52 protein-coding genes and 1 pseudogene (1 of these 53 running past the window's edge) are annotated in these 57,092 nt (G+C 62.1%); 16 read left to right on the forward strand and 37 right to left on the reverse strand.

The window, feature by feature from the left end; translation table 11 throughout:
- From JNB89_RS25590 to JNB89_RS25635, 10 genes are all read right to left on the reverse strand, one after another.
- Positions 1–647, reverse strand: a 647-nt coding sequence (locus JNB89_RS25590; RefSeq protein ID WP_220364070.1) for a glutathione S-transferase, incomplete at its 3' end; no start/stop codon positions are given.
- Between the two features lie 83 nt (positions 648–730).
- Positions 731–1,954 carry a dienelactone hydrolase family protein gene (locus JNB89_RS25595; RefSeq protein WP_135890957.1) on the reverse strand — a complete coding sequence of 408 codons (1,224 nt, stop codon included), beginning with the start codon at positions 1,952–1,954 and terminating at the stop codon, positions 731–733.
- Between the two features lie 33 nt (positions 1,955–1,987).
- Positions 1,988–3,628: an AMP-binding protein gene (locus JNB89_RS25600; RefSeq protein ID WP_220364071.1), complete on the reverse strand. Its 1,641-nt coding sequence runs from the start codon at positions 3,626–3,628 to the stop codon at positions 1,988–1,990.
- Positions 3,629–3,688: 60 nt separating this feature from the next.
- A complete protein-coding gene (locus JNB89_RS25605) occupies positions 3,689–4,084 on the reverse strand; it encodes a RidA family protein (protein ID WP_013342280.1) in 396 nt (131 codons plus the stop codon).
- Positions 4,081–4,524, reverse strand: coding sequence for an acyl-CoA thioesterase (locus JNB89_RS25610; RefSeq protein ID WP_220364072.1), 444 nt, complete (start codon positions 4,522–4,524; stop codon positions 4,081–4,083). Before JNB89_RS25610 ends, JNB89_RS25605 begins: the two co-directional genes overlap by 4 nt.
- The gene (locus tag JNB89_RS25615) at positions 4,521–5,762 is read right to left on the reverse strand and encodes an acyl-CoA dehydrogenase family protein (protein WP_220364073.1); all 1,242 of its coding nucleotides are present in this window, start codon (positions 5,760–5,762) and stop codon (positions 4,521–4,523) included. The genes JNB89_RS25610 and JNB89_RS25615 overlap by 4 nt, the downstream gene beginning before the upstream one ends.
- 1 nt (position 5,763) lies before the next feature.
- Positions 5,764–6,615: an enoyl-CoA hydratase family protein gene (locus JNB89_RS25620; protein ID WP_220364074.1), complete on the reverse strand. Its 852-nt coding sequence runs from the start codon at positions 6,613–6,615 to the stop codon at positions 5,764–5,766.
- Between the two features lie 30 nt (positions 6,616–6,645).
- The gene (locus tag JNB89_RS25625; protein ID WP_220364075.1) at positions 6,646–7,218 is read right to left on the reverse strand and encodes a MarR family winged helix-turn-helix transcriptional regulator; all 573 of its coding nucleotides are present in this window, start codon (positions 7,216–7,218) and stop codon (positions 6,646–6,648) included.
- Positions 7,215–7,988 (reverse strand): SDR family NAD(P)-dependent oxidoreductase, encoded by a 774-nt coding sequence (locus JNB89_RS25630; RefSeq protein ID WP_220364076.1) that lies wholly within the window; start codon positions 7,986–7,988, stop codon positions 7,215–7,217. Before JNB89_RS25630 ends, JNB89_RS25625 begins: the two co-directional genes overlap by 4 nt.
- Positions 7,985–10,357 (reverse strand): bifunctional salicylyl-CoA 5-hydroxylase/oxidoreductase, encoded by a 2,373-nt coding sequence (locus JNB89_RS25635; RefSeq protein WP_220364078.1) that lies wholly within the window; start codon positions 10,355–10,357, stop codon positions 7,985–7,987. Before JNB89_RS25635 ends, JNB89_RS25630 begins: the two co-directional genes overlap by 4 nt.
- Before the next feature lie 184 nt (positions 10,358–10,541).
- Here JNB89_RS25635 and JNB89_RS25640 point away from each other — a divergent pair, with 184 nt between their 5' ends.
- On the forward strand, positions 10,542–11,669 hold the full coding sequence (locus tag JNB89_RS25640) for an aminotransferase class V-fold PLP-dependent enzyme (protein ID WP_220364139.1): 1,128 nt from the start codon (positions 10,542–10,544) through the stop codon (positions 11,667–11,669).
- Positions 11,670–11,695: 26 nt separating this feature from the next.
- Here the strand turns inward: JNB89_RS25640 and JNB89_RS25645 are convergent, their stop codons facing one another.
- The 11 genes from JNB89_RS25645 to JNB89_RS25695 form a co-directional block, all read right to left on the reverse strand.
- The gene (locus tag JNB89_RS25645) at positions 11,696–12,271 is read right to left on the reverse strand and encodes an isochorismatase family cysteine hydrolase (RefSeq protein WP_223216858.1); all 576 of its coding nucleotides are present in this window, start codon (positions 12,269–12,271) and stop codon (positions 11,696–11,698) included.
- Between the two features lie 395 nt (positions 12,272–12,666).
- Entirely contained in the window at positions 12,667–13,338 is a 672-nt protein-coding gene (locus tag JNB89_RS25650) for a response regulator (RefSeq protein ID WP_220364081.1), read from the reverse strand.
- Positions 13,335–15,209 carry a type IV pili methyl-accepting chemotaxis transducer N-terminal domain-containing protein gene (locus tag JNB89_RS25655; protein ID WP_220364082.1) on the reverse strand — a complete coding sequence of 625 codons (1,875 nt, stop codon included), beginning with the start codon at positions 15,207–15,209 and terminating at the stop codon, positions 13,335–13,337. Before JNB89_RS25655 ends, JNB89_RS25650 begins: the two co-directional genes overlap by 4 nt.
- A gap of 126 nt (positions 15,210–15,335) precedes the next feature.
- Positions 15,336–15,740 (reverse strand): SirB2 family protein, encoded by a 405-nt coding sequence (locus tag JNB89_RS25660; RefSeq protein WP_013342291.1) that lies wholly within the window; start codon positions 15,738–15,740, stop codon positions 15,336–15,338.
- A 33-nt stretch (positions 15,741–15,773) separates the two neighbouring features.
- Positions 15,774–16,553: a peptidylprolyl isomerase gene (locus JNB89_RS25665; protein ID WP_220364083.1), complete on the reverse strand. Its 780-nt coding sequence runs from the start codon at positions 16,551–16,553 to the stop codon at positions 15,774–15,776.
- 18 nt (positions 16,554–16,571) lie between these two features.
- Entirely contained in the window at positions 16,572–17,300 is a 729-nt protein-coding gene (narI, locus tag JNB89_RS25670) for a respiratory nitrate reductase subunit gamma (protein ID WP_220364084.1), read from the reverse strand.
- Positions 17,297–18,040, reverse strand: a complete 744-nt coding sequence (narJ, locus tag JNB89_RS25675) for a nitrate reductase molybdenum cofactor assembly chaperone (protein WP_220364085.1) — start codon at positions 18,038–18,040, stop codon at positions 17,297–17,299. Before narJ ends, narI begins: the two co-directional genes overlap by 4 nt.
- Before the next feature lie 3 nt (positions 18,041–18,043).
- Positions 18,044–19,567: a nitrate reductase subunit beta gene (gene narH, locus JNB89_RS25680; protein ID WP_220364086.1), complete on the reverse strand. Its 1,524-nt coding sequence runs from the start codon at positions 19,565–19,567 to the stop codon at positions 18,044–18,046.
- A 28-nt stretch (positions 19,568–19,595) separates the two neighbouring features.
- Positions 19,596–23,402, reverse strand: a complete 3,807-nt coding sequence (locus tag JNB89_RS25685; protein WP_220364087.1) for a nitrate reductase subunit alpha — start codon at positions 23,400–23,402, stop codon at positions 19,596–19,598.
- Positions 23,403–23,418: 16 nt separating this feature from the next.
- Positions 23,419–24,828 carry a NarK family nitrate/nitrite MFS transporter gene (locus JNB89_RS25690; RefSeq protein ID WP_220364088.1) on the reverse strand — a complete coding sequence of 470 codons (1,410 nt, stop codon included), beginning with the start codon at positions 24,826–24,828 and terminating at the stop codon, positions 23,419–23,421.
- Positions 24,825–25,010: a hypothetical protein gene (locus JNB89_RS25695; protein ID WP_220364090.1), complete on the reverse strand. Its 186-nt coding sequence runs from the start codon at positions 25,008–25,010 to the stop codon at positions 24,825–24,827. The genes JNB89_RS25690 and JNB89_RS25695 overlap by 4 nt, the downstream gene beginning before the upstream one ends.
- Before the next feature lie 429 nt (positions 25,011–25,439).
- Here JNB89_RS25695 and JNB89_RS25700 point away from each other — a divergent pair, with 429 nt between their 5' ends.
- On the forward strand, positions 25,440–26,810 hold the full coding sequence (locus JNB89_RS25700) for an MFS transporter (RefSeq protein ID WP_220364091.1): 1,371 nt from the start codon (positions 25,440–25,442) through the stop codon (positions 26,808–26,810).
- A gap of 208 nt (positions 26,811–27,018) precedes the next feature.
- Here the strand turns inward: JNB89_RS25700 and JNB89_RS25705 are convergent, their stop codons facing one another.
- Positions 27,019–27,816 carry an SDR family NAD(P)-dependent oxidoreductase gene (locus JNB89_RS25705; protein WP_220364092.1) on the reverse strand — a complete coding sequence of 266 codons (798 nt, stop codon included), beginning with the start codon at positions 27,814–27,816 and terminating at the stop codon, positions 27,019–27,021.
- A 110-nt stretch (positions 27,817–27,926) separates the two neighbouring features.
- On the opposite strand from JNB89_RS25705, the gene JNB89_RS25710 reads away from it, so the two are divergent.
- Complete coding sequence (locus tag JNB89_RS25710) at positions 27,927–28,874, forward strand: GlxA family transcriptional regulator (RefSeq protein ID WP_220364093.1); 948 nt, start codon at positions 27,927–27,929, stop codon at positions 28,872–28,874.
- Positions 28,875–28,928: 54 nt separating this feature from the next.
- Here JNB89_RS25710 and JNB89_RS25715 read toward each other — a convergent pair whose 3' ends face one another.
- Both JNB89_RS25715 and JNB89_RS25720 read right to left on the reverse strand, forming a co-directional pair.
- A complete protein-coding gene (locus JNB89_RS25715) occupies positions 28,929–29,582 on the reverse strand; it encodes a Vgb family protein (protein ID WP_220364094.1) in 654 nt (217 codons plus the stop codon).
- Between the two features lie 9 nt (positions 29,583–29,591).
- Positions 29,592–30,818, reverse strand: a complete 1,227-nt coding sequence (locus JNB89_RS25720; protein WP_220364095.1) for a helix-turn-helix domain-containing protein — start codon at positions 30,816–30,818, stop codon at positions 29,592–29,594.
- A gap of 123 nt (positions 30,819–30,941) precedes the next feature.
- Between JNB89_RS25720 and JNB89_RS25725 the strand changes: the two genes are divergently transcribed.
- From JNB89_RS25725 to JNB89_RS25735, 3 genes are read left to right on the forward strand one after another with little or no spacing between them, the layout of a single operon-like run.
- The gene (locus tag JNB89_RS25725; protein WP_220364096.1) at positions 30,942–31,709 is read left to right on the forward strand and encodes a DUF899 domain-containing protein; all 768 of its coding nucleotides are present in this window, start codon (positions 30,942–30,944) and stop codon (positions 31,707–31,709) included.
- Positions 31,710–31,717: 8 nt separating this feature from the next.
- Positions 31,718–32,563 carry a DUF2182 domain-containing protein gene (locus JNB89_RS25730; protein WP_220364097.1) on the forward strand — a complete coding sequence of 282 codons (846 nt, stop codon included), beginning with the start codon at positions 31,718–31,720 and terminating at the stop codon, positions 32,561–32,563.
- Positions 32,564–32,602: 39 nt separating this feature from the next.
- Positions 32,603–33,112, forward strand: coding sequence for a DUF1697 domain-containing protein (locus JNB89_RS25735; RefSeq protein ID WP_220364098.1), 510 nt, complete (start codon positions 32,603–32,605; stop codon positions 33,110–33,112).
- Between the two features lie 143 nt (positions 33,113–33,255).
- Here the strand turns inward: JNB89_RS25735 and JNB89_RS25740 are convergent, their stop codons facing one another.
- The 6 genes from JNB89_RS25740 to JNB89_RS25765 all read right to left on the reverse strand — a co-directional run bounded on the left by JNB89_RS25740 (position 33,256) and on the right by JNB89_RS25765 (position 39,277).
- On the reverse strand, positions 33,256–34,995 hold the full coding sequence (locus JNB89_RS25740; protein WP_013342307.1) for an ABC transporter substrate-binding protein: 1,740 nt from the start codon (positions 34,993–34,995) through the stop codon (positions 33,256–33,258).
- 100 nt (positions 34,996–35,095) lie between these two features.
- Positions 35,096–35,377: a DUF2160 domain-containing protein gene (locus JNB89_RS25745; protein WP_013342308.1), complete on the reverse strand. Its 282-nt coding sequence runs from the start codon at positions 35,375–35,377 to the stop codon at positions 35,096–35,098.
- Positions 35,377–36,189: a carbohydrate ABC transporter permease gene (locus JNB89_RS25750; RefSeq protein ID WP_013342309.1), complete on the reverse strand. Its 813-nt coding sequence runs from the start codon at positions 36,187–36,189 to the stop codon at positions 35,377–35,379. Before JNB89_RS25750 ends, JNB89_RS25745 begins: the two co-directional genes overlap by 1 nt.
- On the reverse strand, positions 36,179–37,075 hold the full coding sequence (locus JNB89_RS25755; RefSeq protein WP_013342310.1) for a carbohydrate ABC transporter permease: 897 nt from the start codon (positions 37,073–37,075) through the stop codon (positions 36,179–36,181). Before JNB89_RS25755 ends, JNB89_RS25750 begins: the two co-directional genes overlap by 11 nt.
- Complete coding sequence (locus tag JNB89_RS25760) at positions 37,072–38,196, reverse strand: ABC transporter ATP-binding protein (RefSeq protein WP_220364099.1); 1,125 nt, start codon at positions 38,194–38,196, stop codon at positions 37,072–37,074. The genes JNB89_RS25755 and JNB89_RS25760 overlap by 4 nt, the downstream gene beginning before the upstream one ends.
- Positions 38,183–39,277 (reverse strand): ABC transporter ATP-binding protein, encoded by a 1,095-nt coding sequence (locus JNB89_RS25765; protein ID WP_220364100.1) that lies wholly within the window; start codon positions 39,275–39,277, stop codon positions 38,183–38,185. The genes JNB89_RS25760 and JNB89_RS25765 overlap by 14 nt, the downstream gene beginning before the upstream one ends.
- A 339-nt stretch (positions 39,278–39,616) precedes the next feature.
- Here JNB89_RS25765 and JNB89_RS25770 point away from each other — a divergent pair, with 339 nt between their 5' ends.
- The 4 genes from JNB89_RS25770 to JNB89_RS25785 all read left to right on the forward strand — a co-directional run bounded on the left by JNB89_RS25770 (position 39,617) and on the right by JNB89_RS25785 (position 44,417).
- Positions 39,617–41,551: a putative bifunctional diguanylate cyclase/phosphodiesterase gene (locus JNB89_RS25770; RefSeq protein ID WP_220364102.1), complete on the forward strand. Its 1,935-nt coding sequence runs from the start codon at positions 39,617–39,619 to the stop codon at positions 41,549–41,551.
- A 52-nt stretch (positions 41,552–41,603) separates the two neighbouring features.
- Positions 41,604–42,023, forward strand: coding sequence for a hypothetical protein (locus tag JNB89_RS25775; RefSeq protein WP_220364103.1), 420 nt, complete (start codon positions 41,604–41,606; stop codon positions 42,021–42,023).
- Positions 42,024–42,147: 124 nt separating this feature from the next.
- Positions 42,148–43,836 carry a purple acid phosphatase family protein gene (locus JNB89_RS25780; RefSeq protein WP_220364104.1) on the forward strand — a complete coding sequence of 563 codons (1,689 nt, stop codon included), beginning with the start codon at positions 42,148–42,150 and terminating at the stop codon, positions 43,834–43,836.
- 140 nt (positions 43,837–43,976) lie between these two features.
- Positions 43,977–44,417 (forward strand): hypothetical protein, encoded by a 441-nt coding sequence (locus JNB89_RS25785; protein ID WP_013342316.1) that lies wholly within the window; start codon positions 43,977–43,979, stop codon positions 44,415–44,417.
- A 171-nt stretch (positions 44,418–44,588) separates the two neighbouring features.
- On the opposite strand, the gene JNB89_RS25790 is transcribed toward JNB89_RS25785, so the two are convergent.
- The 3 genes from JNB89_RS25790 to JNB89_RS25800 all read right to left on the reverse strand — a co-directional run bounded on the left by JNB89_RS25790 (position 44,589) and on the right by JNB89_RS25800 (position 47,539).
- Positions 44,589–45,359, reverse strand: coding sequence for an enoyl-CoA hydratase (locus tag JNB89_RS25790; protein WP_220364105.1), 771 nt, complete (start codon positions 45,357–45,359; stop codon positions 44,589–44,591).
- Positions 45,356–46,522, reverse strand: coding sequence for a CaiB/BaiF CoA transferase family protein (locus JNB89_RS25795; protein ID WP_135891002.1), 1,167 nt, complete (start codon positions 46,520–46,522; stop codon positions 45,356–45,358). The genes JNB89_RS25790 and JNB89_RS25795 overlap by 4 nt, the downstream gene beginning before the upstream one ends.
- 129 nt (positions 46,523–46,651) lie before the next feature.
- Entirely contained in the window at positions 46,652–47,539 is an 888-nt protein-coding gene (locus JNB89_RS25800) for a LysR substrate-binding domain-containing protein (protein WP_013342319.1), read from the reverse strand.
- A 245-nt stretch (positions 47,540–47,784) separates the two neighbouring features.
- Between JNB89_RS25800 and JNB89_RS25805 the strand changes: the two genes are divergently transcribed.
- The 4 genes and pseudogenes from JNB89_RS25805 (at position 47,785) to galU (ending at position 52,026) form a co-directional block, all read left to right on the forward strand.
- Positions 47,785–49,098, forward strand: coding sequence for an MFS transporter (locus JNB89_RS25805; protein WP_218741948.1), 1,314 nt, complete (start codon positions 47,785–47,787; stop codon positions 49,096–49,098).
- A gap of 511 nt (positions 49,099–49,609) precedes the next feature.
- Positions 49,610–50,041 (forward strand): annotated as a pseudogene (locus tag JNB89_RS25810) (helix-turn-helix domain-containing protein); the annotation flags it as partial.
- Positions 50,034–50,948 carry a hypothetical protein gene (locus tag JNB89_RS25815; protein ID WP_220364106.1) on the forward strand — a complete coding sequence of 305 codons (915 nt, stop codon included), beginning with the start codon at positions 50,034–50,036 and terminating at the stop codon, positions 50,946–50,948. The pseudogene JNB89_RS25810 and the gene JNB89_RS25815, both read left to right, overlap by 8 nt.
- 166 nt (positions 50,949–51,114) lie before the next feature.
- Positions 51,115–52,026, forward strand: a complete 912-nt coding sequence (galU, locus tag JNB89_RS25820; RefSeq protein ID WP_135891007.1) for a UTP--glucose-1-phosphate uridylyltransferase GalU — start codon at positions 51,115–51,117, stop codon at positions 52,024–52,026.
- Between the two features lie 12 nt (positions 52,027–52,038).
- On the opposite strand, the gene JNB89_RS25825 is transcribed toward galU, so the two are convergent.
- Positions 52,039–52,875 carry a hypothetical protein gene (locus JNB89_RS25825; protein ID WP_220364107.1) on the reverse strand — a complete coding sequence of 279 codons (837 nt, stop codon included), beginning with the start codon at positions 52,873–52,875 and terminating at the stop codon, positions 52,039–52,041.
- A gap of 346 nt (positions 52,876–53,221) precedes the next feature.
- On the opposite strand from JNB89_RS25825, the gene JNB89_RS25830 reads away from it, so the two are divergent.
- A complete protein-coding gene (locus tag JNB89_RS25830) occupies positions 53,222–53,515 on the forward strand; it encodes a DUF1330 domain-containing protein (RefSeq protein WP_013342325.1) in 294 nt (97 codons plus the stop codon).
- Between the two features lie 99 nt (positions 53,516–53,614).
- On the opposite strand, the gene JNB89_RS25835 is transcribed toward JNB89_RS25830, so the two are convergent.
- The 3 genes from JNB89_RS25835 to JNB89_RS25845 all read right to left on the reverse strand — a co-directional run bounded on the left by JNB89_RS25835 (position 53,615) and on the right by JNB89_RS25845 (position 56,765).
- A complete protein-coding gene (locus JNB89_RS25835; RefSeq protein ID WP_013342326.1) occupies positions 53,615–54,466 on the reverse strand; it encodes a carbohydrate ABC transporter permease in 852 nt (283 codons plus the stop codon).
- Complete coding sequence (locus JNB89_RS25840) at positions 54,463–55,353, reverse strand: carbohydrate ABC transporter permease (RefSeq protein WP_220364108.1); 891 nt, start codon at positions 55,351–55,353, stop codon at positions 54,463–54,465. Before JNB89_RS25840 ends, JNB89_RS25835 begins: the two co-directional genes overlap by 4 nt.
- 179 nt (positions 55,354–55,532) lie before the next feature.
- Positions 55,533–56,765, reverse strand: coding sequence for an ABC transporter substrate-binding protein (locus JNB89_RS25845; RefSeq protein ID WP_013342328.1), 1,233 nt, complete (start codon positions 56,763–56,765; stop codon positions 55,533–55,535).
- 278 nt (positions 56,766–57,043) lie between these two features.
- Between JNB89_RS25845 and JNB89_RS25850 the strand changes: the two genes are divergently transcribed.
- On the forward strand, positions 57,044–57,092 hold the start of the coding sequence (locus tag JNB89_RS25850) for an SDR family oxidoreductase (protein WP_135891012.1). 725 nt of this gene lie beyond the right edge of the window; only the first 49 of its 774 coding nucleotides appear in the window; it begins with the start codon at positions 57,044–57,046; its stop codon lies off the right edge, out of view.

Below are 57,092 nucleotides of genomic sequence, written 5' to 3' on the forward strand. Positions count from 1 at the left end.
CCCCTCTCCAACGCCCGCCCGTACGCAGGCCGCGCATGAATGCGCTGCAAGAACCCACTTACAGCAGGCAGTTGCGACTCCATCCCACCGCGCGCTGTCGCCGCCTCGAGCGGAAAACTCATCTGCACATCCGCGGCAGTGAACTCATCGCCGGCAAACCACTGGCTTTTAGCCAACTCTTTCTCGATGTAGCCCAAGTGCAGCTTCAATTGCGGATCGATAAAACTCGACTGCAACGTCGTCGCAATCTTGCGTGCAATGGGCTTCGCAAAGAATGGCATGGGCGCACTTGCAATGCGCAGTGCCACCAGCTTGAGCAGCAATGGCGGCATGGCCGACCCTTCCGCGTAATGCAACCAGTACGTATAGCGCAACCGCTCAGGCGTGCCCGCGGCCGGCGCAAAACGTCCCTGCCCATACTTGCCGACCAGATACTCGATAATCGCACCCGACTCGGCAATGGTCAGTCCATCGTCCGTAATGACGGGTGACTTGCCGAGCGGATGCACCGCGCGCAACTCGGGCGGCGCGAGCATGGTTTGCGGATCGCGCTCGTATCGCTTGATCTCGTACGGAACGCCGAGCTCTTCGAGTAGCCACAAGACGCGCTGCGAGCGCGAGTTATTCAAATGATGGACAGTCAGCATGGGTCGACAAACGTTGGCCAGTGGAACGTCACATCATAGGGCTATTGTCCCGAGTCGGGCTTCTAGCCGCACGCCCAACGCGTTCACACGCGCGACTTGCTGCCCATCAACTGGTTGGAAGGCAGGCTTTCGTCAAGCAACTTCCGCGCGCTTTCAATTCCGGCCACAGGCAACCCTTCGGGATTGAGCAGGCCCACTTGCACAAGCACGCTCGCCTGATCCCAATAGATGTGCTCGTTATACAGCTTGTCGCCGCGAAAGCACACCACCGCAAGCATCGGCACCTCGAAGTACTTCCCGGTCGGAGCAACGCCTGGCAATAGCCAGTCTATTTCGCAGCTATGCGTGCAACTAAAAATAAACTCGTCGACGATACGATCCGCGCCTATGGTCCGCGAAATCGGAATCAGCTTTGTGTCAGGCGGATTGGAGTTGACGAAGTGATGCGTGTAAAACCGCTTGAGATTGTCATGACCGACGCCGCCCGTCATCGTAGGAACATGGTTGACGTAGGGCTCCGCAACCATGGTGGGCATGACGGCTTCCACGTCGCGCGTGGCGAACTCGTGGTAGCAATGCGCCTCCCACAGCGCATTCAGATCGTAGACCGGGCCGAGCACCTTGCGCAGCAAGGCAAGCGTGCGCGAATACGCCATCATTGCCGCGGGCTTGTCGTATTGCGGACGCGAAGGCGCGGCAAACGCATGATCGCAACCGGGGTACACGTACTGCTCGATTTGAGCACGCGTGCGTAGCGCGGCGCTGATTCGCTCGCGGGTTTGCGGCGGGCACAGCGCGTCGTTTTCGGGGAAATGAAACACCATCGGGCAGCGCACAGCAGGCACTTCGTCCAGATACGCGTCGAGGCCCACGCCGTAGTAGCTCACCGCGCAATCCACATCGGTACGCGCCGCGCTCAGAAACGCGAGCTTGCCGCCGAGGCAATAGCCGACCGTGCCAACCTTGCCGACCTGCTCGGGCATGGCACGCAAGGCCGCAATGGTGGCCGCAATATCGTCGATGGCGAGGTCGGTGTCGAACTGGTTCAGATAGTCGAGCGCCTGCTTCATGTCGGCTTCACCATAGCCGAGTTCTATGCCCGGTTTGATGCGCCAGAACAGATCGGGCACCAGCACCACGTAACCCTCTTCGGCAAAGCGCTCGGCCGTCGCCTTCATGGTGTCGTTGATGCCGAAAATTTCCTGCAGCAGAACGAGCCCAGGTCCCGAGCCCTGCGCGGGACGTGCAACGTAGGCGTTGAAACGGCCGCCGTCCTGGGCGACCACTTCCATGAAAGAGCCGGCCATGCGTATATCTCCTGAAGTGTGCGAGGAAGAAGCCTATGCCATCGTACGCAATTCGAAGCGCTTGAGCTTGCCTGTTTCGGTGCGCGGCAGTGAATCGACGAAAGCGACGACACGCGGGTACTTGTACGGCGCCACCGTATTCTTCACGAATTCCTGCAACTGTGCGACGAGTTTGTCATCCGGCGCATAGCCGGGGTTCAGCACGACGAAGGCTTTCACGACCTGCCCGCGTGTGTCGTCCGGTGCGCCGACCACCCCGCACTCGGCTACGGCTTCATGTTGCAGCAGCACGCTTTCCACTTCGGGACCGGAAATGTTGTAGCCGGCGGAGACAATCATGTCGTCGGCGCGCGCCTGGTAAAAGACGTAGCCGTCTTTGTCGATATAGACGGAATCGCCCGGCAGGTTCCAGCCGTCGCGCACGAACTTCGTTTGCCGTTCGTCCGCGAGATAGCGGCAGCCGGTCGGCCCGCGCACCGCGAGCTTGCCGATGGTGCCGGGCGCAACCGGTTGCATGGCGTCGTCCACGGCTTGCACGAGGTAGCCTGGCACCGCACGGCCGATTGCGTTGGGACGTATGTCACTGCCGGCCGCGGAAATGAAGATGTGGATCAACTCGGTGCCGCCAATGCCATCGATCATGTCGATGCCGGTTGACTCGCGCCACAGGCGCCTGGTCGCATCGGGCAACGCCTCGCCGGCGGATACGGTCTTTCGCAAACTCGACACATTGTGATGCGCAACGAGCGGTGCCATTTGCCGATAAAACGTCGGCGCGGTGAACATAATGGTCGCGTGAAAGCGCTCGACGGTTTCCAGCAGCGTCTGCGGCGTGAGCTTTTCGATCAACACCGTGGACGCGCCCACACGCAAAGGAAAGCACAGCAAGCCGCCCAGCCCGAAAGTGAACGCAAGCGGCGGCGTGCCGCAGAAAATGTCGCTGGCAGAAGGCTTCAGCACATGGCGCGGAAAGAGGTCGCACATGGCGAGCACGTCGCGATGAAAATGCATGCAGCCCTTCGGCTCACCTGTCGTGCCGCTTGTGAACGCGATCAGACAGACGTCGTCGGCGGCGGTATCGCAGGCAGTGAATTCAGCGGGCTTGTTAATGGCTAGCGTATCGAGCGATCCGGCCGCGTCGTCATGAAACACCAGCGTCTGCTTCAACTCGGCAGAGTAGAACTCGTCCTGCGGATCGGTGCAGCGCGCGAGCTCTTCTGTCAAACGCGCATCGCAAAGCGCGGCGCGCACTTGCGCCTTCACGATGATCTGCTTCAACTCCTTCGCGCGCAGCAAAGGCATGGTCGGCACCACAACGAGCCCCACCTTCAGCGCGGCCAGCGCCGCCACCGCCATCTGCAACGTATTCGGCCCGCGCAGCAGAACGCGGTTGCCAGGCTGCAAACCCATTTCGTCGACCAGCACATGCGCGTTGCGGTTCACCATTGCGAGCAGTTCGTTGTAGGTGGTGGCGCGCGGCTCCCCATCCACCAGCGACCACACAGCGGGACGCTCGCCGTGACCCGCTTCGATCGTTCTATCCAGCAGTTCGGTCGCGCAATTGAAACGTGCCGGATAAGCCACGTCGGGGTTGTCCAACAGAAAAACAGGCCATTGATCCTGCGGCGGAAGATTGTCGCGCGCGAAAGTATCGACGTGTGCTGACGGTTCCATCGTGGTCTCCCCGGTATCGAGCCGGCTCCAGCGCTTCAGTTGACGAGGGTTTGCATGTTCTTACTGCGGAATGACGGCGGTTGCTTCAATTTCTACTTTGGCTCGGTCTTCTATCAACGCGACAACCTGCACCGCGCTCATTGCTATGTCGTAGTCGCCGATCAACTCGCGAAACGCGCGGCCAATCTCTTTCAGCGACGCCAGGTACTCGCGCTTGTCGGTGACGTACCACGTCATGCGCACCAGGTGCTCTGGCTTGCCGCCCGCTTCGTGCAGCACGGCGAGCACATTGCTCAGCGCCTGAATCGCCTGAGCCGCGAAGTCGTCGGTCTGGAACTGCGCCTGTTCGTCCCAGCCTATCTGGCCTGCAATGAACACCTGAATGCCAGTGGCCGCGACGCCGTTTGCGTAACCGCGCGGCTTGACCCAGCCGGCAGGAAGAAGAGCTTTTTTCATGAGCGTTGCGCCTCGCTGAATTCAGGCTGTGGAGCGAACGTCGCGAGTGCGCTCGCGATGTCGGCGGGAATCTCGATTGAGCGGCTGCTTTCCAGCGACGTCGTGACCAGCACCTGTTTCGCCCGGAAACGCGCCTCGCCGTTGCAATGACCGAGAATGTCGAGGCTGATGGAGCGCCGGCCGATTGCGGCAACGTTGAGCGTGAGCATGATGGTTTCGCCCATCTGGCTCGGCCGCGAAAACTCGCAGTCGAGTTTGACGATCGGCAAGCCGATGCGGCGCTGGCCGATCATCTGCGCATAGTCGATGTGCAGGCCCTCGTTGAACCAGTCTTCAACGAGCGCGTTGGTCATGACCAGATATTGCGGAAAGAACACGATGCCCGCAGGGTCGCAATGCGAAAAGCGGATACGTACGGGCCTTTCGAACTGAGCGGTCATTTGAGGTTTGCTCCCGCGCCTGAGCCTGCGCTTACGCTCGCATTTGCGGCTGCGTGCGCCTTCAACAAATCGCGGCCCACAATCAACTGCTGCACTTCAGTGGCGCCTTCGTAAATGCGCAGCGCGCGAATCTCGCGATACAGCATTTCGACGGCCACGCCGCTTTGCACGCCCATGCCGCCATACAGTTGCACGGCGGCGTCGATCACCTGTTGCGCGCCTTCGCTTGCGTGCCATTTCGCCATGGCGGCTTCGCGCGTCACGCTTTCGCCCTGATCGCGCAGCCATGCCGCGCGATAGACCAGCAGCGCGCTGCTGTCGATGGTCAAAGCCATCTGTGCGAGCCTGGCTTGCGTGAGTTGGAAGTCGCCGAGCGTCTGGCCGAACATCTTGCGCGACGCAGCGCGGGCGAGTGCCTCCGCCATTGCATGTCGCGCGAAGCCGAGCGACGCAGCCGCAACCGATGTACGAAAAATGTCGAGCGTACGCATGGCGATCTTGAAGCCTTCGCCGGGCGCGCCGAGCATCCGGCTGCGCGGCACGCGTGCCCCGTCGAAACGCAGACGCGCCAGCGGATGCGGTGCGATCACGTCGATACGTTCGGCAATCTCGAGCCCCGGCGTATCCGCGTCTACAACGAACGCGCTGATGCCGCGTGCGCCCGGCGCTTCGCCGCTGCGTGCAAAGACAACGTAGAAGTCGGCAATGCCGCCGTTGGATATCCACGTCTTTTCGCCGTCGAGCACGTAGGCGTCGCCGTCTGCACGCGCAGTCAGGGACATGGCCGCGACGTCCGATCCCGCTTCCGGTTCGGACAACGCAAACGCGGCAACGGCCGTGCCGTTTGCTACGCGCGGCAAGTAGTGCGCTTTCTGTTCATGCGTACCGGCAAGCGAGATTGCTCCGGAGCCGAGCCCTTGCATCGCGAGTGCGAAATCCGCGAGACCTGAATGCTTCGCGAGCGTTTCGCGCAGCAGACAGACCGCGCGCGTGTCGATCGTGTCGCCGTGGCCGCCGTAGGCGACGCCGCCCACGCCATACTTGAGCCAGCCGGCCGCGCCGAGGTCGCGCACGAGTTGACGGCAGGCGTCATCCACTTCGTGGCGCTCGACATGCGCCGTGTGCGAAAGATGGTCGCGACACCATGCCTCGATACCCGCACCCAGTTCCCGGTGACGCGGCTCGAAAAACGGCCACGCCAGCGGGCTATGCAGATCCATGTTGGTAGCGGCGCTCAACTCAGTCTCCTTCGAACACCGGGCGCTGCTTCGCGGCGAACGCCTGATATGCGCGCTCGAAGTCGCGCGTGCTCATGCAAATGGCTTGCGCCTGCGCTTCGGATTCAATGGCTTCGTCAATGCTCATGCTCCATTCCTGGTGCAGCATTTTCTTCGTGATGCCGTGCGCGAATGTGGGACCGGCGACAAGATCGGCGGCGAGCTTCTGTGCTTCTTCGAGGAGAGCGGCCGGTTCGCACAGCCGGTTATAGAAGCCCCACGCGTAGCCTTCGTCGCCGCTCGCGGATCGCCCGGTGAACAGCAGTTCGGCGGCGCGCCCCTGACCGATGATGCGCGGCAGAATCGCGCAAGCGCCCATATCGCAGCCCGCCAGGCCGACGCGCGAAAAGAGAAACGCGAGCTTGCTGCGCGCGGTGCCAACACGCATGTCGGACGCCATCGCGAGAATTGCGCCTGCACCGGCGCACACGCCGTCCACGGCCGCAATCACCGGCTGCGGGCAATGGCGCATTGCTTTGACGAGATCGCCCGTCATGCGCGTGAAAAGCAGCAGTTCCGGCATGGGCAAATCGATCAGCGGCGCGATGATGTCGTGCACGTCGCCGCCCGAGCAGAAGTTCTCACCCGCGCCGTGGATCACCACCGCCTTCACATCGGTCGCATATGCAAGCTGACGGAACAGGTCGCGCAACTCCGCGTACGACTCGAATGTGAGCGGATTCTTGCGCTCCGGGCGATTCAGCGTGATAGTCGCAACCTTGTTCGCGACCGCCCAGCCGAAGTGCTGCGCTTCATAACCTGCGAGCGTGACGCGATTGCCGGTGAAAAGAGCTTCGGCGTTTGCTTGTGGCATGTATGTCTCCTTCGGTGCCAAAGGCGTGGATCAGTCTTTCAGACTATCCAGCAGATGCTTTTTCAGTTTGCCCAACCGCTGATGTGTGCGCGACTTTTCCTCGAGGCTCAGGCCGCCGAACAGTTCGACCACCCATTGCTCATGTGCGGCCGCCATCTTGTCGAACGCCTTGCGGCCTGCGGGCGTGAGGCATACGCTGATCGAGCGGCGATCGTTCGGGTCGGTGTCGCGCGAAACCAGCCCTTCTTTTTCCAATTGATCCGTAATGCCGGTCACATTGCCGCCCGTCACCATCAGGCGGCGCGACAGTTCAGTCATCTTCAAGCCTTCAGGATGACGCTCCAGTTGCGCCATCAGGTCGAAGCGCGGCAATGTGGTGTCGAATTCGTTACGCAGACGCTTGCGCAATTCGGCCTGCACGAGGTTGGTCGTGGTGAGCATGCGCAGCCATAAGCGCAGGCCCATGTGGCTGTCCGCACCCGTGCTCATTTCCAGATCCACCACGTTCTCCGCAGGCTTGGCGACGCCCTTGCGCGGCGCCTTGGTGTCTGCTGCCTTGCTGTCGCTCGCCGAAATCTTCTTGACGTTGGCTGGCTTGCTCACATTACTTCTCCACCGGAGATGGAAACGGACTGCCCTGTGATTGCATCCGAACCCGGCTGGCATAACCACAGCACTGCATTGGCCACCTGTTCGGGACTCACGAAGCGATGTTGCGGATTGGAGCGAAGCAGGCTTTCGCGCGCCTGCTCCTCGGTGCGCGAGGTCTTGCTGGTGATCTGTTGCAGCGATGCGTGCAACAGTTCCGTTTCCGTATAGCCAGGACATACCGCGTTCACGGTAATGCCCTTGGTCGCGACTTCGAGCGCAAGCGAGCGCGTCAAACCAATCACGCCATGTTTAGCCGCGCAATAAGCGGCCACATACGCATAACCGATCTGCCCGGCAGTGCTCGCCACATTGACGATACGCCCGCGACCGCGTTCGAGCATGCCGGGCAACACCGCGCGCGTGCCGAGAAAAACGCCGGTGAGGTTCACGTCGAGCATGCGCTGCCACAGCGTCATGTCGGTGTGCGTAAATGGTGCGGCTTGTGCCTGGCCCGCGTTGTTGATCAGGATGTCGACCGCACCGGCCTTGTTGAATGCTCTCGCGACCGACTCTTCATGCGTGACGTCTACGCTGATGCATGCCACCTCGCCCAATGCACGGCACTTTTCGCGCTGCATGTCGAGGCGCTCTGCATTGCGGCCCATCAACGTCACGCGTGCGCCGGCGCGCAGCAGCGCTTCGGCTATGGCGGCGCCAATGCCGCTGCCGCCGCCCGTAACGACCGCGTGTTGTCCCGCGAGGGTCGACTGGTTTGAATTCACGTGGTTCCTTCCGCGCGCTGCGCGCGCTCCTGCGCCGAAAGGCCGGCATTCGCCGCAGCCTGAGCGCGTTCGCGCTCCAGGTTGCGTTCGAGTTGCGACTTCGCGGCGGTGTACTGGTTTGGCCATGCCACGTCGAAATAGCCGATTTTCGCGGCCTCGTTCAACGTCCACGACGGATTGGCAAGATGCGGACGTGCAATCGCGCAAAGATCGGCGCGGCCCGCCGCGATAATGCTGTTCACGTGGTCGGCTTCTGAAATCGCGCCCACCGCGATGGTCGCAATGCCCGCTTCATTGCGCACGCGATCTGCGAACGGCGTCTGAAACATGCGGCCATACACGGGCTTTTCTTCCTTGCTGACCTGACCCGACGATACGTCGATCATGTCGGCGCCCGCGGCCTTGAATGCGCGCGCGATCTGCACCGCGTCGTCGGGCGTCGTACCGCCTTCCACCCAATCGTTCGCGGAGATTCGCACCGAGATCGGCTTGTCTTCTGGCCACACGGCGCGAATCGCCTTGAACACCTGCAATGGATAACGCAAGCGGTTTTCGAGCGAGCCGCCGTATTCATCCGTGCGATGGTTGGTGAGCGGCGACAGGAAGCTCGACAGAAAATAGCCGTGCGCGCAGTGCAATTCGAGCCAGTCGAAACCCGCTTCGGCGGACATTTGCGTTGCCCGGACGAACTGCGCTTCTATTTCGCGCAGATCGTCGTGCGAGGCTTCGCGCGAATACTGGCTGATGCCGCGCAAATACTGCTGCGGCGAAGCGGAAACGAGCGGCCAGTTACCCTGCGCAAGCGGCTGGTCGATGCCTTCCCAGGCGACGCGCGTCGAGCCCTTCGCGCCGGAATGTCCAAGCTGGATGCCGATTTTGGCGTCGGACTGGCGATGCACGAGATCGACTATGCGCTTCCACGCGGTGAGGTGCTCGGGCGCATACATGCCGGGACACGCTGGCGTGATGCGAGCTTGCGGCGAAACACAGGTCATTTCGGTCATGACGAGCGCGGCGCCGCCCATTGCACGCGCGCCGAGATGCATCAGATGGTAGTCGCTGGCAATGCCGTCGACGGCCGAGTATTGCGCCATCGGCGAGACCACCACGCGGTTTTTCAGCGTGACGCCGCGCAATGTGAACGGGGTGAACATTGGCGGAATGGAATGCTTTTGCGGCGCGCGCTCGACGCCTGAGCGCCGCGCGAGCCAGTCTTCGAAAGCGGACACGTAACGCGCGTCGCGTTCGCGCAGGTTTTCGTGCGAAATGCGCTGCGAGCGCGTGAGCAGCGAATACGCGAACTGTTCCGGCTCGAACGACGTGTAGCGGTCCACATGCTCGAACCATTCCGTCGAGTTGCGCGCGGCGTTCTGAATGCGCAAAACGTCGACGCTGCGTACTTCCGTGTAGTGCTTTAACGCCGCGTGCAGATCGCCGGGATGCGCGCCTATGCTGTTGGCGAGTTCTATCGAATCTTCGAGCGCGAGCTTGGTGCCCGAGCCAATCGAGAAGTGCGCGGTATGTGCCGCGTCGCCCATCAGCACCACTGGCGTTTGCGTGCCGTCCGCATTATTGCGCCAGTGAACCCATTCCTCGTTGACCACGCGCGGAAACCGGATCCACTGCGACGAGCCGCGCAAATGCGCGGCGTTGGATAGCAGCGAGTGGCCGTCCAGATACTTGGCGAACAGCTTTTCGCAGAATGCGATGCTCTCTTCCTTGCTCATTTCGTCGAGTCCGGCGGCGCGCCATACGCGCTCCGGCGTTTCGACAATGAAGGTGGAGGTCTGGTCGTCGAAACGATACGCATGGGCCTGGAACCAGCCGAATTCGGTTTTCTCGAACGCGAACGTGAACGCGTCGAACAGTTTTTTCGTGCCGAGCCAGACGAAGCGGCAATCGCGCACATCCACATTCGGCTTGTACGTTGCGGCGTAGTGCTGGCGGATCGCGCTGTTTGCTCCGTCGCACGCGACGATCAGGTCCGCTTGATAGTCGGCGTCGTTCGTGACCTGCGTTTCGAAGACGAGCTTCACACCCAGTTCTTCGCAACGCGCCTGAAGGATATTCAGCAGACGTTTGCGGCCAATGCCGCAGAAACCGTGACCGGACGAGCGCACGGTGCGTCCGCGGAAATGGATTTCAATGTCGTCCCAATGGTTGAACGCGTTCAGTATGGCGTCGGCGGTGGGCGCGTCTGCGGCCCGCAGATTGCCGAGCGTCTGGTCCGAGAACACGACACCCCAGCCGAATGTGTCGTAGGGACGGTTGCGTTCGACGACGGTGACCTCGTGCGCCGGGTTGCGGCTTTTCATCAACAGGCCGAAGTACAAGCCCGCCGGGCCGCCGCCGATACAGACGATACGCATGCTGTCCCCACTGTGAACTTTGCTGGTGGGGTTAATTTAGGTGTTGATAGTTTAGATGTCAAGTAAATATGCGGGGAGCCGTGCAGTGGACAGTGACCGTACAAACGGTGCCATCCAATCCATACGGTTAGAATTGGCTTTCGCTGGTATCTGTTTTCGATTCTTTCTATTACTGGAGGCGAACGTGCCAGGATTACTTCCCGATGTCGACCGCGACGGACTTCTCGAATACTCAGTCGTGTACACCGACCGATCGATCAATCACATGTCGCAGCTGTTTCAGGGAGTCGTGCGCGATATTTCCACCTCCCTGAAAAAGGTCTACAACGCGAGGTCGGCCGTCGTGGTCCCCGGCAGCGGGACTTTCGGCATGGAGGCCGTTGCCCGACAGTTCGCGACGGACAAAAAATGTTTGGTCATCCGCAATGGCTGGTTCAGCTTCCGCTGGTCGCAGATTTTCGACATGGGCGGCATTCCGTCTGAGTCCATAGTGCTGAAGGCGCGACCGGTCGAGCAGGGGCGGCAGGCTGCCTATGCGCCGCCGCCCATCGAAGAGGTGGTCGCTGCGATCAGGCAAAGCAAGCCGGATCTGGTCTTCGCACCGCACGTAGAAACCGCGTCCGGAATCATGCTGCCAGACGCCTATCTGCGCGCGGTGGCCGACGCGGTGCATGACGTCGGCGGCATGTTTGTACTCGATTGCATTGCATCCGGCACGATCTGGGTTGACATGCAGGCCAGTGGCGTAGATGTCCTGATCAGCGCACCGCAAAAGGGATGGAGCGCCTCGCCATGCTGCGCGCTCGTCATGTTGAGTCCGCTCGCACGTGAAAGAATCGACGCAACCACCAGTACCAGCTTCGCCTGCGATCTCCGCAAATGGCTGCAGATCATGGAGGCTTACGAGGACGGCGGGTTCGCGTACCACGCCACGATGCCAACGGACAGTCTCGCCACGTTGCGCGACGTCATGAAGGAAACTGACGCATACGGCTTCGACAAAGTGCAAGCGGAGCAGCTCGAGCTTGGCAAGCGTGTTCGCTCACTCCTCGCGGCCAAAGGTTTCAGAAGCGTGGCGGCGGAAGGTTTTCACGCGCCAGGCGTCGTGGTGAGCTACACGGATGACGATGGCATACGCTCCGGCAAGAAATTTGCCGATGCTGGCTTGCAGATTGCGCCCGGCGTCCCTCTTCAGTGCGATGAGCCCGAGGACTTCAAGACATTCCGCGTCGGCTTGTTCGGTCTCGACAAACTGCATGACGTGGAAGGCACGGTCGCGAGGCTCGCCAAGGCGCTGGACAGCTTTGCATAGAGCGCTTTGGCCAAACCTATGTGCTTCTATGCGAGCAGCAGCAACGCATCCCCGAGCGACAGCACGGTGGTACGTGTGTCAAATGCGGTGGCGAACAAATGTTCGTGTACGACAAGGTCGGGGTCGTAGCAGCAATCCTTGACCGTGTACAGACGGAAGTCGGCATCGCTCGCATAGGCGACTGACGACAGCACAACACCGGTTGACGCAATGCCAACCATAATCAGCGAATCGACGCCTTGCGAGGAGAGTCTTGTCTGCAGATCGGTGCCAAAGAACACACTGGCGCGATGTGCGATGATCAGCGGTTCATCAGGCCGCTGACCCAACTCCGGCGCGGTCCGGTCGTCAATGAAGCGACCGAGCTGTTTGATCCCCTGCCCATTCTTGTTCCGTGGGCTGACTTCTGGATAGCCCGGACCGAACCGGAGGTTGGCGAAACAGACGCGGACGCCTTTGGCGCGGGCCGCGTCGCACAACTTTCGTGTATTCGCGAGCAAGGCGGGCGCGACCGATGGAAAGAGCCCGAGAATGTCCGTCCGATAGTGCATGACGACGAGCGCGGTTTGCGCCGGCACGATTGGCGGGATTTGCGGGCTCATGCGCTGCTCGGACGCACTTCTGATGCCATCGTCTTCGCCTTCGCCAACACTGGGCCTCACGCTGTTCGCCATTGCGCCTCCGGAATTGTTTTTCGTTGAACGCAGCCAAGCATCGTCTCGCCAGAAGACGCTTTACTGCCACGGAAATTGTACTTTAGGGCGACAGACGAGCGGCACGCGCCGCGATCGCTCAGGCCAACGGCATGTGCCTGCGTGCGCCTCTCACATAGGGGCAGTAGTCTTGCAGCGAAAGAGCGGCCCACCTGACGGCGGCTTTCCAGACGAAAACCGCCCACTACAAAGCCGGCGATCAACGCGGCCGAGATTGCGCCCCCTGATGCGCCCCCTGATGCGCCCCCTGATGCGCCAGTCGGCGCCCCAGCTTTGTGCCCCGATCACGCAGCATGCGCAACCGCATACGCCGCCGCCTGCACACGCGAACTCAGCTTCAGCTTGCGCAGAATGTGCTGCACATGAATCTTTACCGTCGCTTCTGCGATATTCAGCGCGCGTGCTATTTCCTTGTTGGTTCTGCCCTGCGCGATATGCTCGAGAATCTCGGCTTCCCTTACCGACAGATCACGAATCGGATTCTGCTCGGGACGGCCTTCGTCCAACTTGACGCCGTTTTGCAACGCATTGAAGGCGCTCACCAGTTTGCCGGTCATTTCGGGGCTGATTGCGGATTCGCCTGCCATCGTTCGCACAATGGCGGTGGTCATTGCGTCGCTGTCCACGGTCTTCAGCAGATAGCCGCGTGCGCCGCCGCGCAGCGCCGCAGCAAGATCGTTTGCGTCTTCGCTGACCGTGAGCATCAACACGCGTGCCTCTGGCGCGGCTTCCTTGAGGCCGGCTAGCGCGTCGACACCCTTCACGCCCGGCAAGTGGTTGTCGAGCAAAATAATGTCCGGCTGCGTTTCGGCAGCGCGCCGATAAGCTTCGCCGGCGTCGCCGGCTTCGGCCACCACGATGAATCGCGGGTCGGCGGTGAGCAGCGCGATCACGCCACGCCGCAATAGCGTATGGTCGTCAACGACCAGCACGCGAATCTGTTTCTGTTCGGTCATGCCGCCAGTCTCCTCGGTTCAGGTAGCGTCAGCACGATGCAGGTGCCGGAGCCGGGCACGGAAGCAATCTCCACGTCCGCGTCGATACGCTCGGCTCTCTCATGCATGATGCGCAAACCCACATGCGTTTCGTCGTGCGCGGCGCCTTCTACCGCAAAGCCGCAGCCGTCGTCACGCACTTCCACGCGCCACTGTGGGGTCTGCTGCACGTCCACCCACACTTCGCGCGCTTGCGCATGCTTGCGGACGTTCGAAAGCGCTTCCTGCACGACGTGCAGAACCTGCACCTGCACGTCGGCGGGCAAGGGTACGCCATGACCTTCTATGGACAGATGCGTGGTGAGACCCGTCTGGTGCTCGAACTTCTGCAAGGTGGTTTGCAGCGCGGCGGCAATGTCTTCGGCGTTAGTGCGGGTACGGAAGTGCATCAGCAATTCGCGAACGTCGGACAGGCTTTCGTGAATGCCGGCCTCCAGTTCGCCGACCGTCTGTTGCGTGCGCGCGGCGTCCGCGTTTTTCAACGCGCTGCGCAACAGACCAGTCTGAATCTTCATGAACGCAAGGCTCTGCGCAATCGAGTCGTGAATTTCGCGGGCAATCAGGCTGCGCTCGGCAGCAACCGCGGCCTCACGTTCCAGGGCTCCGGCGCGCAGCCCTTCGATTGCAACGGCCAGATGGCTCGCCATTGTCTCCAGCAGCGTGCGGTCTTCGCCGGTGAGCACAGTGGGCGCGCGGTAGAACAGGTCCATTTCGCCGATCATGCGGTCCTGAAGCTGCACAGGCACGCTCACAATTTCCGTAAAGCCCGCCTGTCCGCAATCGCGCGGCATGCCTTCGCCTTCTACCCGAATCGGTATGACACGCGTGTCCGCCCGAGCGAGCGGCTGGCCGCAATGACAGTCGCCAGTCGGAATGCACTGTTCCCGGTCGGCCACGTTGCGGGGCAAACCATCGGACGCCAGCAGCAGGTAGCGCAGATTCGCTTCGTCGGACCAGCGGATTGCCGACGCATCGGCTTTCGCGACGCGTCTCACCTGCTTCGCGAAACCGTCGGCCAGTTCTTCGAGCGTCGACGCGTGAGCGGCAAAGGCGCTCGCTTCGTAGAGCGTGGTCAGGCGCGCATGCTGGGCCGCGAGCCGCAAGGTCTTTTCCTCGACCTTGACTTCGAGGTTCTGGTAGAGCTCCTGCAATGTCTCCGCCATGCGGTTGAAGCCCTCCGAGAGCGCGCCGAACTCGTCGCTCGACTCCACCGCGATGCGTGCCGACAGGTCGCCTTCGCGCACGCGAGCGAGCCCCGAGCGCAGCCGCTCGAGCGGATTGAATACGAACAGATACGCCGAATACAGGAGCGTGACCGCGCTCGCGATGGTCAGGCCGACCATCAGCACCTGCAGCAGGTTGAGGATGGTTGTCAGATTGGACAGACGCACTTCGATGGCCGAAACCAGTATGTCGATGTGTTCGACGAAGCGCTGAGCCTGTTGCGCGGCGAGCGTGGGGGCCGGCGCGGGACTCGCGGTCCAGGCCGCGCGGATGGTTTGCCACTCGCGCTGCACGTCCGCAAAGGCCGCGCTCGAGCGCGCATCGCGCGGCACCAGCAGGGGCCGTGCGGGATCGCCGTCGCGCAACAGGGCAACGCTCTGATCGAACTGGCTGAGCTGGGCTTTCGCTGTAAGCGCGTCGCTACGCGTAAGCGTTTGAGCGAGCCGCCAGGTTTGCATGCGCATGCGGCCGGCTTCGTTGACGGCCGCGGCGCCGCCCTCCAACTGCCAGCTTGCCCACAACGTATAGCCGATCGAAGCAAACGCCGCCAACAGCAGCGTGCCGCCGATAATGCCTAGCTTCGCGGCCAGTGTGTGGAATCTGCGCATGGGGGTCTCTGCATCGATCTGGGCAGCGCGCGCGAGGTCGCGTGCGCGAAAACGTCAGTCGATATATTTACCGGCCGCGGGTCCGGCACCCACTGATCCAGATCAATGCGGGGCGTATTGCGCTGCCTAAACGAAGCGTGCCAGCGCACCCAAAGGGTTGTGCGTGACAGCAATCGACGCGATGAAAAGATACAGACCGATAGCGCATCCATAAGCGGCGGCGCGCAGAGCGAGGCTCGGCGAACGCCTCATGGCGAGCGCGCCGGCCGCAATGTACAGCACAAGCAGCAAAAGCTTGACGCCAAGCCATGCGTCGCGTGCCGGGTTCAGGCGCAGCACGAGCCACAGGGTGAGGCCGGCGGCGAGCAGCAGCGTGTCGAGCGACGCACTGACTATGCGCCAGTGCTTATGCATCGGCCAGGCGCGCCCCGTCAGCACACTCGCGCCGCGCACGGCAAACAGCGCGCCGCTCACGCTGACGAGCGATACGTGAGTGACTTTGAGCGCCGGATAGAGATCGATCAACGACATGCCGCTCCTAGAGCCATATCAAGAGCTGCAAGACTACTGTACAAGTGGCGAGGCCGCACCATCCATCTGGACGCCCGTCATATCGGCCCGGCCCGCAAGCACGCTGATGTATTGGCGCAGCGCGGTCGCAAACGCCTGCTGGCGAAGCGCCTGCGCGACCGCTTCGCGGACGGTATCGAACTCGGGCACGATGCCTGGATCGCGCTCCATCACCTCGACCACGTGCAGGCCGAAGCGGCTATGCACGAGATGCGGCAGGACGCCTATGTCCGGTCGGCCGAACAGTTCCTTCGCGAACTCGGGCGCGCATTCGTCTGTGCGCAGCCAACCCAGATCGCCGCCATAGGCGCCGCTTGGACAGTTCGACATGCCTCGCGCGACGCGGGCGAAGCGGTCGCTCACTGTGCCATTTTCACAGCGCAGTTCCAGCAGGCACGACTCGGCACGTTTGCGCAGGGCGCCGATATCGAGGCCGGGCGTGACGGCGAACAGCACGTGACGCGCGCGTACCCGCTCGCCGACGGCGAAGCGGCCTGGCTGAGCGGCGTGGTATCGGCGGCAAGCGTCTTCCGTCGGCTCCGGCAGTTGCAGGGCGCGCTCGAGCAACGTGTCGATGGCCGCCGACGCAGCGACGCTGATCGCGCCGTCGACGGGTGCGGGATCGTGCGCACCGAGCAGACCTGCTTCGATAGCCGACTGACGCAGCAGTTCAATGCACGCGCGCTGCCGCAGCGCTTCGGCGGAGAGCGTTTCGCCTTCTCTGTACAGCGCAGTTCCGTTGACGGTTGCAACGTCGCATAGATTGTCTTGCATGGCCAATACTCCTGCGCGTCAGATTCTGCGACGCGGTTGTTGATGACCGGCCGGCACGTTCAGGCGGCGCGAGCGCACCACCTGATACGGGCGCAACAGATAGCCGACCGATGCAAAGCCGCTCCATACGTGCACGAGCCGCGTGAACGGGAACAGCAGAAACACCGTCATGCCGAGCACGATATGCACCTTGAACGGCCATTCCACGGTGAACAGGCCGCTGGCGTCGGGCCGGAACGTGACGATGCCTTGCGCCCAGTCGGCGAGTGCGAGCATGGTGTGCGCGTCTGCCCGGTCCGCGAACGAGTAGGGCAGCGTGACGAGCCCGAGGCACAGCTGTACCCACAGAATCACGAGGATGGCCAGGTCCGTGCGGCGGCTCGTGACGCGGATGCGCGGATCGAACATGCGCCGGTGAAGCAGCAGCGTCAGACCGGCAAAGCAGATCGCACCGGCTGTACCACCGGAGACGATCGCTAGCAGTTGCTTATGCTGCGCGCTGATAAACGGCGCATAGATGAAATGCGGAGTCAGCAGCCCCACCGTATGCCCGAACAGCAGGAACAGAATGCCCACGTGAAAAAGGTTGCTGCCCCAGCGCAATTGCCCGGCGCGCAGAAGTTGCGACGAATCGCTTTTCCACGTGTACTGGTCGCGATCGAAGCGCGCGAGGCAGCCCATCAGAAACACGGCGAGGCAAATGTACGGATAGACGCCGAAGAAAAACGTGTGCGCGGTAATGTTCATGTGGACGCTCCATGCGCAAATTGACCATGTTGACCAAGCTGGCCGGGTTGTACCGGTAGCGGCTGGCGTGACGTTCTGACGATATGCACCGGCTGTACTGCGCCTGCATTGCGTTGCCCCTCCGACGAACAACCGCCGAATGCGGCAGGTTCGCGCCACGTTTCGTCGAGCGCCGGCTCGGCGGGAACCTCGACCAGTTTCGTCGGTTCGCCAGCAAGTTCGAGCAGCGCCGCGAGCACGCTTGCGTAGGCGCTTTCACGCCTCGTCAATGCGCTAAACAGGTTGCGCAGGATATGCGCGATCTCGCGCAGAAAATCAGCGGCCGCTGCGGGCGGTTGCGTGGACGCATACTCCAGCACGACGGTCAGATGGTCCGGCAGTTCGTGCGACGAGAGGTAAAGACCCGCTTCTTCGTAAGTCCGGATCAGGTCGATCATCGCCGGACCGCGATCGCGCGAATCGCCGTGTACGTGCTCGAACAGATGCAAGGCGGTGCCGCGTCCGCGGTCGAAGAGGTCGACATACGACGCCTCGGCATCAAGCCCCTCGGAGTCGAGGAGCTGATCGAACAGCGCGTCGATTTCAGTGAGTCGTTGCTCGCTCAACGTGCGCTGCGCACGCAGTGCCGCGCGCATGGCGGGCAAATGCGCGCGCAGCGCCGCATCGGGATAGTCGAGCAGATGCGCCAGCACGCGCAGTGTCGTGGCGAGTGAATCAGAAAAAGCGGTATGGGTGGACATCGCTCAAACCTCGACTTTGATGGGAATGGTGCGCTTCTTGTCGCTGCCGAACAGACTCGTATGCGTGGTGCCGTCGGAACAGCCGTTGCCGAAACTGAACCCGCAACCGCCGCGAACGTTGAAAGCGTTTTCCGCGTACTCGCGGTGCGTTGTCGGAATCACGAAGCGGTCTTCGTAATTGGCAATGGCCATGGTGCGGTACATGTCTTCCACCTGCTCGACGCTCAAGCCCACTTGTTGCAGGGCCGCGTGGTTTTCCCAACCGTCGACATGCTTGCCACGCTGCCAGGCGCGCATGGCGAGCATCCGTTCGAGTGCGCGCACAACCGGTTGGGTATCGCCTGCGGTGAGCAGGTTGGCCAGATATCTCACAGGAATGCGCAACTGGTTCACGTCCGGAATCTCGCCGTTTGCGCTGATGTGGCCGGCATTGGCGGCGGCGGTGATAGGCGAAAGCGGCGGCACGTACCAGACCATCGGCAGCGTGCGGTATTCCGGATGTAGCGGCAAAGCGACCTTCCAGTCCATCGCCATCTTGTAGACGGGGCTCGCGCGCGCCGCGTCAAGCCAGTTCTCCGCTATGCCGTCTTTGCGGGCCTGCTCGATTACCTGCGGATCGTGCGGGTCAAGAAAGATGCCGAGCTGCGTTTCGTACAGATCCTTGTCGTGCTCGACGCTCGCCGCCTGTTCGATACGATCCGCGTCATACAGCAGCACGCCCAGATAGCGGATGCGCCCTACACATGTTTCGGAGCATACGGTGGGCTGTCCCGCCTCGATGCGCGGATAGCAGAAGATGCATTTCTCCGCCTTGCCGCTCTTCCAGTTGTAGTAGATCTTCTTGTACGGGCAGCCGCTTACGCACATGCGCCAGCCGCGGCACTTGTCCTGATCGATCAGCACGATGCCGTCTTCTTCGCGCTTGTAGATCGAGCCCGACGGGCACGACGCGACACATGCCGGATTCAGGCAGTGTTCGCACAGGCGCGGCAGGTACATCATGAAGGTATTCTCGAACTGCCCGTAGATGTCCTTCTGGATCTCGTCGAAGTTGCGGTCCTTGCTGCGCTTGCTGAATTCGCCGCCGAGAATTTCTTCCCAGTTCGGTCCCCACACGATCTTTTCCATCCGCTGGCCGGTAATCAGGCTGCGTGGCCGGGCCGTCGGGGCCGCTTTCATTTCCGGCGCGCTTTGCAGGTGGTCGTAGTCGAACGTGAAGGGCTCGTAGTAGTCGTCGATTTGCGGCAGGTTCGGGTTCGCGAAGATGCGCATCAGCAGCTTCCACTTCGCGCCCTGGCGCGGCGCAATCGAGCCGTCGGCGTGGCGCACCCAGCCGCCGTTCCATTTGTCCTGGTTCTCCCATTCCTTGGGGTAACCGATGCCGGGCTTCGTTTCGACATTGTTGAACCAGGCGTATTCCACGCCGGGACGGCTTGTCCAGACGTTCTTGCAGGTCACGCTGCAGGTGTGACAACCGATGCACTTGTCCAGGTTCAGCACCATGCCGATCTGTGCGCGTATTTTCATGATTTGGCTCCTTGAGACCGGCGATGTATCAGGGGTTCTCGCCCTGTGTCTGATAGGCGCGAGCGAACTCGTCGCCGCGTGGGGTGTCCAGCCAGTCGACGTTCCTCATCTTGCGCACCACGACGAACTCGTCGCGATTGGTGCCGATGGTCCCGTAGTAGTTGAACCCGTAGCTCAGTTGCGCATAGCCGCCTATCATGTGCGTGGGCTTGAGCACGATCCGCGTAACCGAGTTGTGAATGCCGCCGCGCACGCCGGTTATCTCCGAACCCGGCGTGTTGATGATTTTTTCCTGCGCGTGGTACATGAGCACCATGCCCGAGTTGACCCGCTGGCTGACCACCGCGCGCGCCGCAATCGCCCCGTTGATGTTGAAAAGCTCGACCCAGTCGTTGTCTTCAATACCGGCACGCTTCGCGTCGTCTTCGCTTAGCCACACCACCGGGCCGCCGCGGTTCAGCGTGAGCATCAACAGGTTGTCGCTATAGGTGCTGTGAATGCCCCATTTCTGATGCGGCGTGACGAAGTTGAGGACGAGTTCCTCCTGACCGTTGGGCTTGATGTTGTGCACGCCGCCCGTCGCCTTCAGATTGACTGGCGGACGGTAGCTCGAAAAGCCCTCGCCGAACGCAATCATCCACGGATGGTCCTGGTAGAACTGCTGGCGCCCGGTGAGCGTGCGCCAAGGAATCAGTTCGTGGACGTTGGTGTAGCCGGCGTTATAGCTGACCGTTTCACTTTCAATGCCGCTCCACGTGGGCGAACTGATGATCTTGCGCGGTTGCGCCTGCACGTCGCGGTAGCGGATCTTTTCGTCCTCGCGATAGAGCGCAAGATGCTTGTGGTCGCGACCCGTGGCTTTGGAAAGCGCTTCCCACGCTTTGACTGCCACGTGGCCGTTGGTTTCGGGCGCGAGCTGCAGGATCACTTCGCACGCGTCGATGTCCGTGACGATGCGCGGCATGCCCTTGGTCGGGCCGTCTTCTTCGGTCAGGCCGTTAAGCTGGCCGAGTTGCGTCACCTCGGTTTCCGTTTTCCACGCGATACCCTTGCCGCCATTGCCGGCGTTGTTCATCAACGGGCCGAGCGCGGTGAAGCGCTTGAAGAGATTCGGGTAGTCGCGCTCCACCACGGCGATCTGCGGCGCCGTCTTGCCGGGAACGAGGTCGCATTCGCCCTTCTTCCACTCCTTCACCTCGAACGGCTGCGCGAGTTCCGCCGGAGAATCGTGCATGAGCGGAGTGAGCACCACATCGCGCTCTACGCCGAGGTGGCCCACGCACACTTCGCTGAACGCTTTGGCGAAGCCCTTGTAGATTTCCCAGTCGGAACGCGCCTGCCATACCGGATCCACCGCTGCCGAAAGCGGATGGATAAACGGATGCATGTCGCTGGTGTTGAGGTCGTTCTTCTCGTACCAACTGGCGGTCGGCAGGACGATGTCCGAATACAGGCAGGTCGTGCTCATGCGGAAATCCAGCGTGACAAGCAGGTCGAGCTTGCCCTGCGGAGCTTCGTCGTGCCATTGCACTTCAACGGGCCGCGCGTCGTCGTTGCCCAGATCTTTGCCCTGCACGCCGTTTTCGGTGCCGAGCAGATGCTTGCAGAAGTACTCGTGACCCTTGCCCGAGGAGCCGAGCAGATTCGAACGCCACACGAACATATTGCGCGGCCAGTTCTGCGGTGCGTCGGGGTCTTCGCAACTCATCTGCAGGCTGCCGTCCGCAAGACCTCGCACGACGTAGTCTTTCGCGTCCATGCCTTGTGCCGCCGCCTGCTTTGCGAGCTCGAGCGGATTGGTCTTCAGCTGAGGCGCGCTAGGCAGCCAGCCCATGCGCTCGGCACGCACGTTGTAGTCGATCATGCTGCCGCCATACACGCGCTTGTCCGCAAGCGGCGAAGCGATTTCCTCCATGTTCAGCTTCTCGTAGCGCCATTGGTCCGTGTGCGCATAGAAGAAGCTCGTGCCGTTCATCTGCCGCGGCGGGCGAATCCAGTCGAGCGCGAAGGCGAGCGCCGTCCAGCCGGTTTGCGGACGCAGCTTTTCCTGGCCCACGTAGTGAGCCCAGCCGCCGCCGCTCTGGCCGATGCAGCCGCACATCATCAACAGATTGATCACGCCGCGATAGTTCATGTCGGCGTGATACCAGTGGTTCATTGCAGCGCCGATAATGACCATGGACTTGCCATGCGTCTTGTCCGCATTGGCGGCAAACTCGCGCGCCACGGTGACAATCTGATCGCGCGGCACGCCGGTAATCGACTCGGCCCACGCGGGCGTGTAGGCGGCATTGTCGTCGTAACTGGCCGCGCCGCTGCCGAGGCCCCGGTCTATGCCGTACTGCGCCGCCTGAAGATCGAACACGGTGGCCACCAGCACTTCGCGCGCGTCGCCTTCCTTGCCGAGGCGCAAGCGCACCGCCGGCGCTTTCACATGATTGATCTCGCCGTTCAGTTCGTTGGCGGGAAACTGCGGCGAGTGAACACCGCCGAAGTAGGGCAAGGCGACATCGACAATTTCATGCGGCTGCGCGCCGTCTTCGAGCACGGAGAGCTTGAGCGTAAGGGCCTCGCCGTGGCGGGCTTCTTTATCTTCCAGGTTCCATTTGCCCGCGTCTTCTTCCGCATTGGCATGCCAGCGAAAACCGATCGATCCGTTCGGCAGCACCGCGCGCCCGTTCGTGTCGAACGCGACGGTCTTCCACTCGGCATTGTTCGACTGACCGAGCTTGCCGTTAAAATCGCTCGCGCGCAGATAACGGTCCGGCACCAGCGTCTGCTGCCCGTCCGGCAACGTGTGCGTCTTGAGCATCACGAGCATGGGCAGGTCGGTGTAGCGTCGCGCGTAACCGTCGAAGTATTCGCTGCGCTTTTTGAAGTAGAACTCGTTGAACGCGACGTGGCCCATTGCCATCGCGAGGGCCGCGTCGGTGCCCTGGCGCGGATGCAACCACAGGTCGGACAGCTTCGCGACTTCGCTATAGTCCGGCGTCACTGCGACGGTTTTGGTGCCCTTGTAGCGGACTTCGGTGAAGAAGTGCGCGTCCGGCGTGCGCGTTTGCGGCACATTGCTGCCCCACGCAATGATGTACGAGGCGTTGTACCAATCGGCCGATTCGGGCACGTCGGTCTGTTCGCCCCAAATTTGCGGACTCGCCGGCGGCAGATCGCAATACCAGTCGTAGAAACTCATGCAGACGCCGCCGAGCAGGCTCAGGTAGCGGCTGCCCGCCGCGTAGCTGACCATGCTCATCGCGGGAATCGGCGAAAAGCCGATCACGCGGTCCGGGCCATGCGTTTTGATCGTGTAGACGTTGGCCGCGGCGACGATGCGGTTCACTTCGTCCCAGCTGCTGCGCACGAAGCCGCCCATGCCGCGCACTTGCTGATAGTCGCGTCTTGCTGCGGGATTTTCCACGATCGAGGCCCACGCCGCGACCGGGTCGCCGTGCGTCTGCAACGCGGCGCGCCAGCGTGCGAGCAGGCGGGCTCGCACCATCGGGTATTTCACGCGGTTCGCGCTGTACAGGTACCACGAGTACGAGGCGCCCCGCGCGCAGCCGCGCGGTTCATGATTGGGCATGTCCCAACGGGTGCGCGGGTAGTCGGTCTGCTGTGTTTCCCACGTTACGATGCCGCCCTTGACGTAGATCTTCCACGAACAGGAGCCGGTGCAGTTCACGCCGTGCGTGCTGCGCACGATCTTGTCGTGAGCCCAGCGATTCCGGTAGGTATCTTCCCACGTGCGGTCTTCGCCGGTGGTTACGCCGTGACCGTCCGCGAATTGCTCCTTTGGGAGCGCGAAGTGGGTCAGTCGGTCGAGAAAATGGCTCATGGAACGGGCTCCGGTTTCAGCAGGGCATGGGTGCGTTGCGGCGGGCGTAGTGCCACCAGGTCACGGCGATGCACACGAGGTAAAAGGCAATGAACACGTACAGCGCGGCATGAGGGCCGCCGGTGAGGGCAATGGAGCTGCCGTAGCTCTTGGGAATGAAGAAGCCGCCGTAGGCCGCCATCGCCGCGGAAAAGCCCAGCGTGGCCGCGGCTTCGGTGTTGCCTTCCCTGGTTGCGCGCTGCACGGCTTCGCGGTCTGACGGGTTGACTTCGCGCAGCTTCGAGTTGAGAAAGATCACGGGGATCATGCGGAACGTCGAGCCGTTGCCGATGCCTGTCGTGAGGAACAGCACGAGAAAGCATGCGAAGAAGCCGCCGAAGCTGCCCGCCGAAGCACCGTTGGGCAGGAACATCAGCACGCCGCCCACGGCACATGCCATGACCACGAAGTTCCACAGCGTGACGCGCGCGCCGCCCAGCTTGTCCGCAAGCCATCCGCCGAACGGCCGCACCGCGGCGCCGACGAGCGGTCCCAGCCAGGCATAAGCGAGCGGATTGACAGCCGGAAACTGGCTCTTGATGAGCAGCGGGAAACCCGCGGCATAGCCGATGAACGAGCCGAAGGTGCCGAGGTAAAGCACGCACATCAGCCAGTTGTGCTTGCGCCGGAAGATCACCGCCTGCTCGGCGAACGATGCCTTGGCTTCCGCAAGATCATTCATGCCGAACCAGGCGGCGAGTGACGCCAACGCAATCCACGGCACCCAGACGAACGCCGCATTCTGCGTCCACACGAGCGTGGTTTGCCCGGCCTTCACGACGCTTTGAGGCTCGCCCGCAAAGATGCCGAAAATGCCTGCTGTCACGACGAGCGGGCTCAGGAACTGCACGACGGAAACGCCGAGGTTGCCGAGTCCCGCATTCACGCCGAGCGCCGACCCCTTGCGCTCCTTCGGAAAGAAGAAGCTGATGTTGGCCATGCTCGAACTGAAATTGCCGCCGCCCAGGCCGCACAGCAGCGCGAGGGCGAGCATCGTCGGATAGGTCGTGGTGTTGTCTTGCACCGCAAAACCGATACCCATGGCGGGAATAAGCAGCGAGGCAGTCGAAATGGCCGTCCAGCGGCGGCCGCCCACGAGCGGCACCATGAACGAATAGAAGATGCGCAGTGTCGCGCCGCTCAGCGCGGGCGCCGCCGCGAGCCAGAACAACTGATTCGTCGAGTAGCGAAAGCCGAGTGCCGGCAGATTCACCGCCACGACGCTCCATACCTGCCAGATTGCGAATGCGAGGAACAACGCGGGGACAGAGATCCACAGGTTGAGCCTGGCAATCGCTTCGCCTTCGCGTTCCCAGAAGGCCTTGTCTTCAGGAGACCAGATCGCGAGCGTGCGACCTGGCCGCGCTGTGATGGGCCGGGAGTTCATTGCAAATCTCCAGTTGAGTGGTCGATCCGTGCGCACGTGCAGGATCGAAGCAGTGCGTTGCGCTGGCGCAGATCGATTGCGAGGCCGGCAATCCACACAGCGACGGAAATGCACAGCATCAGCACCGCGGCGTCCTGCAGCGGCCACGCGTCGAAAATGGGGTTTGGCAAAGCGTTCATCATGTGATGCCTCTTTGAATGACTGAGCATCATTGTCCGCAGGCGCGCTGCGGCTGAATATCCACCGAGTGGGGATCGCCCGCGCGGCATTCGAACTACGCCGTTGCGCACGGCGATAGTCCTGAAGAACTACTGAGCGTTTTGATTGGCCGACGGTTGAGATGGATCAACGTGCGGTACGGTGATAGAGGGTGGCGCGTAGGCTGTGCCGATGGCGCTGCGGTAACGGGCGGGGCCGCGGTCTGGGCCTGCGGTTTCGGCCCGCGTTTTCGCCCCGAGCTTTGGCTTTGAGCCCAAATACGTCTGACGTTTTCGCCCGTCACGGCAACCGCATTCCGCGCTGCCCGATGCGCTCAGGCGGCATCATCGCCGGAACCTCGCCCGGTGCGCCATGTCAATAGAAGATGTCGCGGATTCACCAGGGGATGCCAAATGACTGCCACGCAACCAGGGGCAGTGCCCCTTACCGAACAGGACGCGCGGCGCCAGTTGCGCCGCGCCGTTATCGCCAGCACGATCGGCACCACGATCGAATGGTATGACTTCTTTCTGTACAGCACGGTAACCGGTCTGGTCTTCGCCAAGCTGTACTTTCCACAATCCGATCCGCTCGTCGGCACACTCCAGGCGTTCCTGATCTACGCGGTCGGCTTCATTGCGAGGCCGGTGGGCGCGGCCATTTTCGGGCATTACGGCGACCGCATCGGTCGCAAAGCCACACTCATTGTCACGCTGCTGCTGATGGGGCTCGCCACGTTCGCGGTGGCGTTCGTTCCGACTTATGCATCCATTGGAATCTGGGGCGCGGTGATACTCACGTTGTTGCGCTTCATTCAGGGCGTGGGCGTGGGGGGCGAGTGGGGCGGCTCGGTGCTGATGTCGATGGAATGGGCCCGCACCAACGCGCACCGGGGCTTCGTTGCGTCGTGGCCGCAGTTCGGTGTGCCCGCCGGGCTCTTCCTCGCCAACCTCGCGGTGCTGGCCATGAGCGCCATTTCCGGTGACGCGTTTCTCTCTTGGGGTTGGCGCGTGCCGTTCTTCCTTAGCATCGTGCTGGTGGGAATAGGCCTTTATATTCGACTGAACATTCTTGAGACGCCTATCTTCGCGAAGCTTCTGGCAGAGCGCAAAATCGAAAAGATGCCGATGCTGGAAGTCATCCGCCGTCAGCCGAAAGACATTCTTCTTTCGGCCGTCGCGCGCATGGCGGAACAGGCGCCGTTCTACATTTTCACGGCCTTCGTTTTCACGTATGGCGTGACGACGCTCGGCGTTTCCCGCGACCTGCTGCTGACGGCCGTGCTCGCCGCTTCGGTGCTGGAATTCGGCACGATACCGCTGTTCGGCCACGTGTCCGATCTGATCGGGCGACGCCGCATGTACATCATAGGCGCGGCGGCGGCGGGCCTCTTTGGCTTCCTTTACTTTGCGATGGTCGACACGCGCAATCCCACGTGGATTTTCGTCGCTATCGTGCTCTCGCTGGTGCCGCACTCAATGATGTACGGCCCGCAAGCCGCGTTGATTGCCGAGTCGTTCACAGGACGGCTGCGCTACAGCGGCGCATCACTTGGCTATCAGCTTGCGTCGGTGATCGCAGGCGGCCCTGCTCCGCTGATCGCGACGGCGCTATTCGCTTACTATCACTCAGGCTACGCCATTGCGTTCTATGTATTCCTTTGCGGGGTGCTGAGCGTAATTGCCGCTTCGCGTCTGGGCGACTACACGAACAAGGACATCTCTCAGGAATACGACGAGCCGCAGTCGATGAGCGGCGGCGAGCATGGTCATCGGCATGCCTGAGCGTGGCGGGCAATTCGCTCTTGCGGCATGGAGTGTGGAGATTCACGAGGCAAGTGCTGACAGGCGCGAGCAACAAGAAGCAACCGCAAGCAAGCGCTCACAACCGCTCACAACCGCCGAAAGCCGGACCGTACGCAACCCGCGTTGCCACGGCCCGGCTAATTTTTGCAGTGCGCAGTCTTTTCAACGCTCCGCGCGTGGGACCGGATCAAGCCGCCCGGTAGCGCGGCGCGGGCGTATTCGTCGACAGAAGCGTGGACATCGCGCGGCGCGCGGCGTCGTAATCGTTCCACTTCTCGACCGCATGCAGCGACGGAATCGTGATCAGTTCCCGGCGCTCGAAGCCAACCAGCGCGGCGTCCACCATGTCGTCGGCGGACATCACGATCGACTTGTCGAGATTTTCCAGCGGTAGACCGCCGGTTTGCCAGAACTCGGTGGCGGTCGCGCCCGGCAGAACGGCCTGCACCTGAATGCCCTTGTCGGCCAGTTCATGATGCAGCGACTGGCTGAAGGCCAGCACGAACGCCTTGCTGCCGCCGTACACGCCGTTGAGGATTTCCGGCGCAATCGCGACGATAGACCCAATGTTGATCAACGCCCCCTTGCCGCGCGCGACAAAGCCCGGCACGGCCGCATAAGTGAGCCGCGTCAACGCGCTCACGTTGAGGTCGATCATGCGCTGCATCGCGTCGACGTCGCTGCCCAGAAGCGGCGTATGCGTGCCCACGCCGGCATTATTGACGAGCAGCGTGATACTCGCGTCCTGCTTGAGCTTTGCTTCCACGGCGGCAAGCCCGGCTTTGTCGTTCAGATCCGCGTCCAGTATTTCGACGCTGCGACGCGTTGCGCTCGTGATGCGGCTCGACAGCGCCGCAAGGCGCTCGCGATTGCGGGCGACCAGAATCAGGTCGTAGCCTTGCTTCGCAAGACGGTCCGCATAGATCGCGCCGATGCCCGACGACGCGCCCGTGATCAGCGCGGTGCCCTTGTGTTCTTCAGTCATGGTGTCACTCCTTGCAATACGTTGTGATGGCGTGACATCATTCTGCTCAGTTTTGACGATGTCTCAAATGACATATATCATCATGTTTTCAGACATAGGGGAAAAACGGCATGCATCGCATTGGATATCTGCTGAGCGACGGCTTTCAGGTGATGGCCATTTCCACCCAGTCTGTTTTCGAATATGCGAACCTGGTACTGGGCGAGCCGTTTTACCACGTAGAGAATTTTTCGATGGCGGGCGGTGAGGTGCGTTCGTCGCTCGGCATGAGCATCGGCACGCGGGCGGTAAGCGCGCGTCGCCAGATCGACACGTGGATCGTGGCGGGCGTGAACGATCCGTTGGCGTCGCCCCCGTCAGAAGACGTGCTCGCGTTTCTGCGCAGAACGGGGCCGCGTGCGCGGCGTATCGGTGGCATCTGCACAGGCGGCTTCGTGGTTGCCGGCGCTGGTTTGCTGTCCCAGCGCCGTGCCACCACGCATTGGGCCTATGCGCGCGAAATGCAGAAGCTTTTTGCGGACGTGCGTGTGGAAGACGACCGCATCTACATTGTCGACGGTCCGGTGTGGACGTCAGCCGGCATGACCGCCGGGCTCGACATGGCGCTCGCGATGGTCGAAAAAGATCACGGCGCGGAGGTGGCGCGGTCGGTCGCGCACAAGCTCGTGATGCACCAACGGCGCTCGGGCGGACAGTCGCAGCATTCGGAAATGCTCAAGCTCACGCCGAAGTCGGACCGCATTCAGCGCGCGCTGAACTACGCACGCGAGAACCTGAGCCGGCCGCTTACCGTAGATGAACTTGCCGAGAAGGTGAACCTCAGCCCGCGGCAATTCAGCCGCGTTTTTACGCTGGAAACAGGGCAATCGCCGGCGCGTGCGGTCGAGAGTTTGCGCCTCGAAGCCGCACGCCTGATGGTCGAGCAGAGCCGGCATTCGCTCGACGTCATCGCGAAAGAAACCGGCTTTCGCGACCGGCGGCATCTACGGGAGGCGTTCGTGCGCGGGTTCGGACTCCCCCCGCAGGCAGTGCGCCGTGAGGCGCGCGAGGCGGGTTGACGATACCTGCGCGAGGCAGGCGGGTGTGCGATGTGAGCCGCTTGACGCTTATCTTTATCTGACTTCGCCGGTCGCGCGTTGCGGGCGGCGCACGGCGCGCACCTTGGCGCTATTGCCGCCGCCGCAAAAGAATTGCTCGCCGCCGTCCGATTCGAGGCCCGACACGCCCACGCCCGCCGGCATCTCAACGCTTTCCAGCACTTCGCCAGTGCGCGGATCGACGTGCCGCAGCTCGCTCGCGTCGTCTTCCCAGGTACCGTGCCAGAGTTCTCCGTCGACCCACGTCACGCCCGTCACGAAGCGATTGGACTGGATGGTGGAGAGCACTGCGCCGGTCTCGGGATCGACCTGGTGAATCTTGCGCTCGCGGTACTCGCCGACCCACAGCGAACCCTCGGCCCACGCAAGTCCTGAAGCGCCAGTACCGCCGGGCGCGGGGATGGTCGACAGCACGCGGCCGCTGGCGGGGTCGATCTTGCGGATGCGGCCCTCGGCGATCTGATACAGACGCTGGCCGTCGAAGGCCGTGCCCGCGTCGGCGGCCATCTCGATGCTGCGCAGCGTTTGACCGCTGGCGGGATCGAATGCGTTGAGTGTCTTGCCGGCCGCAATCCAGACGTGCTGGCCGTCATATGTGACGCCGCCCACTTGCTCGACGTCGGGGAAGGGGCCGTATTCACGGATGATGGTGGCGTTCGTTCGGTTCATGGGGTCATCCTAATTGAGCGCGACCGGCGTGGGGAGTAACAACGTTGTCGCGAATCCGGAGGCGGGCGGAGCCATCCAGCGGCGCGCGCGTCCTTGACCGAAAGACTGCGCCTTGCCTGCGGCCGCCAGCGAATCCAGCATGCGCTGCACGGTGCGCTGGCTGGCGCCGAGTGCGAGCGCAAGTGCCGAGCTTGACCACGACTCGCCATCGGCAAGCAGCGCGAGCATGGCCGCATGAGCTTCGTCGACAGGTCGCGCGAGCAGCACCACCGCATGTCCGCGACGCGGTGCCAACGCGAAGCCGTGGCGCGTCGCGTTGATATCGGCCAACCCGGCAAGCAGCGTGCGCAACCGGCCCATTTCGACGCGCAGGCGCGCGCGATGCGAGTCGTCGGCGTGGCGTGTTTTGAAGGCACGCGCGATTAGCGCGTCGCGCGGCACGTCGGCGGGCCACGCTTCGGCAAGCTGGTACGCGAGGTTGAACAATATTGGACGCCGCGTCAGCGAGACTACCGTCGCGGCGCTCTGCACGACGTGGCGGCATGCGTCGACCACGAGCGCGTCCGACGCGAGCACGCCTTCAACTTCGTCAAGCAGCAACAGGCGCTTGTCTGCACCTGCTATCAGACGCGCGGCCGGCAGTTGCAACACATGCGAAGCGTTTTCCACTTCGGCAATCAGCGCGGGAATGCGTGCTTCGTGCGCGGCATGCCGCGCACGGGCAAACGCGAGGCGGGCCGCGGCGGTCTGCAAACGACGCAGCGCGACGCCTGCCACGACGAGTTCATGCGCGGCTCTTAACGCGGGCGGCAACGGCGCGGGATCGAGTGTGTCGAGCATGCGCTCGGCTGCATCGATCTGGCCGATCAGCACAAGCCGCCGCACTTCCAGATAACCGGCGTGCGCTGCGTTGATGCGGTCGCCGTGGGCTGCCAAGGTCGCACGCGCGTCGGCGAGCGCCTTGGCGCGCCACGCAAGATCGCGCGATGCCAGCGCTATCTCCGCCTCCGCAATCACGCAGCGCGCGCGGGCTACCGCCTGCTTCGCGCCAAACGCGCGCGCCGCGCTTCGCACGAGCGTCTTCGCCCGCACCAGATCACCGAGCTGCGCCATCGCGATGCCGCGCAGTGCAAGCGCGTGCGCGTCGTCGCGCAACGCAACGCGCTTCAATGCGCCAAGTGGATCACCCGCCGCGAGCGCCTGCGCCGCAGCCTGAATGAGCGGGTCGGTCTTCATGGAAATCGCGCCACACTTGTCACTCCCACCGTCGGAAAGCCCGGTACTAATCTAGCACGACCGCAAACCAGTACGTCGCGTCGAAACGATCGAGCGACGAAGCAAAACCGAACGGAGAGAGCCATGACCACGACCCATACCACCGGCACCCGCGAGCAATGGCTGGCGGCGCGCCTCGACCTTCTCAAGGCAGAAAAAGAGTTGACGCGCCGCAGCGACGAACTGGCGCGGCGGCGTCAGGAATTGCCGTGGGTTCGCATCGACAAGACATACCGGTTCGAGACCGAAGAGGGCAGTGCGTCGCTCGCCGATCTGTTTGCGGGACGCTCGCAGCTTCTCGTCTATCACTTCATGTTCGGGCCGGACTACAAGGCGGGTTGCCCGTCGTGCTCGTCGATTGCGGACGGGTTCGACGGGTTCGCGGTGCATCTCGCGAACCATGACGTCAGGCTGATGGCGATCTCGCGAGCGCCGCTTGCGAAGCTGCAGGAATACAAGCGGCGCATGGGGTGGACGTTCCCGTGGGCTTCCTCGGCGGGCAGCGACTTCAACTTCGACTTCAACATCGCGTTTACCGAGCAGCAGCAGCGTGAGGGCAGCGTCGAATACAACTATCAGCGTGGGCGTCACGCGATGGACGCAGTGCCGGCGCCCGAGCCTGTGGCACAGTTCGCCGCGACCTGCGGGACGGACCCGTCCACCTACGCGCGCGATCGGCCAGGACTCAGCGCGTTCGTGCTCGAGGACGGCGACGTGTACCACACGTACTCCACCTACGCGCGCGGACTGGACGGCCTGTGGGGCATGTACCAGTGGCTCGACCGCGCGCCGAAGGGGCGCAACGAGACCGGCATCTGGTGGCGCCGTCACGACGAATACGAAAAGCGCTGAGGCGCGTGATGGACCTCGTTCGCGTTAGCGAGTGCGGCGAGCTCGCGCAGGCAAGGACCGGCGCGAGCGTGGATGCGCGCCGTGCGGTCTTTTACGGCGCCTGCGGTTTGGCGTTCGCGATCAGCATGGGGCTCACGGTCGCGGCATGCCTCTCCATGTCGGCGATGGGCGAGATGCCCATGCCCGGCGGCCACACCATGTCGATGATGTGGTTGCCCGTATGCGGGCAGACATGGCCTGCCGTTGCGGCATCGTTCGTCGGCATGTGGATTGCGATGATGGTTGCGATGATGCTGCCGGCGGCTGCGCCTGCCTTGTGGCGCTATGGCGAAGCGCTTCGCAAGGCAGGGCATAAGCGCGTGGCAATGCAAACATGGTTGGCCGCCCTCGCGTATTTCGCCGTCTGGGCTGCGTTGGGCCTGGCCGTGTTCGCGCTCGGCGCGGCCCTCGCAATGTTAGAGATGCGGATACCCGCGGTTTCAAGGGCTATTCCCGTTGTTGGCGGCGCCGTCGTGCTGCTGGCGGGCGCGTTGCAAATGTCCAGCTTGAAGGCGCATTATCTGCACTGCTGCCGGCGCGAGCCGGATTGCGGCCGCGCAGTATTGCGCTCGCGTGCCGCTGCTGCATTACGATACGGTTCGCGCCTCGGCCTGCACTGCTGCTTTTGCTGCGCGGGCCTGACCGCGGTGCTCGTCGTAGCGGGCGTGATGAACCCGCTTGCCATGGCTGCGGTGACGGCTGCCATTACGCTGGAACGGCTCACGCGAGACGGGCGATTCGTCGCGCGAAGTATTGGGCTTGTAGTCGTCGGCATCGGCTTGCTGATGATCGTGCGAGCTGCCGGACTCATATGAATACCTGTTCACAACGCTAAATAAAACAGAATCTGACTAATGACCCGATACGTTGCTCTCCTGCGCGCGGTGAACGTTGGCGGCACCGGCAAGCTGCCTATGGCCGAGTTGCGCAGCATGTGCGAGTCGCTCGGCTTCACTGAGGTTCGAACCTACATTGCGAGCGGCAATGTGGTGTTCGACAGCAAGTTGGCCGAAGCTTCGGTGAAATCCCGGCTCGAGCGTTGCCTCGAGCAGTATGCGGGCAAGGCGGTGGGCGTGGCAGTGCGCACCGGCGCGGAACTCGCGCAGGTGCTGGCTGCGAATCCGTTCAAGTCGGCGGCCTCCAACCGGACCGTGGCGATTTTTCTCGACGCGCCTCCACCTGCTGATGCCCTCGCCCACGCAAGCGGCCAGCGCAATGAAGAAATGGCGCTCGGTACGCGCGAAATATATGTGCTCTACAACGACGGCATGGCGGACACGAAACTCAAGATTCCGGCCGCGAAAACGGGAACCGCGCGCAACATGAACACGGTCGCGAAACTCGTCGAGATGGCGAACGGATAGCGCGGAAAGCAAGGGCGCGTCGGAAACGGCATCTGCATTGCCATTGCCATTGTGATTGCCCTTGCCATCGTTGTCGGCACACATAAAAAAGGCGGCACACAGTGCCGCCCATTCACACGCATGCCCACTGCCGCGTGAGGCGCTTAGCGCACCTTACCCGCCTTCCACGCCGACAACAACTGCTCGTACTTGACCGTCTCGCCCTTCGGCTTTTCGTTGGCGAGCTTCTTCCACGGTGCGTGCTGGTCGGACAACCACTTCGACGGATCGCTCTGCGGATTCAACTCGGGCGCGCAGACCTTCATGCCGGCCCGTTGCAAACGGGACAACACCTGGTCCATTTCCTTCGCGAGGTTATCCATTGCGGCCTGCGGGGTTTTTTCACCGGCGACCGCCGTGCCGACGTTTTTCCACCAGAGCTGCGCCATCTTCGGATAGTCGGGCACGTTGTTGCCGGTCGGCGTCCAGGCGACGCGCGCCGGGCTGCGGTAGAACTCGATCAGACCGCCATACTTGTCCGCGTTCTTCGTGAAGTAGTCGCTATGAATGTCGGAATCGCGAATGAACGTAAGACCGACAATCGACTTTTTCAGCGACACGCTCTTCGACGTCACGAACTGCGCATACAGCCATGCGGCGGCGCGCTGATTGGCCGGCGTCGACTTGAAGAAGGTCCACGAGCCGACGTCCTGATAGCCGTTCTGCATGCCGTCCTTCCAGTACGCACCGTGCGGCGAGGGCGCCATGCGCCACTTCGGTGTGCCGTCCGGATTCGTTACGTTGCCGGGCTTGAGCATCGACGCCGTGAACGCGGTATACCAGAACACCTGCTGCGCGATCCTGCCTTGCGCCGGTACCGGGCCCGCTTCGCTGAAGGTCATGCCGGAGGCTTCGGGCGGCGCGTATTTCTTGAGCCAGTCGATGTATTTGGTGGTCGCGTACACGGCTGCGGGGCTATTGGTGCCGCCGCCGCGCGACACGGACGCGCCGACCGGATGGCAACCGTCCGGCGTCACGCGTATGCCCCATTCGTCCACCGGCAAGCCGTTCGGAATGCCCTTGTCGGCTTCGCCTGCCATGGAAAGCCACGCGTCCGTAAAGCGCCAGCCAAGCGACGGGTCTTTCTTGCCGTAGTCCATATGGCCGTACACCTTTTCGCCGTCGATGGTCTTTACGTCATTGGTAAAGAACTCGGCAATGTCTTCATACGCGGACCAGTTCACCGGCACGCCCAGCTCGTAGCCATACTTTGCCTTGAACTTGTCCTGCAAGTCCTTGCGGGCGAACCAGTCGGCGCGGAACCAGTACAGGTTGGCAAACTGCTGGTCGGGAAGCTGGTAGAGTTTTTTGTCCGGCGCGGTCGTAAAGCTCGTGCCGATAAAGTCCTTCAGATCGAGGCCGGGGTTCGTGTATTCCTTGCCTTCGCCCGCCATGTAATCCGACAGCGGGATGATGACGCCATAGCGATAATGCGTGCCGATCAGATCCGAGTCGGAAATCCAGCCGTCGTAAATGCTTTGGCCCGATTGCATTGAAGTCTGCAACTTCTCGACAACGTCGCCCTCCTGAATGATGTCGTGCTTCACCTGAATGCCGGTGATTTCAGTGAACGCCTTGGCGAGCGTTTTCGATTCGTAGGTGTGCGTGTCGATGGTTTCCGACACCACGTGAATTTCCTTGACGCCTTTTGACTTGAGTTTGTTCGCCGTGTCGATGAACCATTTCATTTCGTCCATCTGCTGCTGCTTTGAAAGCGTGCTCGGCTGAAACTCGCTGTCGACCCATTTCTGCGCTTCAGGCACGCCCGCCATTGCCTGGTTCCCAAAGGCACCCGACACGATGCTTGCCACTGCGAGCGCGACGATCCGTCTCCTCTGTTGCATGGTCTTCTCCTGTGTCCTTCGTGCCCCTTCGATCTTTCCGGCGCCCGCCTGGGGCATCAGCGGAACCGGCAGTTGCGAGTGCTCATTGCGTGAGTGTGTTTTAGCCTTTCCACATGATTGCGAGCAGAACCACTAGCGAGGCCACGAAGCCAGGCCACGAATTCGAGCCTTCGGCACTAATGCCGATCCACGCGAGATTCACGTACGCGGCGGCGAGCAGGCCGATGAAGAGGCGATCGCCGCGCGTCGTCGCAATGGGCAAAAAGCCCTTGCGTTCGTGCGTCGGCGAGCGCAGTTCCCATGCCGTCATGCCCGCCAGCATCACGACGATGCAAACGAAGAAGATCGCCACCTCGGGCGTCCAGTACATCCACGTGAACATCAGACTCTCCCCATCGCGAAGCCCTTCGCGATGTAGTTGCGCACGAAGTAGATCACCAGCGCGCCGGGAACAATGGTGAGCACGCCCGCCGCCGACAGCACGCCCCAGTCCATACCCGCGGCCGACACCGTGCGGGTCATGACCGCCGCAATCGGCTTGGCGTTCACGGAGGTGAGCGTGCGGGCGAGCAGCAGCTCGACCCAGCTGAACATGAAGCAGAAGAACGCCGTTACGCCGACGCCCGACTTGATGAGCGGCAGAAAGATCTTCACGAAGAACGCCGGGAACGTATAGCCGTCGATATACGCCGTTTCGTCGATTTCGCGCGACACGCCCGACATGAAGCCTTCGAGAATCCAGACTGCGAGCGGCACGTTGAACAGCATGTGTGCAAGCGCAACCGCGATATACGTGTCGGTCAGACCCACGCTCGAATAGAGCTGGAAAAAAGGCAGCAGGAACACGGCCGGCGGCGTCATCCGGTTCGTGAGCAGCCAGAAGAACATGTGCTTGTCGCCGAGAAAGCGGTAGCGCGAAAACGCATACGCGGCAGGCAGCGCGACCAGCACCGACATCACCGTGTTCATCAGCACGTAGATGATCGAGTTGATATAACCCCAGTACCAGGACGGGTCCGTGAATATGATCCTGTAGTTCTCGAATGTCACGTGCTGCGGCAGCGTGGCGAACGTCGACATGGTCTCTTCGTTCGTGCGCAGCGAGATAGACAGCATCCAGTAAAGCGGAATCAGCGCGAACGCCATGTAGACCACGAGAACCAGCGTGCGCATCCAGCGGCGCTTATCCTGCATGTTCTTCTCCTTGCGCCGCGGGGCCGCCTTTGCCGACGCGGCTCATCCAGTTATAGAGAATGAAGCACAGCAGCAAAATGATGAGGAAGTAGATCAGCGAGAAAGCCGCAGCCGGGCCCAGGTCGAATTGGCCGACCGCTTTTTGCGTCAGGTACTGGCTCAGGAAGGTTGTCGAGTCGCCGGGACCGCCGCCTGTCAGCACGAACGGCTCGGTGTAGATCATGAAGCTGTCCATGAATCTCAGCAGCACGGCGATCATCAGCACGCCGCGCATTTTCGGCAATTCGATGTAGCGGAACACGGCGAAGCGGCTCGCGCCGTCGATTTCGGCAGCCTGATAGAACGCGTCGGGAATCGCGCGCAAGCCGGCGTAGCACAGCAGCGCGACGAGCGGCGTCCAGTGCCAGATGTCCATCACGAGCACGGTGACCCATGCGGCCGTAGGGCTTGCGGTGTAGTTGTAGTCGAAGCCGAGGCTGTTGAGCCAGTAACCGAGCAGGCCGATATCGGGGCGTCCAAAAATCTGCCAGATGGTGCCGACCACGTTCCATGGAATCAGCAAGGGCATCGCAAGCACCACGAGCGCCGCCGACGCGCGCCAGCCCGAAGCCGGCATGGAAAGCGCGAGACCCACGCCCAACGGAATCTCGAACAGCAGCACGCACGCAGAAAAGATGACCTGCCTGCCGAGCGCGTCGCGCAGGTCCGGATCGGTCATGATGTTGCGAAACCATTCGGTGCCGACAAACACATGCTGTGTCGGACTGATGATGTCCTGCACCGAATAGTTGACGACGGTCATCAGCGGCAGGATCGCGGAAAACGCCACGCAGATGAACACCGGCACGACAAGGAGCCACGCTTTCTGATTGACGGGCTTGTTCATCGCGCGACCCCTTCGGAGATGCGTGTGCCGATTCTTTCGTCGTTGCAGAAGAACACCGTTTCGGGCGCGGCCACGCGCAGCCAGGCGGGGCCGTCGACTACGCGCAGATGCGGTTCCAGCTTCGCGTTAAAGACGTGGCCGTCGCATTGCGCGGTGACGAGCTGATAGTTGCCAAGCTGCTGCGCGCGCAGCACCTGAACCTGCACGGCGCCCGCTTCGCGTTCGGTCGCAAGCCGCACGAACTCGGGACGAATGCCCAAGGTCAGCGCGCCGTTTGCGTGTGCATGTGCGTCCTTGAGCGTCGTGAGCGTGGCGGTGTCGAGCGCGAGGCGTTGCGAGCCGATTCGCGCGCCTTCGGCATCCAGTTCGAGCGGACAGAGGTTCATGCCCGGGCTGCCGATGAAGTAGCCGACAAACGCATGATCCGGCCGCAGAAACAGCGCGTCGGCACCGCCCTTCTGAACGATGCGGCCGTTGGTCATGACCACGACTTCATCGGCGAAGGTAAGGGCCTCGACCTGGTCGTGCGTGACGTAGATGAGCGTGAGCTTGAGTTGCTGATGGATCTTCTTCAACTGCCGGCGCAGCATCCATTTCATGGCCGGGTCGATCACGGTGAGCGGTTCGTCGAACAGAATTGCCGCAACGTCCTGGCGCGCGAGGCCCCGACCCAGCGATATCTTCTGCTTCGCGTCCGCTGCCAGATTGCTGGCCTTGTGGGGGAGCTCGCGTGTCATGTCGAGAATCTCAGCCACTTCGTGCACGCGCTTTTTCACTTCCGTTGCCGGCATCTTGCGGTTGCGCAGCGGAAAAGCGAGGTTGTCGAACACGCTCATCGTGTCGTAGATCACCGGGAACTGGAACACTTGGGCGATGTTGCGCTCGCGTGCACTGAGCGCAGTCACGTCGCGCCCGTCGAACAGCACCTTGCCCTCTGACGGTTTGACGAGACCCGAGACGATATTCAGCAGTGTGGTCTTGCCGCACCCCGACGGCCCGAGCAGCGCATAAGCGCCGCCGTCTTCCCACACCATGCTCATGGGTTGCAGCGCGTAATCGTCCAGCGTCGCGGGATTCGGCCGGTACGCGTGGGCGAGATCGTGGAATTCAATGCGCGCCATAAGCGGCCTCCGGGCTGGACACCAGCTTTGTATCCGCGCCGAACACAAAGAGTTCGTCCGGGTCGATGAAAACGTCGAGACGAGTGCCGAGTTCGATCTGATGCACGCCCTGCAATTGCGCAACCAGGTCAATGCTGCCCGTCAGCGTGCGCAGGTGCAGATAGGTCTCCGAGCCGCTCAGTTCTGCGAGTTCGAGCCGGCATGGAATGGCCAGCGCGTTGGCGGACTTCGCCTGAAGACGCAGATGTCCCGGCCGGATGCCGATGCGGCACTTGCCGTTTGCCGTGGTGCTCGTGCGGACAGGAACCTCGATGCCGACAGGCAGACGCGCACTGCCGTTTCCGCTTAGCTCGCTCGTCAGCATGTTCATGGGCGGGTCGTTGAAGACGGCCGCGGCGTCCACGTTGACGGGCGCGTTGTAGACGTCGAGCGTGGGACCGAATTGCAGCACGCGGCCTTTATCCACGACCGCGGTATGGCCGCCGAGCAGCAGCGCTTCGAGTGGCTCGGTGGTTGCGTACACCACGGTCGTCTTGCCGTCGGCAAAAAGCGTTGTCAGCTCCATGCGCAGTTCCTCGCGCAGTTTGTAGTCGAGGTTCACGAGCGGTTCGTCGAGCAGCACGAGTGAAGTGCGCTTGACGAGCGCCCGCGCGAGCGCGCAGCGCTGCTGTTGTCCGCCCGAGAGCTCGTTTGGCCGCCGCTCCAGCAGATGCTCGATATGCAGTTTGGCCGCGACTTCCAGCACGCGCCGGCGAATTTCCGCGGAGTCGGTCTTCTGCAACCTGAGCGGCGAGGCGATGTTCTCGAACACCGTCATCGCCGGGTAATTGATGAACTGCTGGTAGACCATGGCCAGGTTGCGCTGGCGTACGCTGACGCCTGTCACGTCCTGACCGTGGACCAGCACGCGGCCCGAATTCGGGCGGTCCAGCCCGGCCATGACACGCATGAGCGTAGTTTTGCCCGCCTGGGTGGGGCCGAGCAGCACATTGATGGCGCCTGGGACAAGACGCAAATTCACGCCGTACAGATACGGTTGCCCGCCAGAAACGACACTGACTTGCTCCAGTTCCAGGACCAAATTGCTCTCCTTCAGGCGCGCGAGACACCGGCCGCAAAGCGGGCTTTACGGCGATATCGATTGGTTGCACTTGGATTACACGCAGCAGACAGAATTTCCCTTTTGTTGGTTTGCGTTTAAATCGGGGTTAACCTTACGAAAGGGGGAAATAGAGAACCTCGTCGACACGGGTTTCCGTAAGGGTTGCGTTTCGCCCTTTTGCTGCGGCGCCCGCGCCCAACAATTGGGAAGTCGATAGCCGCCACCGTATGGCCGAATTAACCTTTTGAACGGTGTTTACGTAATAATCGGACGCACGCTGCCAGCTCCGATCCCTTCACCAACAAAAATGCGTAGGTCATGGCTTTTAGTGAACCAAGGTCTCCATTTTTCAGGTGGATCGTCTCGTCCGCTCAAAACCTGAGCGCCGAGAACCGGCAGATACTTCTCGCCAATCTTTTCACGCGCACGGCATCCATTGTTTTTGCGTCGGTATGCGAAATCAGTGTTTGCGTGACCGCTTACTACCTGCACCCGAGCCTGCTGTACGCCACGTGGACGGGCGCGGTGGTCGCGCTGCTGATCGTGCGTCTGGCACTGATCTGGGCATGCCGCCGCCGTAGTGCGCGCAACCTGCCGACCCCTACCTCGGCATTCCTGCTGGCAAGCATTCTGTGGAGCGCGCTGTTTGGCTTTGGCGCGCTGCTGTGCAATATCAGCGCGGACCCCACGCTCTTTCTGCTGGGCAATGTGTGCGCGGTCGGCGTTGTCGGCGGACTCGCGGGACGTAATGCAGCCACGCCGCGGCTCGTGTTGCTGCAGATTTTCTTTATTCTCGGTTTGCTCGGCGTAGGCGCGGCGCTCTCGCCAGGTTCGGGGAAGCTGGTGCTGCTCTTTCAGGCGCCGTTTTGCGCGGCCGGTTTCCTGACCGTGGCACTGCGCAGCAATCGCGACACCGTGGCCCTGCTGCTCGCACGCGAGACCAGCCAGCGCCTCGCGCATCACGACAGCCTTACCGGATTGCCCAATCGTGCCCGCATCAACGAATTGCTGCTTGAGCGCACAGCGCTCAACGCTTCGCAGCGCGACAAATTGTTCGCTGTTCTACTGATCGACCTGGACGGCTTCAAGGCCATTAACGATAGTCTGGGGCATGCCGCCGGGGACCAGATTCTGCAGGAAGCCGCGCTTCGCCTGCGTGAAGCGATACCCGCTACCGATATTGTCGGGCGCCTTGCCGGCGATGAATTCGTGGTGATTTCAGAAGCGCCCGACCCATCGCGCGACGTGCGGCTGCTCGCGGACAGCATTGTGAAGACACTGGCGCGGCCTTTCGCACTGAGCGAGGCGCTCGTGCATATCGGCGCGAGCGTAGGCGTGGCGCTGTATCCGGAGCACGCTTCGACCGGGCCGCAGTTGCTGATCTGCGCCGACCGCGCGCTGTACGCCGTCAAGCGCAGCGGCAAGAGCGCTTACGCGATTTTCGACGCCGAACAGCATGTCTCCGACGAAAGCCTGAGCCTGTTGCGCAGCGACCTCGAAGGTGCGTTGCGCACGTTCGGCGGCTTGCGCATGGAGTATCAGCCGATCGTGGATCTCGCAAGCGGAGTCGTGACGGGCCGCGAGGCGCTGATTCGCTGGACACATCCGACGCGCGGCGAACTTTCGCCGTCCGCGTTCATTCCCACGGCGGAGCGCACCGGCCTGATACTCGCGCTCGGCGAGTGGGCGTTGCTGCAGTCATGCAAGGAAGCGGCGATGTGGCGCGACAAGGTGCCGGTTGCGGTCAACGTGTCGCCGGTGCAGTTGCGCGAGGAAACGTTCGCCTCGATCGTGGCGAGCGTGCTTCGCAAAACACGCTTGCCGCCGGAGCGTCTGAACATAGAAGTGACCGAGACCGTGCTGCTGAATGACGACGTGGTGACGCGGCGCAATATCTCGCGGTTGCGTGCACTTGGCATTGGTATCGCGCTGGACGATTTCGGCACCGGCTTCTCGACTATGTCCACGCTCGTGCGCTTTACGTTCGACGAGCTGAAAATTGACAGTTCGTTCGTCAAGGAGTCCGTGCATCGTCGCGAATCTGCGGCGGTGGTGCGCGGAATCGTTGCATTGGCGCGTGAGATCGGCATGCCGACCACCGCGGAAGGCATCGAAACGCAGGAACAACTCGATTTCGTGCGCCGCTCCGGCTGCACGCACGCCCAAGGCTTCCTGCTTGGCAGGCCGGTGCAGGGCAGCGAAATCGCGCGCATCGAAGAGAAGCTGCCCGCACAGTCCGTGGACGAGGCGTAAACGGCCGGCGCTTTCGCCTCGATGCAGCACTCACATCGACCGGGAGGAACACGTGGATTCGACCTTGAAATTCCAGCTTCGGCTCACTGTCGCGCCGGAACTGGCAGAAGCGCTGCGCGCCGACGCTTCCGGCGCGGCGCACAAGGAGCTTGAACGGATATTGCATCGGCACGACGCCAGCGTGAAGTGCCAGTACGACGCGTTCGCGGACTACGTGAGCGAGGCTGAGCGCGACGGCATCGAGCAGTATCCGCTTTACCAGTGGACGCGCGACACAATCGAAAATCCACAAAAGAAGGCAAAGTATTTGCGCTCGTTTACGGTCTACGTGAAGGGCGAGCAGATCTACGAAAAGCAGGTGGCTGATGCGATGGAGACCGAACTATCGGAGCTCGTGAGCGAACACGGCATTCAAGCCGTCTCGAAGTTCGATACGAATCCCGCCAACAACCCGCAGCCACCGCAGCGTTAATCGCGAGGTCGTTAGTGCCCGGCGTCCGGCGCCTCGCGTTTGGGCTTTTCATTCAACTGTCACCGTTTCGCGACTAGGATCGCTGGTCAAAAGCCGCCAGTTCTTCCTACCCACAAACACTGACATGTCGAATACAAAAAACGCTAAGGCCTCGCCAGCCGATCAGGGCGCTTCCATCGTTTCGCGTCGCGGGTTTCTGAAGTTCGCTGGCGCATCCGGTCTGGCCGGCGCGGCCAATGCGCTGTCGACGGCACGCGCCGCGAGCAGCGCAGCGGACGGTACGCCCGAACAGGTCCATCTGACCTGGGGCAACGATCCCTCGAGTGAAGTGACGGTGTCGTGGGCGTCGCTCGCGGCGGCCGTCAAGCCGCATCTGCGACTGGGCCGCTCGGGCGGTCAGAAGCACATTGTGCATGGCGTGCAGACCACCTACACCGACGGCCTGAATGGTGACGTCGTGTTCAACTATCATGCGCGTCTGCGTGGTCTCGAGCCGGATACGAACTACGAGTACGAGGTCACGGCCGAAAACGACAGCCACGCAGCGCAGCCCTTCACCGGCCGCTTTCGCACTGCGCCGCGCGGACGCGCGCCGTTTCGCTGGACGAGCTATGGCGACCTCGCGACACCGAACACCGGCTGGGTTCTGTCGTCGCCGCAAAGCCGCTTTGCGGTCCAGGCGGTCGAGCGTTTTCAGCCGCTCTTCCATCTGCTCAACGGCGACCTGTGCTACGCCAATCTGAACCCCACGCAGCAGCCGCAGGTGTGGCGCGACTTTGGCAACAACTGCCAGAGCTCGGCGGCGAATCGTCCGTGGATGCCGTGCCCGGGCAACCATGAAATCGAATTCCACAACGGCGAGCAAGGGTTCGCATCGTATCTCGCGCGCTATGCGCTGCCCGACAATCACACGCATTTTCAGGGGCGCTGGTACAGCTTCCGCGTGAGTTCGGTACTGTTTATTTCGCTCGATGCCGACGACGTCGTCTATCAGGACGCCGCCGCGTTCGTGGCCGGACCCAATCCGCTCGTGCCGGCGGCCAGCACCGGCAATCCGCCGATCGAGCCGGGCACGTCCTTCTACGTGCGCGGCTACAGCGGCGGCGAACAGACGCGTTGGCTCGAAAAGACGCTGCGCCACGCAGCGGGCGACGACGACATCGACTGGATCGTCGTGCAGATGCATCAGGACGCGCTCAGTTCGTCGAAGACGGGCAACGGCTCGGATAAGGGCATCCGCGAGGCGTGGCTGCCGCTGTTCGACCGCTACGGCGTGGACCTCGTGCTGTGCGGCCACGACCACGACTACGAGCGCAGCTACCCGGTTCGCGGCTGCAATCATCACAAGGGCACCGACATCGCAACAGGCCAGCCGGTCGATACCTTGCAGCCGAAGCCGGTCATGTCGGCCATCTCCGCAGGCGCATCCACCTTCGACACGAGCCAGGGCACGATCCACCTGATTCTCGGCGGCGGCGGCACGAGCGCGCCGCTCGACGTGTATGGCGTGGATGCAGGCACCGGTTTGCCGCAAGCGCGTATTTTCACGCGGCCCAATCGTCCGGTGGCGGGCACGACGGCGGGCACCTTCGTGCGGGCAGGCGCCGATGCCGTGGAAGACGCGATCTGGTCCGCGCAACGCGATACGGGTACGGGCTACGGCATTGCCGTGTTCGATCACGACCCGGGTCACGCGGGCGGCGAGACCACCATTACGATGAACTACTACCACGCGCCCGGCGCCGATCAAACACCGACCGCTAACTACGAACTGTTCGAAACGATCCAGTTGAAGAAGAAGCGCAAGCGTTGAGCGCAGCGGGCATCAAGAGGTAAAAATGACGGCGCCATCATTTGTTACACGTCTTACCGGTAAGCCGTGCCACAGTTACAGAGGGCTTTCAAGCCTCCGGTTATACTCGGCGCCGTCTCATAAAAAATCGAAGACCTTCTATGTCCAGGAAAATCCTCCAGATTGTGGCTGTGGCGGCGCTCGCAAGCGCGGCTTCCTTGTCGGCGGTGGCCGGTGATCTGAATAACGCGCTCGGCGGCGGCCTGGGTGGCGTCGCGGGCGCCGCGCTGGGCGGCGCGGTCGGCGGCAGCACCGGCGCCGTGATTGGCGGCGCAGTGGGCGGTGGCGCGGGCGGCGCGGTGACGTCGAACCGCCGTGAGCGCACCGGTGCGATTATCGGCGGCGCGCTGGGCGGCGGCGCGGGCACCGCGGCCGGCAATGCAATGGGCGGCCGTGGCGGCGGCCTCGTCGGCGCAGCGTTGGGCGGCGGCGCAGGCGCGGCGCTCGGCGGCAACATCTCGCGCTCGAACTCGTATGCCGACGACTATTCGCGCGGCTACCGTTCGGGCAAGAAGCGTCACAAGCATCGCCACTACGATTAATTAGTCGAGCGGCGGCGCGGGGCGCCGAAAAAGCCGGCACGAAAGCCGGCCCGAAAGCCTCCCCAGAGGCCGCATGAAAGTGCGCCAGGCCCGGTGCGCCGCGTGAGCGGCGCACCCATCGGTTGGTGCAACGAGTGCAGCCTTTTCAGTTCATGTGCTTCAGAAAGCCATTCAGTCTCGGGACCGGCGGCTTGTGAATGCCGCTACAGCTTCCCTAAAACGACTGCTGCCGTACACGGCTTCGATCAGATCTTCGTCGTCGAGCCGTTGTTCGATCACGATGCGTCGCAAGCTTTCCTTCACGGCACGCTGCGTGACAGGCGAGAGCGCCATCAAGCGTTGCGCGAGCGCGTGCGCCGCATCCTGCAATGCCGCGCGGTCGCAAACCTCCTGCACGTAGCCGCACGCAAGCACTTCTTCAGCCGTCAGATAATCGGCGAGCATCAGCATCTTCTTGACGCGCGGCGTGCCTAAGGCCGCCTGAAGCCGCGCGATGTTGCGCGACGACAGCGTATTGGAGAGCGTCTTTGCAATCGGCGCGCCAAAGCGCGAGGCGTCCGTGCAAACGCGGAAATCGCACGCCGTGGCGAGCGCAAGACCGCCGCCCACCGCCCAGCCGTCGATCACCGCAATAGTCGGCACGGCGATCCGCTCGACGGTGTCTATCACGCGCTCCACGAACGCTTCGTACGCAACGCCATCTCGTCCATCGCGGAAGTCTTTGAAATAATCGATGTCCGTGCCGGAAATGAAAGACTTGCCGCCCGCGCCGCGCAAGAGAATGCAGCGGACATCGCTATTCGCCTCACACTGCGCAATGTGCGCGAGCAACGCCTCGTACATGTCGAGCGTCATCGCGTTGTGCCGCTCGGCCCGGTCGATCAGAATTTCGGCCGCGCCTGACGCATGCACCGTAAGACGTACCGGTTGCGTTTCGCTCATGACGCGGCTCCGTTGATTTCCGCGAAGATTTCGTCGTTGTGCTCGCCAAGCAGCGGCGGATGCCGGCGCACGGTGGGCGGCGTGCCGAGCAGTTTGACCGGAAAGCCGATGTTCTTCACCTTGCCCTCGTTCGGGTGGTCGATTTCCATGCACATGTTGCGATGCTGGGCGTGTTCGCTTGAAAACGCTTCGGGATACGAAAGAATGGGGCCCGCTGGAATGCCTGCCGCAAGCAGCATGTCGACCCATTCCGCGCTGTCGCGCTTGCCGAATTCCTGCTCCAGTGCTTCGATCATCGCCTCGCGATTTTTCAGGCGCAGCGACACGCTCGCATAATCGGCATGCTCGATCAGGTCGCGGCGATCCAGCACTTCGCATAAGCGCGTCCACAGCTTCTGGTTCGTCGCGCCCATTACGAAGTATGCGTCGCGCGCCTTCACCGCCTGGTAGGGCGCGCTCATCTTGTTGCTCGTGCCAAGCGGCGTCGGCGGCACGCCCGTGCCCCAGTAGTCCGACATGTCCCAGATCGCGAAGGCCATGACCGAATCGAATAGCGACGCGTCGATATGCTGGCCTTCGCCGCTTTTCTGCGCGCCGATGTAAGCGGAGAGCACCCCATACACTGCGAACAGCGCGCAGCCGATATCCGCAACAGGCACGCCCGCTTTCACCGGCTTGCCGCCCTTATAGCCCGTCACGCTCATTACGCCCGACATGGCCTGCGCCATCAGATCGAAGCCGGGCCGCGACGCCCACGGCCCGCTTTGCCCAAAGCCGGAAATGCTCGCATAAACGATCTTCGGATTGATCGCCTTGATGGATTCATAATCGATTCGCAAACGCTGTACGACGCCGGGTCGATAGTTCTCGACGATTACGTCCGCTGTTTTCGCGAGCTTATAGAACATCTCACGCCCCTCGTCGCTCTTCAGATCGAGCGTGACCGAGCGCTTGTTACGGTTCAGGTTCAGAAAGCCCATGCTGTCGGGGCCTTTCATCTTGAAGCCCATTGAACTGCGCGTCTGGTCGCCTTCGGGCGGCTCGACCTTGATCACGTCCGCGCCCAGGTCGGCGAGCATCATGCAGGCGAACGGCCCCGCCATGACCTGGCTCACGTCGAGAACGCGTATGCCTTGCAGCGGTAGATGCGGTGATTGGGTCATGGCTGGCTTGCTCCTCGGTCGGGTAGTGGTGTGGTGACTCCACTGTCGCCGAGTTGCGCGACGCGCGGCAAGAATGGCGGCGTCATGGCTGGTTTCGCGATTGGCGAAACCGGGCGCGCAGGTACGGTACTAGCGGCCGGCAAGCAACGCGTCTACGACATTGCGCAGCGTTTGTTCCTGAGCGTGTCCCTCGATGCAGGACAGCACGTAATGGCGACTTGCCCAGTCCCCGTCCAGCTCGACCGACGCGAGCGCCGCCTCGGGGCGAAAGCTCTGCAGCACAGCGGGCGGCATGAGGCCGACGCCAAGTCCATGCCGTACCATGGCCAGCATCGTGTCGAACCCGTTCACCGTGAGGTTGTTCGCAAACAGTCGGCCGCGGCTGCGATATGCGCGCTCCACCGCCGAGAGCACCGCCGAGCCCTTGCCGAGGCTCACGATGGGAACGTCGAGAAGATCGTCGATGCTGATCGGCGCAGCACCGAATTCGAAATGCGCGCGGCTATGAACCAGCACGAGCCGGTCCTCCCTATACGCGAATTTCTCCAGGTCGAGAAAGCCGCTTTTCTTCTCGTAGATACCCACGTCGATCACTTTGTCGCGCAGCAGTTGCTGCACGATCCTGCTGTTTTCCTCGACGATTTTCAGCGCGATGCGCGGGTACTTCTGCTGGATGGCCGCAATTTCGCGAGCGAGGAATTGAATCACGACCGCCTTGGGCGCGCCGATGATAATGCGCCCTTCAAGGCCGTGATTGAGCGCCTCGGCGTCGCCTTCCATGCGGTCGATCAGATTGTCGATCTGCCGCACATATTCGAGCAGCCTGCCCCCCGACTCGGTGAGCTCCGCGCCATGCGGCACGCGTCTGAAGAGCTTCGCGCCGAGTTGCTCCTCGAGGTCCGACACGCGTCGCGAGGCCGCCGCGACTGCCAGGCTCAGCTTGTCGGCGGCTCGCGAAATGCTGCCTTCCTCGGCTATGGCGAGAATCAGGCGGACGGTCGTCGTGTCGAATTTCACTTCGTCTCCCAGGAGTTTTGGACGGTGCTTCGGGGTATGCGTCGCCCGATAGTTTAGTGCGGTGCCGTCAGACGCCCGCCGTCACGATAACGAAAACGCTATCGGCACATGCGGTTTCGACATTGGAGCTCTCGCGCTCGCGTCCGTACACTTGTCGTTCAGTACATGCATACAAGCGCCGTTGCGTTGCACGGCGCATATCGGCAAGGACGAATGGCCGTTACGGCCACCTGGACGGAGACACGATGGACAAGCCCACTGGTTCGCTCACGGCCGCCGCGGTGCGGCCCGCTCGCCTCAATTTTCGCTGGCACGTGCTGATCTGGCTGCTGATCGGCGGAATCATCAACTATATGGACCGCGCGAGTCTTTCCATCGCCGCGCCCGGCATGATTCAGGAACTCGGTTTGACACGCACGCAGATCGGTCTGCTGGGCAGTGTGTTTGCGTGGACCTATGCGGTGATGCAATTGCCCGCCGGCTGGGTGATCGACCGCTTCGGCGCGAAGCGGGCTTATGCACTCGCAATGATCTGGTGGAGCGTCGCCACGTGGCTCACCGGCGTGGTCGGCTCCCTCGCCGGCCTGGTTGTCATGCGTGCATTGCTTGCCGTCGGTGAGGCACCATGCTGGCCAACATCCGCGAAAATAACCGCCGCGTGGTTTCCGGCAAAGGAGCGCGGCTTCGCTACCGGCGTGTGGGATTCGTCGTCCAAGTGGGGACCGGCTATCGCGCCTGCCGTGCTGGTCGCGCTGATGGTGGCGTTCGGCTGGCGCTCGCTCTTTCATGTGACGGGCGCGTTCGGCATTGCATTCGCGCTGCTGTTCCTGATGTTGTATCGCAATCCGGCGCAGAGCAAGCGTCTTTCTCAAGACGAGCGCGAATACATCGAAGCGGGCGGCGGCGGACATGAAAGATCATTGGCTGAGTCGTCGCTGCGGTGGCGCTCGCTTTTCACGCGACGCAGCGTGTGGGGCATGATTCTCGGCTACTTCTGCACCATCTGGCTGTGGAATATCTTCCTCGTGTTCCTGCCGCTCTATCTGCTCGACCGCTTTCACATCTCGTTTGCGCAGCTTGGCGTGTACGCGGGCATTCCTTGGGTTGGCGGCGCGCTCGGTGAGATTGCCGTGGGCTACCTCGCAAAGAAGATGGTGGACCGCCAGTTCGCTTCGCCTATTGATGCCAAGCGCCTGTTGATTGCGTGCTGCGCGGTGGGAGCGGCTGCATGCGCTATCGCACTGCCGTTCACGCATGCGCTGAATGTGACGCTGGCGCTTTTCACGGTTGGGCTCGCATTTATCGCGGCGGTGATCGGATCTGCGTGGGCGCTTGCCGCAGACATCGCACCTTCGTCGATGATCGCCTCCGTCAGCGCGATCCAGAACTTTGGCGGCTATTTCGGCGGGGCATTCTCGCCGGTCGTCGCCGGGTTCATCGTGGACCGTACCGGTTCGTATGCGCTTGCCTTCATCTCGGGCGGCGCCATTGCCGGATGCGCAGCGCTCTTCTACTGGTTCATGGCTCGCAAACCCATTGTCGATGACGCGCTTGCGTGACCCGCATTGCGAAAAAAAAGCCTGCCGCCCGAGGGAACGGCAGGCCGAAAGTCGAGGGACGGGGTAGTCCTGAGATAGCGATCCCTCGAAGACCGGAACCGAGTTTAGCCGCGCAGATCGCGCATTGCGAAGGCGCGGCCGTTTTACCCATGCTCTTGGCCGAACGCGCCAATCCAGTATCGCCGGCAACCGTATAAAGCTTCGCAATACAGACGAATACGCGTGATGAGTATTCGTCGGCCACGCATCGATGTGTGTATGTCGATGCACTTTACCTCCCGCGGACACCATGTGACCGCCATCGCTTTGCGGCTCGCTACCGCATGCTGCGAACCCTCTCCTCGTACCTATCCCCACGCACTTGGTCGCATCCGCCAATAGGTGGATGCAATCGGACACCTTGAAATTGGGTGCGAAAGGGAGCGCCTATGATGCACTGCAGAAAAAACGGAATTCGCCATGTTGCAGGGGCAGCGATATGAATTGTGGGTGCGATCTGGTTGGGACCGGAATGACGGCGCGAAGGGCCGAAGACTTTGAAGCGCCCGAGTCGCAAGCGAGCGAGCCGATTCGCGCGGCCGCTCAGCAATTGCGCGTAGGCGTGGAAGGGCGTGTGTCCATCGCGGCAGTCGCGCGTGCGGCGGCCATGAGCGAGCGCAATTTTCTGCGGCGCTTCAGAAAGGAAATCGGTGTGACGCCCACCGAATTCGTGTTGCGTCTGCGGCTTGTGAAAGCCTGCGACATGCTGATTCAAACGGAGTTGCCAGCGGACAAGATCGCGCGCCGCACAGGACTTAGCAGTGGCGACCGGCTCGCCAAACTCTTCAAGCAGCATCTTGCGATGACGCCTATCGGATACCGCAATTCGGAGCGCCAGCGTCTCGCCCGCACTACGTTGGCGAATCCGCTCGGCATCGCGGAAGGCGAGGCGCGCGATGACTGATCTGCATCGCTTGCTCAACGACGCACAGTTGACTTCGCTGCTAAGCCGTCTCGGCGTGCGGCCCGGCGAATCGCCCGACGGGGCAATGCCGCTTTGTCTTGTTGCGTCCATCTTCAACGTGCGGCAGATCGAGGCCGCATATGAACGCTCGCTCGGAGCCACCGTGCGGCGCGCGGTGCTCGAGCGCGCGCGCCAGCTCGTAGCAGTGGAAGGCGGCATGGTCGCACGTAGCGGCGATCACATTCTATTCGCGTTCGACGCCGGCTCGCAAGCCGAGTTGCTGAGCGGCGCATTGACGATGCGCGAAACGAGTCTGCCGGACCGCATTGTCGAAGCACTCGGCGGTGCCCCCGTGTATGGAGACAGCGGAATCGTCTACCCGGCCATTTCGGTGCGCATCGCCGGCTATGGCGACGAGCCATTCGACATAGATGCGGTCGGCATGGCTTCTCTTTCGCCAGGACGGCTGCCGGGTTGGCGCGAACAGTATCAAGGCGACATGGCCACGGCTATCGCGCTGTTTCGCGCGATGGACGAGGGGCGGCTTGCAGTCGAGCTCTCGCCATCGGGGCAGGACGCGAACGCTCACGGCACGGGGTATTTTGCGCTCACGCTGACCGAGCGCATCGGCAGCAAGACGAGACCTTTGGGCGCCGCGCTTGACGCCCTCGAACGTCTTGGCCTGACGCGCCGTCTGGACCGATGGGTCATCCATAGCCTGCGCGAGCGACTGGTTCTCGAGCCGTCGATCAAGGTCAGGCTGAATACGTCGATTGACGGCATGCCGCCCGAGGCGTGGAGGCTGCGCGTGATGAACGCGTTGCTGTTGTCGCCGGACACCGCGTCGCGAGTGAGCATCGACACCGCTGGTACAGCGGCGGCCTCGAAGCAGCGTGGCGCCGCCTGACGGTGGCAGCACTGCCGCAAGGCGAGTGTGAGTTTCATTCATCCGCTCTTCGCTTGCGCTAATGCAAGGCGGACCGCGTAAAGCGAGAGCACGCAACGGCAAGCAACGGACAGCAACCGCAAGCGGCGCAATCCGCAGGCATTCAATGTCAATAACGGGGTCGATTATGTTGAAAGTGACGAAGGCCGTTTTTCCGGTAGCGGGACTGGGCACGCGGTTTCTGCCCGCGACTAAGGCAAGCCCGAAGGAGATGCTGCCGGTTGTCGACAAGCCGCTGATTCAGTATGCAGTGGAAGAGGCGATTGCAGCCGGCATCACGGAAATGATCTTCGTGACCGGCCGAAGCAAGCGTGCGATTGAAGACCACTTCGACAAGTCGTATGAGATCGAGGCGGAACTCGAAGCGCGCGGCAAGCAGAAGCTGCTGGAACTCGTGCGCGGCATCAAACCGGCGAACGTCGACTGTTTTTATGTGCGCCAGGCCGACGCGCTAGGTCTCGGCCACGCCGTGCTGTGCGCGGAAAAACTGGTGGGCAACGAGCCGTTTGCCGTGATTCTCGCCGACGACCTGTTGTATGGCGAACCGCCTGTGCTCACGCAAATGGTGGACGTATTCAATCATTACCATAGCTCGGTGATCGGCGTCGAAACGATTGCGCGCGAGCACAGCAGTTCTTATGGCGTGGTGGGCGGCCGCGAATGGGACGACGGCTTGCTGAAGGTGTCGACAATCGTCGAGAAGCCCGCGCCGAAAGATGCGCCGTCGAATCTCGGCGTGGTGGGGCGCTATATTCTGACGCCGGCAATCTTCCGGCATATCCGCAATCTTTCGCCCGGTGCGGGCGGCGAGTATCAGCTTACCGATGCGCTGCAAGCGTTGCTCGCGAACGAGCAGGTGCTCGCGCACCGCTATGCGGGCACACGCTTCGATTGCGGCAGCAAGATCGGCTATCTGAAAGCGACCGTCGAGTTCGCGCTGCGGCATCCGGAAGTGGCGCAGGAGTTCGACGCGTATCTGCGCGAGCAGCTCGCCGCGCGCATGCTCTATCCGGACGCCGTCGATCTCGAAACGGTATGACGCGGTGCGCGTTTATTGCGTGCCCGGCTGCCTCTGCACGCCGGATGCTGGCGCCACGCGCGCCGATTCCTTGACCAGTTGATCGGTCATTGCAGCCGCCACAGGGTTCGTACTGCGACGATTGAGGTCGACCGGGTCGGTGGGAGGCGGAGGGGGCAACGACGGATCGAGTTTCGCCGACTCACGCACCAGCAGTTCGGTCATCATCGCGCCTACGTCGCTCGAACCGCGGCGGCGCAGGTCTTCGTGACCGCGCGAATCGTCGGCGTGCTGTGAAGCTCTGGACCTTGCGTAAGAGCGTTGCGATTGCGCTTGTGACGGCTGCTGGGCGCGCGGCTGCTGCTGAGCTTGCATCTGCGCTTGCGTCGGCGCTTGTAGCTGCTGCTGGGCAGGCTGCACTGGCTGGACCACTTGCGGTGTTTGAGAGATCTGCGGAAGCTGCGCCTGCGTTTGCATGTCCGCAGCGGGCGCATTTGCCAGGCCATTGATGGGCGCCGCCGGCGTTGCCGGTACGGCCGGCGCCACAGGCATCGCGGACTGCGTTGCAATCGCCGGTGCCGCCGAAGGCGGCCGCACGTCCACGCGGCTCGTCGTCGTGCCGCTTTGCGGGTTGCCGGTGTTCGCGTTCGGATTGGCAACCGCAGCCATGTCGGGCGACGTGGGACGCACGATGCTGCCCGCAATCACATGGTTTTCGGCCGGGCGAGAGTTGCCGCTGTCAGGGGCGCTGAGCACCGCTTCGGGCGCTGCCGCCGACTTCTTTTCCTCGCGCGGGTAGAGCAAATAGGCGCAGATCACCAGGTCCGCCAGCACGAGGCCGACGATCAGCGTCTTTCCGGTATTGGTCATATCTAAACTAAAGCTTCATTGCAAAGGCACGGGTCCATGATAAACGACGACTCGTTGCCTGACGGTGAACGGCAGTTGGCTGCGTTTTAAACGCGAACGGTCGGCTGTCGACACACCGCGTGAATGGTAAGAAGAGTTTCTATAGAACTGGCGGGTTTGTCATCCGCCGCGGTTCAACGTTTTGGGCCATCTTTTTCGGCCAGATGGCGCGATGTGCAGAGGTGAGTCTCCGGCTTATCGGCCGGTTGCGTCGACGGACACTGGCCAAAGAGGCCCGTCGCTGCCCTCATGCAATGTCTGTTACGCTCCTGCTTCTGTCATGACCATCAACAACGAGGAGCGTCAAATGAGCAAGGGGTATTGGGTAACCACGTATCGCAAGATCAACGATCCGTCGAAGCTGGCGGCCTACGGCCAGCTGGCGGCACCGGCAGTAGCGGCCGCCGGCGGCAAGTTTGTCGTGCGCGGCGTCGCGGACGAAGTTCGCGAGCATGGCCTGAAGGAGCGGACGGTGGTGATCGAATTCCCGTCGTACGAAGAAGCGGTCGCCGCGTATGACAGCGACGCCTACAAAAAAGCGCTGGCAGTGTTGGGCGACGCAGCAGAGCGCGATCTGCGCATTGTCCGCGGCGCGGAATAAGCGGACAAAAGCTGCTTGCGGTCAGCGCCGCCTGCGCTGACTGCGGCAACGGCCGCGACCGCGCTGAAGCTGCCCACGCTCAGCGCGGTGCGTTTAAAACTACTTCACTGCGCCTAGCGCCAGACCCTTCACCAGATACCGCTGCAACCACGCAAAGACCACCGAAACCGGCAACGTCGCGCAAAGGGTCGCGGCCATCACCAGATGCCACTGCACCACATACTTGCCGGCGACCATATCGGTCACTTGCACGGTAAGTGTCTTGTTTTCCGGCGAGCGGATCAGCGTGTATACCACTGCAAATTCATTCCACGCGTTGATGAACGTGAAGATTGCGGTGACCACGATGGCGGGCACGGCAAGCGGCAAAAATACCTTGAAAACCGCCCGGGTTCGTCCGCATCCTTCCAGCCATGCTGATTCCTCCAGATCGCGCGGCACCGTTTGAAAGTACGAAGACAGCATCCAGACAGCGAAGGCTATGTTGAAGGCCGCGTAGGAAACGATCACGCCAATTTTCGAGTCGACGAGGTTGCCGTCGCCATAAGGAATCATCGCGGCGAGGCGGAATAGGCCGACAACCAGCAGAATTGGCGAGAGCATCTGCGTGACGAGCAGGAACTGGCGATACGGTCCGCGCCCGCGAAACGGAAAGCGCGCCAATGCATAAGCGGCGGGCAAGCTGACCGCGAGCGCGAGGAGCGTGGAGAGCAGACTGATGACCGTGCTGTTGCGCAACGCCACGCCGAAATTGGCGGCTTGCCACATGTCGGCGAAATTGCTCCACTGCCAATGCACAGGCAGCCAGCGCGCGGGATAAATGAAAATCTCCGAAGCCGGTTTCAGTGCGGTGAACAGCATGACCGCGAACGGAAACAGCACCACCACCACCAGCGGCGACAAGGCAAGCCAGCACCACAGCGAGCGTCTGGCTTTCGCGCTCAGCGTCATGACGGTTCTCCTTCTTTGGCCGGCTGCAGGCGCAAGTACGCCATCGAAAAAACGAACAGCATGACGAGCATGATCAGCGACACTGCGGCTGCCTCGCCCGGTCGTCCGAGCCTGAAGCCGAGTTCGTATAGGTAAGTGACGAGAATATGCGTGCTGTTGTCGGGGCCGCCCTGCGTCATGACCCAGATAATCGGAAACGAATTGAACACATAGATCACGTTCAACAGAATGGCCATATTGACGAAAGGCCGCAGCAACGGCAGCGTCAGCTTGCGAAACTGCTGCCATGCGCTCGCGCCGTCAATGCGCGCCGCTTCATAGATGTCGCCGGGCACCGAAGACAGGCCGCCTAGCAGAATGGTCACGGTGAACGGAATCGACACCAGCACGCCCACTGCGATTTCCACGGGAAACGCGAGCTCAGGCGTAGCCAGCCAGTGAATCGGGCCGCCAATCAGACCAAGGCGTTGAAGCGTGACGTTGACCATGCCGTAGTCGTCGTTGAACGCCCAGCGCCAGACTACCGCGGTCATGGTCAGCGAAACGGACCACGGCAGCATGACGATGGTTCGCGCAACGCCGCGCCCATAGAAGTCCTGATTCAGCACCAACGCGACCGGCACCGAAATCGCGACCGTACCGCCGACCACGAACACCGTCCATACAATCGTACGACGCGCGGCCGCCACGAAGGTGGGATCGCTGAAGATCGAATAGAAGTTTTGCAAGCCGCTGAAGTCGCGAATCGCGCCGAAACGCGACACCTCGTGCAGCGATTGCCACACGATGTTGAAAATCGGATAGCTGATGATGAAAAGCGCGAGCACGAGGCTCGGCGCAATCAGCAGCCACGGCGCTTGCAAACGTGAAGAAGCGGAACGGCTCATACGTGCTCGATCGTGAGACGCGCCCGCATCAAGTATGCGGGCGCGTCGGAATGGGCCGGTTAGTAGGAGGCAGCCAGCGTCAAGGCCGGTTGCGCGCCGTGCTCGTTGCCGCGGCGGCACTCGTAATCAGGGCAGCGCGGCTGCCGTGCAGCGGGTGAGCGCAAGGCGAGCCGCGTGCATCAATGGCCCAACGACTTGTTGGCCTGGGTGGCCGCCGCATTCAGCGCATCCGCCGGTTTCGCTTTGCCCAGATAGATGGATTGCATCGCGTCGGTCACGGCCTTGGCCGTGTCTTCCCAGCCTGTCACGGTAGGCGCGAAGCGGGCGGTGGGCAGCAAGGCAACGAATGCTTTGGTATCCGGATCATTGAACGCCGGATCGGTGGATTCCGCCTTGGTGGTCGGCAAGAAGCCTTCTGTGGTCGTGAACTCGACGCGCGGTTCCTTCGTGAACAGATAGTCGAGGAACTTCCACGCGGACTTCTTCACTTTCGAGTTCTTGAACATCACGATCGAATCCGTGACCGCATAGGTGGCGTGCGTGGTGCCCATCGGAATAGGATCGATACCGTACTTGAGATTGGGTGCTTCCTTCTTGATCTGCTTTGCGAGGAACGGCGCGGAAATCATCATCGCCACGCGGCCCTGCTTGAACAGATTCTGCACGTCTTCACGGCTATAGCCGGTCACGCCCGGCTGCGTCAGGCCCTGGTCGATCAGCGACTTATACAGCGTGGCAGCCTTCACGCCGGCCGGCGAATTGAACGCCGCCTTGTTGTCCTTGCCGACCACGTCGCCGCCGTTGGTCCATAGCGCGTAGTAGTAGTACACGTCTGTTTCGATTTCCTTGCCTTGCAGACCGAAGCCGGCAACGCCTTGCGCCTTCAGCTTCTTCGACGCCTCGATCACATCGTTCCAGGTTTTCGGACCATCCGGATAGCCGGCCTTGGCGAGCAGGTCCTTGTTGTAGTACAGCGCACGCGCCGATGCTGCAATGGGCAGGCCATAGACCTTGCCGTTGATCTCGCCGGGCGCCAGGAACGGACCGATGAAACGCCCTTTGAAATTGGCGTCCATGTAGCCGTCGAGCGGTTCGGCCACGTCGTCCTTTACGAAGTCGAGCAGCCAGCGTGTGCCGACAATCGCGAGGTCTGCGTTCGCGTTGCCGGAAATGTCGGTCTGCAGCTTCTGCTGCAGCGTGTCCCAGTTCACGTCTTCGATCTTGATGGTGGTGCCGGGATTGGCCTTCTCGAAGTTGCGCGCCATCTTTTCGAAGTACGGAGCGGTTGCGTCGCTGTAGTGCGCAACGGTCACGCGGACCGTGTCGGCATGAGCCGCTACGGCGATACCTGCAAACGCGAGCGCCACGGCGACTTTGCCGAGCGCGAGGGAAGCACGGGCATGCAACGACATTTCTCTCTCCTGAACAGGTTCGCTGCCGTCGCCGGCCGCTGTGTGTTGAATTGTTTGAAAAAATCCTACACGGCTAAAAATGGGTTGTCACGTAGGGTCTGCGATATTTTTTATCACTCGGGTTTGTGCATAAGATGCCTGTAAAACAGGCTTATTCTCAGTGCGCCGCATCTGCGTGTTTCCCACTATGCGGGATGCGGCCGGTCGGCGACGCTACGCGGCTGTAATAAATTTACACGGAACGAGAAGCGCGCTGCGCGTGCGAATGCGAGGTCAAAATGAATCGAGTGGTATTGATAACCGGCGCTTGTGGCGGTATTGGCAGCG

Source organism: Paraburkholderia phenoliruptrix (assembly GCF_019511605.1).
GTDB lineage: Bacteria > Pseudomonadota > Gammaproteobacteria > Burkholderiales > Burkholderiaceae > Paraburkholderia > Paraburkholderia phenoliruptrix_A.

Bases quoted from the DNA above. Each gene is read 5' to 3' on its own strand.
- narJ (WP_220364085.1), bottom strand. From the start codon at position 18,040: ATGTCCACCCATACCGCTTTTTCTGATTCACTCGCCACGACACTGCGC.
- JNB89_RS25840 (WP_220364108.1), bottom strand. From the start codon at position 55,353: ATGAGCCGTTCCGCTTCTTCACGTTTGCAAGCGCCGTGGCTGCTGATT.
- galU (WP_135891007.1), top strand. From the start codon at position 51,115: ATGTTGAAAGTGACGAAGGCCGTTTTTCCGGTAGCGGGACTGGGCACG.
- JNB89_RS25735 (WP_220364098.1), top strand. From the start codon at position 32,603: ATGACCCGATACGTTGCTCTCCTGCGCGCGGTGAACGTTGGCGGCACC.
- JNB89_RS25790 (WP_220364105.1), bottom strand. From the start codon at position 45,359: ATGAGCGAAACGCAACCGGTACGTCTTACGGTGCATGCGTCAGGCGCG.
- JNB89_RS25645 (WP_223216858.1), bottom strand. From the start codon at position 12,271: ATGAGCCCGCAAATCCCGCCAATCGTGCCGGCGCAAACCGCGCTCGTC.
- JNB89_RS25845 (WP_013342328.1), bottom strand. From the start codon at position 56,765: ATGTCGTTGCATGCCCGTGCTTCCCTCGCGCTCGGCAAAGTCGCCGTG.
- JNB89_RS25705 (WP_220364092.1), bottom strand. From the start codon at position 27,816: ATGACTGAAGAACACAAGGGCACCGCGCTGATCACGGGCGCGTCGTCG.
- JNB89_RS25825 (WP_220364107.1), bottom strand. From the start codon at position 52,875: ATGACCAATACCGGAAAGACGCTGATCGTCGGCCTCGTGCTGGCGGAC.
- JNB89_RS25815 (WP_220364106.1), top strand. From the start codon at position 50,034: ATGACTGATCTGCATCGCTTGCTCAACGACGCACAGTTGACTTCGCTG.
- JNB89_RS25715 (WP_220364094.1), bottom strand. From the start codon at position 29,582: ATGAACCGAACGAACGCCACCATCATCCGTGAATACGGCCCCTTCCCC.
- JNB89_RS25785 (WP_013342316.1), top strand. From the start codon at position 43,977: ATGTCCAGGAAAATCCTCCAGATTGTGGCTGTGGCGGCGCTCGCAAGC.
- JNB89_RS25610 (WP_220364072.1), bottom strand. From the start codon at position 4,524: ATGACCGCTCAGTTCGAAAGGCCCGTACGTATCCGCTTTTCGCATTGC.
- JNB89_RS25620 (WP_220364074.1), bottom strand. From the start codon at position 6,615: ATGCCACAAGCAAACGCCGAAGCTCTTTTCACCGGCAATCGCGTCACG.
- JNB89_RS25770 (WP_220364102.1), top strand. From the start codon at position 39,617: ATGGCTTTTAGTGAACCAAGGTCTCCATTTTTCAGGTGGATCGTCTCG.
- JNB89_RS25755 (WP_013342310.1), bottom strand. From the start codon at position 37,075: ATGAACAAGCCCGTCAATCAGAAAGCGTGGCTCCTTGTCGTGCCGGTG.
- JNB89_RS25745 (WP_013342308.1), bottom strand. From the start codon at position 35,377: ATGTTCACGTGGATGTACTGGACGCCCGAGGTGGCGATCTTCTTCGTT.
- JNB89_RS25660 (WP_013342291.1), bottom strand. From the start codon at position 15,740: ATGTCGTTGATCGATCTCTATCCGGCGCTCAAAGTCACTCACGTATCG.
- JNB89_RS25725 (WP_220364096.1), top strand. From the start codon at position 30,942: ATGACCACGACCCATACCACCGGCACCCGCGAGCAATGGCTGGCGGCG.
- JNB89_RS25595 (WP_135890957.1), bottom strand. From the start codon at position 1,954: ATGGCCGGCTCTTTCATGGAAGTGGTCGCCCAGGACGGCGGCCGTTTC.
- JNB89_RS25795 (WP_135891002.1), bottom strand. From the start codon at position 46,522: ATGACCCAATCACCGCATCTACCGCTGCAAGGCATACGCGTTCTCGAC.
- JNB89_RS25605 (WP_013342280.1), bottom strand. From the start codon at position 4,084: ATGAAAAAAGCTCTTCTTCCTGCCGGCTGGGTCAAGCCGCGCGGTTAC.
- JNB89_RS25740 (WP_013342307.1), bottom strand. From the start codon at position 34,995: ATGCAACAGAGGAGACGGATCGTCGCGCTCGCAGTGGCAAGCATCGTG.
- JNB89_RS25650 (WP_220364081.1), bottom strand. From the start codon at position 13,338: ATGACCGAACAGAAACAGATTCGCGTGCTGGTCGTTGACGACCATACG.
- JNB89_RS25700 (WP_220364091.1), top strand. From the start codon at position 25,440: ATGACTGCCACGCAACCAGGGGCAGTGCCCCTTACCGAACAGGACGCG.
- JNB89_RS25830 (WP_013342325.1), top strand. From the start codon at position 53,222: ATGAGCAAGGGGTATTGGGTAACCACGTATCGCAAGATCAACGATCCG.
- JNB89_RS25760 (WP_220364099.1), bottom strand. From the start codon at position 38,196: ATGGCGCGCATTGAATTCCACGATCTCGCCCACGCGTACCGGCCGAAT.
- JNB89_RS25695 (WP_220364090.1), bottom strand. From the start codon at position 25,010: ATGATGAACGCTTTGCCAAACCCCATTTTCGACGCGTGGCCGCTGCAG.
- JNB89_RS25690 (WP_220364088.1), bottom strand. From the start codon at position 24,828: ATGAACTCCCGGCCCATCACAGCGCGGCCAGGTCGCACGCTCGCGATC.
- JNB89_RS25600 (WP_220364071.1), bottom strand. From the start codon at position 3,628: ATGGAACCGTCAGCACACGTCGATACTTTCGCGCGCGACAATCTTCCG.
- JNB89_RS25720 (WP_220364095.1), bottom strand. From the start codon at position 30,818: ATGAAGACCGACCCGCTCATTCAGGCTGCGGCGCAGGCGCTCGCGGCG.
- JNB89_RS25710 (WP_220364093.1), top strand. From the start codon at position 27,927: ATGCATCGCATTGGATATCTGCTGAGCGACGGCTTTCAGGTGATGGCC.
- narI (WP_220364084.1), bottom strand. From the start codon at position 17,300: ATGAACATTACCGCGCACACGTTTTTCTTCGGCGTCTATCCGTACATT.
- JNB89_RS25655 (WP_220364082.1), bottom strand. From the start codon at position 15,209: ATGCGCAGATTCCACACACTGGCCGCGAAGCTAGGCATTATCGGCGGC.
- JNB89_RS25730 (WP_220364097.1), top strand. From the start codon at position 31,718: ATGGACCTCGTTCGCGTTAGCGAGTGCGGCGAGCTCGCGCAGGCAAGG.
- JNB89_RS25780 (WP_220364104.1), top strand. From the start codon at position 42,148: ATGTCGAATACAAAAAACGCTAAGGCCTCGCCAGCCGATCAGGGCGCT.
- JNB89_RS25665 (WP_220364083.1), bottom strand. From the start codon at position 16,553: ATGCAAGACAATCTATGCGACGTTGCAACCGTCAACGGAACTGCGCTG.
- JNB89_RS25805 (WP_218741948.1), top strand. From the start codon at position 47,785: ATGGACAAGCCCACTGGTTCGCTCACGGCCGCCGCGGTGCGGCCCGCT.
- JNB89_RS25685 (WP_220364087.1), bottom strand. From the start codon at position 23,402: ATGAGCCATTTTCTCGACCGACTGACCCACTTCGCGCTCCCAAAGGAG.
- JNB89_RS25635 (WP_220364078.1), bottom strand. From the start codon at position 10,357: ATGCGTATCGTCTGTATCGGCGGCGGCCCGGCGGGCTTGTACTTCGGC.
- narH (WP_220364086.1), bottom strand. From the start codon at position 19,567: ATGAAAATACGCGCACAGATCGGCATGGTGCTGAACCTGGACAAGTGC.
- JNB89_RS25835 (WP_013342326.1), bottom strand. From the start codon at position 54,466: ATGACGCTGAGCGCGAAAGCCAGACGCTCGCTGTGGTGCTGGCTTGCC.
- JNB89_RS25750 (WP_013342309.1), bottom strand. From the start codon at position 36,189: ATGCAGGATAAGCGCCGCTGGATGCGCACGCTGGTTCTCGTGGTCTAC.